53 protein-coding genes and 1 riboswitch (2 of these 54 cut by a window edge) are annotated in these 57671 nt (G+C 66.3%); of the genes, 36 read left to right on the top strand and 17 right to left on the bottom strand.

Annotated features, from left to right (window positions below; genetic code table 11):
- Together cynS and AC4ELS_RS03840 are read left to right on the top strand one after the other, a co-directional pair.
- A protein-coding gene (gene cynS / locus AC4ELS_RS03845) for a cyanase (protein WP_064881710.1) crosses the window boundary here: on the top strand, positions 1-379 show its 3' portion. Its footprint begins 89 nt before the window's first position; the window shows 379 of its 468 coding nt (coding positions 90-468); the start codon falls outside the window, past its left edge; the stop codon is at positions 377-379.
- A 25-nt stretch (positions 380-404) separates the two neighbouring features.
- Positions 405-932 carry a nucleoside deaminase gene (locus AC4ELS_RS03840; protein ID WP_064960996.1) on the top strand — a complete coding sequence of 176 codons (528 nt, stop codon included), beginning with the start codon at positions 405-407 and terminating at the stop codon, positions 930-932.
- Here the strand turns inward: AC4ELS_RS03840 and AC4ELS_RS03835 are convergent.
- From AC4ELS_RS03835 to AC4ELS_RS03815, 5 genes are read right to left on the bottom strand one after another with little or no spacing between them, the layout of a single operon-like run.
- Positions 898-1551: a TrmH family RNA methyltransferase gene (locus tag AC4ELS_RS03835; RefSeq protein ID WP_064881713.1), complete on the bottom strand. Its 654-nt coding sequence runs from the start codon at positions 1549-1551 to the stop codon at positions 898-900. The two genes, AC4ELS_RS03840 and AC4ELS_RS03835, sit on opposite strands and share 35 nt — an antisense overlap.
- Positions 1544-2434 (bottom strand): hypothetical protein, encoded by an 891-nt coding sequence (locus tag AC4ELS_RS03830; protein ID WP_463790812.1) that lies wholly within the window; start codon positions 2432-2434, stop codon positions 1544-1546. Before AC4ELS_RS03830 ends, AC4ELS_RS03835 begins: the two co-directional genes overlap by 8 nt.
- An 18-nt stretch (positions 2435-2452) precedes the next feature.
- On the bottom strand, positions 2453-3229 hold the full coding sequence (locus AC4ELS_RS03825) for an SDR family NAD(P)-dependent oxidoreductase (protein WP_499045952.1): 777 nt from the start codon (positions 3227-3229) through the stop codon (positions 2453-2455).
- A gap of 35 nt (positions 3230-3264) precedes the next feature.
- The gene (gene ttfA, locus AC4ELS_RS03820; protein ID WP_055110682.1) at positions 3265-4131 is read right to left on the bottom strand and encodes a trehalose monomycolate transport factor TtfA; all 867 of its coding nucleotides are present in this window, start codon (positions 4129-4131) and stop codon (positions 3265-3267) included.
- Between the two features lie 59 nt (positions 4132-4190).
- Positions 4191-4835 carry a TetR/AcrR family transcriptional regulator gene (locus tag AC4ELS_RS03815; protein WP_499045949.1) on the bottom strand — a complete coding sequence of 215 codons (645 nt, stop codon included), beginning with the start codon at positions 4833-4835 and terminating at the stop codon, positions 4191-4193.
- Between the two features lie 90 nt (positions 4836-4925).
- On the opposite strand from AC4ELS_RS03815, the gene AC4ELS_RS03810 reads away from it, so the two are divergent.
- On the top strand, positions 4926-5957 hold the full coding sequence (locus AC4ELS_RS03810) for a Rieske 2Fe-2S domain-containing protein (protein WP_499045947.1): 1032 nt from the start codon (positions 4926-4928) through the stop codon (positions 5955-5957).
- On the top strand, positions 5954-7033 hold the full coding sequence (locus tag AC4ELS_RS03805) for an NAD(P)H-dependent amine dehydrogenase family protein (protein ID WP_448448448.1): 1080 nt from the start codon (positions 5954-5956) through the stop codon (positions 7031-7033). Before AC4ELS_RS03810 ends, AC4ELS_RS03805 begins: the two co-directional genes overlap by 4 nt.
- A 103-nt stretch (positions 7034-7136) precedes the next feature.
- Here AC4ELS_RS03805 and clpB read toward each other — a convergent pair whose 3' ends face one another.
- Positions 7137-9683, bottom strand: coding sequence for an ATP-dependent chaperone ClpB (gene clpB, locus AC4ELS_RS03800; protein WP_064960991.1), 2547 nt, complete (start codon positions 9681-9683; stop codon positions 7137-7139).
- A gap of 353 nt (positions 9684-10036) precedes the next feature.
- Here clpB and AC4ELS_RS03795 point away from each other — a divergent pair, with 353 nt between their 5' ends.
- The 6 genes from AC4ELS_RS03795 (at position 10037) to AC4ELS_RS03770 (ending at position 13176) form a co-directional block, all read left to right on the top strand.
- Positions 10037-10261 (top strand): hypothetical protein, encoded by a 225-nt coding sequence (locus AC4ELS_RS03795; RefSeq protein ID WP_498883159.1) that lies wholly within the window; start codon positions 10037-10039, stop codon positions 10259-10261.
- Positions 10262-10330: 69 nt separating this feature from the next.
- Positions 10331-10492, top strand: coding sequence for a hypothetical protein (locus AC4ELS_RS03790; protein WP_498883158.1), 162 nt, complete (start codon positions 10331-10333; stop codon positions 10490-10492).
- A 106-nt stretch (positions 10493-10598) separates the two neighbouring features.
- Entirely contained in the window at positions 10599-11252 is a 654-nt protein-coding gene (locus AC4ELS_RS03785; protein ID WP_499045944.1) for a glycosyltransferase, read from the top strand.
- A gap of 69 nt (positions 11253-11321) precedes the next feature.
- Positions 11322-11780: a nucleotide disphospho-sugar-binding domain-containing protein gene (locus AC4ELS_RS03780; RefSeq protein ID WP_499045942.1), complete on the top strand. Its 459-nt coding sequence runs from the start codon at positions 11322-11324 to the stop codon at positions 11778-11780.
- Positions 11781-11846: 66 nt separating this feature from the next.
- On the top strand, positions 11847-12515 hold the full coding sequence (locus tag AC4ELS_RS03775) for a GAP family protein (RefSeq protein WP_064960990.1): 669 nt from the start codon (positions 11847-11849) through the stop codon (positions 12513-12515).
- A 37-nt stretch (positions 12516-12552) separates the two neighbouring features.
- The gene (locus tag AC4ELS_RS03770; protein ID WP_499045940.1) at positions 12553-13176 is read left to right on the top strand and encodes a CYTH domain-containing protein; all 624 of its coding nucleotides are present in this window, start codon (positions 12553-12555) and stop codon (positions 13174-13176) included.
- 41 nt (positions 13177-13217) lie between these two features.
- Here AC4ELS_RS03770 and AC4ELS_RS03765 read toward each other — a convergent pair whose 3' ends face one another.
- Positions 13218-13868, bottom strand: coding sequence for a TetR/AcrR family transcriptional regulator (locus AC4ELS_RS03765; protein ID WP_499045938.1), 651 nt, complete (start codon positions 13866-13868; stop codon positions 13218-13220).
- 99 nt (positions 13869-13967) lie between these two features.
- Between AC4ELS_RS03765 and AC4ELS_RS03760 the strand changes: the two genes are divergently transcribed.
- From AC4ELS_RS03760 to AC4ELS_RS03750, 3 genes are read left to right on the top strand one after another with little or no spacing between them, the layout of a single operon-like run.
- A complete protein-coding gene (locus AC4ELS_RS03760) occupies positions 13968-14999 on the top strand; it encodes an ABC transporter permease (protein ID WP_499045935.1) in 1032 nt (343 codons plus the stop codon).
- On the top strand, positions 14986-16152 hold the full coding sequence (locus AC4ELS_RS03755; protein WP_499045933.1) for an FAD-binding oxidoreductase: 1167 nt from the start codon (positions 14986-14988) through the stop codon (positions 16150-16152). Before AC4ELS_RS03760 ends, AC4ELS_RS03755 begins: the two co-directional genes overlap by 14 nt.
- Before the next feature lie 19 nt (positions 16153-16171).
- The gene (locus AC4ELS_RS03750; protein WP_498883154.1) at positions 16172-17074 is read left to right on the top strand and encodes an aldose 1-epimerase; all 903 of its coding nucleotides are present in this window, start codon (positions 16172-16174) and stop codon (positions 17072-17074) included.
- Here AC4ELS_RS03750 and AC4ELS_RS03745 read toward each other — a convergent pair.
- The 5 genes from AC4ELS_RS03745 to AC4ELS_RS03725 form a co-directional block, all read right to left on the bottom strand.
- Positions 17071-17445 (bottom strand): heat shock protein transcriptional repressor HspR, encoded by a 375-nt coding sequence (locus tag AC4ELS_RS03745; RefSeq protein WP_064881745.1) that lies wholly within the window; start codon positions 17443-17445, stop codon positions 17071-17073. The two genes, AC4ELS_RS03750 and AC4ELS_RS03745, sit on opposite strands and share 4 nt — an antisense overlap.
- Entirely contained in the window at positions 17442-18608 is a 1167-nt protein-coding gene (gene dnaJ, locus AC4ELS_RS03740; RefSeq protein WP_055110693.1) for a molecular chaperone DnaJ, read from the bottom strand. The genes AC4ELS_RS03745 and dnaJ overlap by 4 nt, the downstream gene beginning before the upstream one ends.
- A gap of 37 nt (positions 18609-18645) precedes the next feature.
- The gene (gene grpE / locus AC4ELS_RS03735) at positions 18646-19287 is read right to left on the bottom strand and encodes a nucleotide exchange factor GrpE (RefSeq protein WP_064881747.1); all 642 of its coding nucleotides are present in this window, start codon (positions 19285-19287) and stop codon (positions 18646-18648) included.
- A complete protein-coding gene (dnaK, locus tag AC4ELS_RS03730) occupies positions 19284-21140 on the bottom strand; it encodes a molecular chaperone DnaK (RefSeq protein ID WP_064881749.1) in 1857 nt (618 codons plus the stop codon). The genes grpE and dnaK overlap by 4 nt, the downstream gene beginning before the upstream one ends.
- Before the next feature lie 178 nt (positions 21141-21318).
- On the bottom strand, positions 21319-22704 hold the full coding sequence (locus AC4ELS_RS03725; RefSeq protein WP_499045931.1) for an L-serine ammonia-lyase: 1386 nt from the start codon (positions 22702-22704) through the stop codon (positions 21319-21321).
- Positions 22705-22855: 151 nt separating this feature from the next.
- A riboswitch (glycine riboswitch) is annotated at positions 22856-22947 on the bottom strand.
- A 155-nt stretch (positions 22948-23102) separates the two neighbouring features.
- On the opposite strand from AC4ELS_RS03725, the gene AC4ELS_RS03720 reads away from it, so the two are divergent.
- The 4 genes from AC4ELS_RS03720 to AC4ELS_RS03705 all read left to right on the top strand — a co-directional run bounded on the left by AC4ELS_RS03720 (position 23103) and on the right by AC4ELS_RS03705 (position 26955).
- Positions 23103-23948 (top strand): oxidoreductase, encoded by an 846-nt coding sequence (locus AC4ELS_RS03720; RefSeq protein ID WP_499045928.1) that lies wholly within the window; start codon positions 23103-23105, stop codon positions 23946-23948.
- Positions 23932-24558 carry a TetR/AcrR family transcriptional regulator gene (locus AC4ELS_RS03715; protein ID WP_499045927.1) on the top strand — a complete coding sequence of 209 codons (627 nt, stop codon included), beginning with the start codon at positions 23932-23934 and terminating at the stop codon, positions 24556-24558. The genes AC4ELS_RS03720 and AC4ELS_RS03715 overlap by 17 nt, the downstream gene beginning before the upstream one ends.
- 106 nt (positions 24559-24664) lie before the next feature.
- Entirely contained in the window at positions 24665-25495 is an 831-nt protein-coding gene (locus AC4ELS_RS03710; RefSeq protein ID WP_174554328.1) for an Abi-alpha family protein, read from the top strand.
- A 137-nt stretch (positions 25496-25632) separates the two neighbouring features.
- The gene (locus AC4ELS_RS03705; RefSeq protein WP_064960980.1) at positions 25633-26955 is read left to right on the top strand and encodes a DUF445 domain-containing protein; all 1323 of its coding nucleotides are present in this window, start codon (positions 25633-25635) and stop codon (positions 26953-26955) included.
- Here AC4ELS_RS03705 and AC4ELS_RS03700 read toward each other — a convergent pair.
- Complete coding sequence (locus AC4ELS_RS03700; RefSeq protein WP_499045922.1) at positions 26952-27959, bottom strand: LacI family DNA-binding transcriptional regulator; 1008 nt, start codon at positions 27957-27959, stop codon at positions 26952-26954. The genes AC4ELS_RS03705 and AC4ELS_RS03700 overlap by 4 nt on opposite strands.
- Before the next feature lie 157 nt (positions 27960-28116).
- On the opposite strand from AC4ELS_RS03700, the gene AC4ELS_RS03695 reads away from it, so the two are divergent.
- From AC4ELS_RS03695 to AC4ELS_RS03680, 4 genes are read left to right on the top strand one after another with little or no spacing between them, the layout of a single operon-like run.
- Positions 28117-29442: an aryl-sulfate sulfotransferase gene (locus tag AC4ELS_RS03695; protein ID WP_499045919.1), complete on the top strand. Its 1326-nt coding sequence runs from the start codon at positions 28117-28119 to the stop codon at positions 29440-29442.
- The gene (locus AC4ELS_RS03690; protein ID WP_499045916.1) at positions 29439-30278 is read left to right on the top strand and encodes an ABC transporter permease; all 840 of its coding nucleotides are present in this window, start codon (positions 29439-29441) and stop codon (positions 30276-30278) included. The genes AC4ELS_RS03695 and AC4ELS_RS03690 overlap by 4 nt, the downstream gene beginning before the upstream one ends.
- A 1-nt stretch (position 30279) precedes the next feature.
- Positions 30280-31038: an ABC transporter ATP-binding protein gene (locus tag AC4ELS_RS03685; RefSeq protein ID WP_499045914.1), complete on the top strand. Its 759-nt coding sequence runs from the start codon at positions 30280-30282 to the stop codon at positions 31036-31038.
- 26 nt (positions 31039-31064) lie between these two features.
- Positions 31065-32036, top strand: coding sequence for an ABC transporter substrate-binding protein (locus AC4ELS_RS03680; RefSeq protein ID WP_498883146.1), 972 nt, complete (start codon positions 31065-31067; stop codon positions 32034-32036).
- Between the two features lie 3 nt (positions 32037-32039).
- Here AC4ELS_RS03680 and AC4ELS_RS03675 read toward each other — a convergent pair whose 3' ends face one another.
- Positions 32040-32819 carry a DUF3159 domain-containing protein gene (locus tag AC4ELS_RS03675; RefSeq protein WP_499045911.1) on the bottom strand — a complete coding sequence of 260 codons (780 nt, stop codon included), beginning with the start codon at positions 32817-32819 and terminating at the stop codon, positions 32040-32042.
- 136 nt (positions 32820-32955) lie between these two features.
- Here AC4ELS_RS03675 and AC4ELS_RS03670 point away from each other — a divergent pair, with 136 nt between their 5' ends.
- The 3 genes from AC4ELS_RS03670 to AC4ELS_RS03660 all read left to right on the top strand — a co-directional run bounded on the left by AC4ELS_RS03670 (position 32956) and on the right by AC4ELS_RS03660 (position 35611).
- A complete protein-coding gene (locus AC4ELS_RS03670; protein WP_499045907.1) occupies positions 32956-33858 on the top strand; it encodes an alpha/beta hydrolase fold domain-containing protein in 903 nt (300 codons plus the stop codon).
- A 93-nt stretch (positions 33859-33951) separates the two neighbouring features.
- Entirely contained in the window at positions 33952-34800 is an 849-nt protein-coding gene (locus AC4ELS_RS03665) for an SDR family NAD(P)-dependent oxidoreductase (protein ID WP_499045905.1), read from the top strand.
- A gap of 22 nt (positions 34801-34822) precedes the next feature.
- Entirely contained in the window at positions 34823-35611 is a 789-nt protein-coding gene (locus tag AC4ELS_RS03660) for an SDR family NAD(P)-dependent oxidoreductase (RefSeq protein ID WP_498883144.1), read from the top strand.
- Between the two features lie 17 nt (positions 35612-35628).
- Here AC4ELS_RS03660 and AC4ELS_RS03655 read toward each other — a convergent pair whose 3' ends face one another.
- Positions 35629-36942 carry a PucR family transcriptional regulator gene (locus AC4ELS_RS03655; protein ID WP_448448427.1) on the bottom strand — a complete coding sequence of 438 codons (1314 nt, stop codon included), beginning with the start codon at positions 36940-36942 and terminating at the stop codon, positions 35629-35631.
- A 115-nt stretch (positions 36943-37057) separates the two neighbouring features.
- On the opposite strand from AC4ELS_RS03655, the gene AC4ELS_RS03650 reads away from it, so the two are divergent.
- From AC4ELS_RS03650 to AC4ELS_RS03600, 11 genes are all read left to right on the top strand, one after another.
- Positions 37058-38542, top strand: coding sequence for a WS/DGAT/MGAT family O-acyltransferase (locus AC4ELS_RS03650; protein WP_499045902.1), 1485 nt, complete (start codon positions 37058-37060; stop codon positions 38540-38542).
- Positions 38539-40155 (top strand): long-chain fatty acid--CoA ligase, encoded by a 1617-nt coding sequence (locus AC4ELS_RS03645; protein WP_499045899.1) that lies wholly within the window; start codon positions 38539-38541, stop codon positions 40153-40155. The genes AC4ELS_RS03650 and AC4ELS_RS03645 overlap by 4 nt, the downstream gene beginning before the upstream one ends.
- Before the next feature lie 14 nt (positions 40156-40169).
- Positions 40170-40766, top strand: a complete 597-nt coding sequence (locus AC4ELS_RS03640; RefSeq protein ID WP_448448425.1) for a hypothetical protein — start codon at positions 40170-40172, stop codon at positions 40764-40766.
- Between the two features lie 67 nt (positions 40767-40833).
- Positions 40834-41553 (top strand): oxygen-binding di-iron domain-containing protein, encoded by a 720-nt coding sequence (locus tag AC4ELS_RS03635; protein ID WP_499045979.1) that lies wholly within the window; start codon positions 40834-40836, stop codon positions 41551-41553.
- 37 nt (positions 41554-41590) lie between these two features.
- Positions 41591-42142: a hypothetical protein gene (locus AC4ELS_RS03630; protein ID WP_436971768.1), complete on the top strand. Its 552-nt coding sequence runs from the start codon at positions 41591-41593 to the stop codon at positions 42140-42142.
- A 9-nt stretch (positions 42143-42151) separates the two neighbouring features.
- Positions 42152-42775: a TIGR03085 family metal-binding protein gene (locus AC4ELS_RS03625; protein ID WP_064960968.1), complete on the top strand. Its 624-nt coding sequence runs from the start codon at positions 42152-42154 to the stop codon at positions 42773-42775.
- 87 nt (positions 42776-42862) lie between these two features.
- On the top strand, positions 42863-50845 hold the full coding sequence (locus AC4ELS_RS03620; RefSeq protein WP_499045977.1) for an ATP-binding protein: 7983 nt from the start codon (positions 42863-42865) through the stop codon (positions 50843-50845).
- Positions 50846-50855: 10 nt separating this feature from the next.
- Positions 50856-51785 carry an LLM class F420-dependent oxidoreductase gene (locus AC4ELS_RS03615; protein WP_499045896.1) on the top strand — a complete coding sequence of 310 codons (930 nt, stop codon included), beginning with the start codon at positions 50856-50858 and terminating at the stop codon, positions 51783-51785.
- A 39-nt stretch (positions 51786-51824) separates the two neighbouring features.
- Positions 51825-52304: a hypothetical protein gene (locus tag AC4ELS_RS03610; RefSeq protein WP_448448422.1), complete on the top strand. Its 480-nt coding sequence runs from the start codon at positions 51825-51827 to the stop codon at positions 52302-52304.
- 19 nt (positions 52305-52323) lie between these two features.
- Positions 52324-52791: a hypothetical protein gene (locus tag AC4ELS_RS03605; RefSeq protein WP_499045894.1), complete on the top strand. Its 468-nt coding sequence runs from the start codon at positions 52324-52326 to the stop codon at positions 52789-52791.
- A gap of 77 nt (positions 52792-52868) precedes the next feature.
- On the top strand, positions 52869-53804 hold the full coding sequence (locus AC4ELS_RS03600; RefSeq protein WP_448448420.1) for a type IV toxin-antitoxin system AbiEi family antitoxin domain-containing protein: 936 nt from the start codon (positions 52869-52871) through the stop codon (positions 53802-53804).
- A gap of 57 nt (positions 53805-53861) precedes the next feature.
- Here AC4ELS_RS03600 and AC4ELS_RS03595 read toward each other — a convergent pair whose 3' ends face one another.
- Both AC4ELS_RS03595 and AC4ELS_RS03590 read right to left on the bottom strand, forming a co-directional pair.
- Positions 53862-55727, bottom strand: a complete 1866-nt coding sequence (locus AC4ELS_RS03595; protein ID WP_499045892.1) for an Hsp70 family protein — start codon at positions 55725-55727, stop codon at positions 53862-53864.
- Positions 55728-55757: 30 nt separating this feature from the next.
- Positions 55758-57248, bottom strand: coding sequence for a dynamin family protein (locus AC4ELS_RS03590; protein ID WP_448448418.1), 1491 nt, complete (start codon positions 57246-57248; stop codon positions 55758-55760).
- A gap of 126 nt (positions 57249-57374) precedes the next feature.
- Here AC4ELS_RS03590 and AC4ELS_RS03585 point away from each other — a divergent pair, with 126 nt between their 5' ends.
- A protein-coding gene (locus tag AC4ELS_RS03585) for a hypothetical protein (protein ID WP_448448417.1) crosses the window boundary here: on the top strand, positions 57375-57671 show its 5' portion. Its footprint extends 18 nt past the window's final position; only the first 297 of its 315 coding nucleotides appear in the window; its start codon is at positions 57375-57377; its stop codon lies off the right edge, out of view.

Genomic DNA, 57671 nt, shown 5'->3' with positions numbered 1-57671 from the left:
GATCGCCGACGTTGCCGAGCTCTCAACGGCATTCGTGACCGCTGCCGTCCTCGGCCAGCACGCGCTGCCTGCCCAGTCGGCCGTCGCGGTTGCCGCATTACTGGGTCTCGACGACGACGCGGCAATGCTGCTGCAGACCATCCCGACCCGCGGTTCGATCCCCGGCGGTGTCCCCACCGACCCGACGATCTACCGCTTCTACGAGATGCTCCAGGTCTACGGCACGACGCTCAAGGCATTGGTTCACGAACAGTTCGGCGACGGCATCATCAGTGCCATCAACTTCAAGCTCGATGTGCGCAAGGTCGCCGATCCGGAGGGCGGGGAACGCGCCGTGATCACTTTGGACGGCAAATACCTTCCCACCAAACCTTTTTGATCGAGTCCGAAATCGAGGAGGTCTCATGGACTTCGCACAACACACCATCGACATCGCACGCCGGAACGTCACCGAGGGCGGCCGTCCGTTCGCCACCGTGATCGTCAAAGACGGTGCGATCCTGGCCGAGAGCCCGAACCTGGTTGCCCAGACCCATGATCCCACCGCGCACGCGGAGATCCTCGCGATCCGCAAGGCGTGCACCAAGCTCGGCACCGAGCACCTGACCGGTGCCACGATCTATGTCCTGGCCCAACCCTGCCCGATGTGTCTGGGCTCGCTCTACTACTGCTCGCCGGACGAAGTCGTGTTCCTGACCACCCGGGACGCCTACGAACCACATTACGTCGACGATCGAAAGTACTTCGAGCTCAATACGTTCTACGACGAGTTCGCCAAGCCGTGGAATGAACGGCGCCTGCCGATGCGCTACGAACCGCGCGACTCCGCGGTCGATGTCTACAAGCTCTGGCAGGAGCGAAACGGTGGCGAACGCCGGGTGGCCGGAGCGCCCACCCCTACCAGGCCTGCGAAAAATCCGCGTGGCGAGTGATCCACGCGTGCATGGCAATTCCCGCGGCGACACCGGCGTTGATGCTGCGGGTCGAGCCGAACTGAGCGATCGAGACCGTGACGGCAGCCCCGCCCTGCGCCTCCGGCGTGATGCCCGGACCCTCCTGACCGAAGATCAGCAGGCAGTCGCGGGGTAACTCGGTCTGCTCAAGACGTACGGCGCCGGGCACGTTGTCGACTGCGACGACGGTCAATCCGGCGTCGGCGGCGAACGCCAGCAGTTCGGCGGTGCTGTCGTGGTGGCACAACCGCTGATAGCGGTCGGTGACCATGGCGCCCCGTCGGTTCCAGCGGCGCTTCCCCACGATGTGCACGGTGTCGACCGCAAAGGCGTTGGCGGTGCGCACCACCGCACCGATGTTGGCGTCGTTGCCGAAGTTCTCGATCGCGATGTGCAGCCGGTGCCGCCGCCGGTCGATGTCGGCGATGATCGCCTCACGGGTCCAATACCGGTAGGCGTCAACGACATTGCGGGTATCGCCGTCGCGCAGTAGGTCGGGATCGTAGCGCGCGGCTTCATCCCCGGAGGGTGGAGCGCCTACCCAGGGGCCCACGCCCGGGCTCTCGCCCCACTCGGTCGGGCCGACGGCGTCAGCCACCGGTGGTCCACAGTGCCGCGTGCGTGCCGATGACCGAAACCGACGCGTACAGCAGCGCCGCGGTCATCTCTCCCTGGGTGCACAACGAGGCCCGGACGTTGACCGCCTCACGGCTGGCTTCCGGCAGCAGCAGCACCGACGAGCCGTACACCGAGCAGAGATGACTGAGCCCCGGCGGGGGCAGGGTAGGGCCGGCCACCACCATCAACGGTCCACCACGCCCCGCCGAATCCTCGGCGTAACGCTTTGCTGCACCGGCGATTTCGAGGCCGAGCAGCATGTAGCCCTTGCCGCTGAAAGCCGTGGGGTCACCGATCGCCGTCGGCGCCAGTTGCCCGCCGTCGGCACTGAACCCGTCCACGCTGGAGGTCCTGACGGTGATGCCCGTGTCGTTGACATCAGTGGGCAGCATGCCCACCGGGAAGGCCGCCGGGTAGGCCACGGTGGTCTTGGGGATTCGCTCGCGCGGCGAGTACACGTAGACCCCGCGTACCTGGCTCTGGTCGCGTTGCGGCCCCAGACAGACTGTGCCGCTGAGCTTGTCAGGGGCCGGCGCGGACAGCGGCCGGATCCCCAGGTTGGTCATCGCGTCGCAGCCGTGGAGTGCGTCGGCCTCGATCGGATGCGCCAGGGCACCGTACAGACCGAACCGGATGTCCTCGGGTTTGGCGTGGGCGTCACCGCCGGCCGAACCCTCGACGTCGACCAGTACGTGGTCAGAGTCGAATCGAAGATTCGACACCTTCAGGTTCCAGCCCAGGATGTCGAGCGACTTGCCGAGCGCAGCAGTCGAAGCCTCGTACGTGCGTCCCGGTTCATCGGATGTGCAGCCCGCGGTGACGACGAGAAGTACCGCCATCACCGCCGCGATCAGCGCCCGCACTGCCACGGCAGTTCTGTCCTAAGTTCTCCCACGACCTTTTCCCACTGCTTTTGTCATGGCGCGCACCAGGTTTCGCGGAGCCATCCGCCCCCCAGTGGTGAGCACCTTGTACTGCAGGCCGGGCACGATGACCACTTTGCCTGCGGCCACGTCGGCCAGGCATTCGCGCACCACGTCCTCGACCTGCAGCCACAGGAACGACGGTGTGCCCGCCATGTCGATGCCCGCACGGGCATGAAACTCGGTGTGGACGAACCCTGGGCACAGGGCATGCACCCCGACGCCGGTACCGCCGAGCCCGTTGGCCAGCCCCTCGGTGAACGAGACCACCCAGGCCTTCGACGCCGAGTAGGTCGATCCGCGCCCCGGCACCAGACCGGCGACGCTGGCCACATTGATGACGGTGCCGCGGCCGGCCTCGATCATCGACGGCAGCGCGGCGTGCGTCAGTTCCATCACCGCGGTGACGTTGACATCCAATTGGGCCTGCAGCTGGACGAGGTCGGCAGTCCAGAATTCACCCGATGTGCCGAAGCCGGCGTTGTTGACCAGGACCTGCACCCCGGCGCGCAGCCGGTCGGCGACCTTGGCCCGGTCGGCGGCGCACGCCAGGTCCGCCGGGAGTACTTCGACGTCTACACCGACCTCGGCGTGCAGCTCGGCGGCGAGGTGTTCCAGCCGTGCCGCGTCACGGGCCACGAGGACAAGGTCATAACCGTCGCGCGCGTAGCGGCGGGCGAATCCGGCGCCGAGCCCCGATGTCGGTCCGGTGATCAGCGCGAGAGGACGAGGCACGACCTAGAGGGTACTTATCTGCTCTGCCGCGCCGGCTAGCGCTGGTAGTGCGGTGCGTGACGCCCGTTGCGGGCCGGCGGCGGGGTGCGACGGATCGCGTCCGGGCGGCCCGGCTCCTGCCGCGGCTGGGTGTAGCGGCTCACGTCGCCACGTCCGGGTGCCGCATCGGCCCGGCCCGGAGGCAGTTCGCGACGCCCGGCCGGGGTCGGCGCCAACGGGCGGCTCGGCGAGCTGGCGCGACGAGCCAGTGCAGCTTGGCTGCCCTGACCGGACTGTGGTGCCACGCCGTTCTGCGGAACCGGGGGTAGCACCCGCAGCAGGTCGTTGAACTGACGCACCGTGCGCAGTCCCTCGTCCCACTGGGCACGGGTGCTCGTGACCGGCATGCTGACGAGCGTCCAGTTCTGCTCGTTCCACATGATCTCGGCGCAGTCCGGAGCCGTGTGGGCGAAAGTGACCATCCGGCGGTCGCACGCGCGACGGGCGGCATCGAGGTTGGTGGAGTACACCATCCGCGGACCGATCGCACCGAGCAGCCAGATGTCGCTCTCCCGGGGCTCCTTGATGCCCTTGAGCCGCAGATCGACGACGACGTTCGTGCCGACCTTGCGGTGCAGCGCGATCACTGTCGCGACTTCTTCGATGTCAAAGATGAACACCGCCTCGCCACGAATCTGGCCGAGGACGACGTTCTTGGCCGTGACGTCACCGACGGTCGACATCACCCCGCGCTTCCAGCGCTTGAGGATCTCGTGCGACTCGTGCTCGTAGTCGAAGCCATGCGACTTCGCCCACGACTTGCGGCGCCGTCCCAACCCACGCCGACGGTCGATGTCGACGTACAGCAATACGGCCGCACCCACGAAACAGAGTGCGGACAGCGTGAACCAGAGCGGGACCATCGGGCCTAGCCTACTTGTTGACGGCGGAAATGCCCCCACCTTGTGAGGTCACAACCCGGTTACTGGTGATCAGAGCGCTGTGACCGGGACGCTTCGAGGTAGGTGACGATCGCATTCGTGAGCCCCCGCCGGGCCACATCGAGGTCGGTATAGGTGCCGAGTTGACGCTCGGAGGTGATGCCGCGCATTGCGCCGGGGATGAAGGATGCCACCTCACGAACCCGCTCGGGATCCACGTCGAGGTCGGCGAAGGCCTGCTGGCAGGTCTGCAACCAGCTCTGCCCCCACGACGAGAGTTCGGCCGCGGTCTTCGGGTAGAGCCGCTCGAGTTCGGCGTGGTCGCGCGGTAGGGCTGCGCGCAGGTTCTCGATCGCCCGCGAATCGCTGGCCGTCAGACCGTCGTAGAGCAGGTCGATGATGCCGGCGACGCGGTGCCGCAGCGGCGCACCATCGTCGCGGTGGCTCAGCATGCCCGCGCGGCGTTCCGCGGTGCGCTGCAGGACGGCCGCCCAGAATCCGTCGATGTCGCCGAACTGGTACTTCACCGCGCCCCAGGTGGCACCGATCTCTTTGGCGATCCGGTTGGCCGACACCGCTCCCGGGTCGCCGGTGGCCAGCGCCTTGCGCGCGGCTTCCAGCATGTTCTCCCGCGTGGCCAGGCCGCGTCGGTTGGTCCGCCGCGCTCCCGCCTCGGTCTCGGTCATCTCCGAGAGATTAGCCGGTCGGAGACGAGTTTCGTAGAACCCTCTACTAAACCCTTCACAAGTTTCACAGATCCTCCTACGATTCCCGTCATGGCCAAACCACCGTTGTCGATGAAACCGACGGGATGGTTCCAGGTCGCCTGGTCCGACCAGGTCGAGGTCGGTGCAGTGCATGCCATGAAGTACTTCGGCGAGGAGATGGTCGCCTGGCGCTCGGAAGCCGGGCAGGTGACCGTGATGAACGCCTACTGCGAACACCTCGGGGCCCATCTCGGATTCGGCGGCCAGGTCGTCGGCGAGGTCATCCAATGCCCGTTCCACGGTTGGCAGTGGAATGCCGAGGGCCGCAACGTTTGCATTCCCTACCAGGACCGGCCCAACCGCGGCCGCCGGATGCGCACCTACCCCGTCGCCGAGCGCAACGAGGCCATCTACATCTGGCACGACATCGACGGACGAGAGCCGTTCTTCGAGGCGCCCGACGTCTTCGCGTCGTTCGCCGACGGCAGCAGCGCCGCCGACTACTACCCGCAACAGCGACTATTTCGCGCCGGGCTCGAGCTGCATCCGCAGTACGTACTGGAGAACGGCGTCGACTTCGCCCACTTCAAGTACGTCCACCAGACCCCGATCGTGCCGGTGTTCACCCGCCACGACTTCACCGCGCCGATCTCCTACGTCGACTTCACCATCACGTTCGAGGGTGACGATCAACAGTCGATCGACGATGTCCGCAGCGGTGTCGAGGCCATCAACGGCGGTCTGGGCATCGCGGTGACCAAGAGCTGGGGCATGATCGACAACCGCACCATTTCCGCGGTCACCCCTGTCGACGAATCCACCTCCGACGTGCGGTTCATGGTCTACATCGGCCGAACCCCCGGCAAGGACACTCCCCGGGCCGGCGAGCGCGCCGCCGAATTCGGCGACGAGGTGATCCGCCAGTTCACCCAGGACATCCACATCTGGTCACACCAGCGCTATTCCGATCCCCCGGCGCTGGCGACCGCCGAGTACGAGGGCTTCACCGCAATCCGCAAGTGGGCCATGCAGTTCTATCCGGACGGTCTGGGCGGATCCGCCGCAGACCTGGCAAGTGTGAGGAAAAAGGACACCCTATGACCGAGAAGATCCGGGTTTTCCAGGTCGCCACCGGCAATGTCGGCACGGAGATGATCAAACGCATCAGACACCGACCCGATCTTGAACTGATCGGATTGCATTGCTACACACCGGAAAAGGTAGGACGCGATGCCGGTGAGATCGCCGGCATCGATCCCATCGGGGTCACCGCCACCGGCTCGATCGACGAGATCATCGCCGCAAAGCCTGACGTGCTCACTTTTCATGGCGTCTTTCCGGACGAGGACCTGTATGTGAAAGTCCTTGAGGCCGGGATCAACATCGTCACCACCGCCGACTGGATCACCGGCTGGCACCGCGACACCAATCACCCGCACCCCTCCGGCAAGCCGGTGTCGCAGCTGCTGGCCGAAGCGTGCGAAAAAGGTGGTTCCACGTTCTACGGCACGGGCATGAACCCTGGCCTCAACCAGATCCTGGGCGTGGTGTGCTCCGCCGATGTCGCCGAGATCGAGAACGTCACCACCATCGAATCCGTCGACGTGTCATGCCATCACAGCAAGGACACCTGGATCGAGGTCGGTTACGGTCTGCCCGTCGACGATCCCTCGATCCCGGGCAAGCTGCGCAAGTACACCGAGGTGTTCGCAGACAGCGTGTTGATGATGGCCGACTGCTTCGGGTTGGAACTCGACGAGGTCAAGTTCACCTACGAGCTCGGCGCCTGCACCAAGGACGTCGACCTCGGCTGGTACACGCTGCCCAAGGGGTCCCTCGGCGGCAACTACATCAAGTACCAGGGCATGGTCGACGGGGTGCCGCGCGTCGAAACCCATCTGGAATGGCAGATGACCCCGCACACCGATCCCAGCTGGGACATCAAGGGCTGCTACATCACTCAGATCAAGGGCGATCCGTGCGTCTACAACAAGCACATGATCTTCCCGAAACCCGGTGTGGACCTGTCCGATCCGACCTCATTCGCGTCGATAGGCATGACCGTGACCGGACTGCCCGCGCTCAACGCGATCGCGTCGGTGGTCAAGGCACCGCCGGGATTGTTGACGAGTGCCGACGTGCCGTTGCGCGGCTTCGCCGGCCGGTTCAACATCTAGCACTCACCTCTAGCACTCACCTCTCGCGCCGAAACGGTATTCCAGCAGGCGTCCACTCGGACTTTCTCTGCTGGAATACCGTTTCGCGGCAATGGCGGCTGGATCAGCCCAGGATCAGGCCTTCACCGTCCGCGCTGACGTTGACTGGCACCACGTCGCCGTCGTGCACCTCGCCGGCCAACAACATCTTGGCCAGCTGGTCGCCGATGGCCTGCTGCACCAGGCGGCGCAGCGGGCGGGCACCGTAGAGCGGGTCGAAACCACGCTCGGCCAGCCACGTCTTGGCAGGCAGCGACACCTCGAGGGTGAGCCGGCGCTGTCCCAGCCGCTTCTGCAGCTGCTGCAACTGGATGTCGACGATCGACACCAGCTGCTCGGGATTCAGTGCGTCGAACAGGATCACGTCGTCGAGCCGGTTGATGAACTCCGGCTTGAACGCCGCCCGCACCGCCGCCATCACCTGCTCCTCGGTGCCACCGGCACCCAGGTTGGAGGTCAGGATCAGGATCGTGTTGCGGAAGTCGACCGTACGGCCCTGGCCGTCGGTCAACCGGCCCTCGTCGAGCACCTGCAGCAGCACGTCGAACACGTCCGGGTGGGCCTTTTCGATCTCGTCGAACAGCACCACCGTGTACGGACGCCGCCGCACCGCTTCGGTCAGCTGACCGCCCTGGTCGTAGCCGATGTATCCCGGAGGCGCACCGACCAGCCGAGCCACCGAGTGCTTCTCGCCGTACTCGCTCATGTCGATGCGGACCATGGCACGCTCGTCGTCGAAGAGGAACTCCGCCAACGCTTTTGCCAGCTCGGTCTTGCCGACACCGGTCGGGCCCAGGAACATGAACGAACCTGTCGGCCGGTTGGGGTCGGCCACCCCGGCCCGGGTGCGGCGCACCGCATCCGACACCGCGGTCACCGCGGCCTTCTGGCCGATGACGCGCTTGCCCAGCTCCTCCTCCATGCGCAGCAGCTTGGCGCTCTCGCCTTCGAGCATCCGGCCGGCTGGAATACCGGTCCACGCCTCGACCACCTCGGCGATGTCGTCGGGACCGACTTCTTCCTTCAGCATCACGTTCTCGCGTGCCTCGGCCACGGGAAGTGCGGCATCGAGCTTCTTCTCGACCTCCGGGATGCGCCCGTAGCGCAGCTCGGCGGCCTTGGCCAGGTCACCGTCACGCTCGGCCCGATCGGCCTCACCGCGCAACGTGTCCAGCTGCTCCTTGAGCTCGCGGACGATGTCGATGGCGCCCTTCTCGTTCTGCCAACGGGTGGTCAGCTCCGCGAGCTTCTCCTTGTAGTCGGCCAGCTCACCGCGCAGCTTCTCCAGACGTTCCTTGGAGGCGTCGTCCTCTTCCTTCTCCAGCGCCATCTCCTCGATCTCGAGGCGACGGACGAGCCGCTCGACCTCGTCGATCTCGACGGGCCGAGAGTCGATCTCCATACGCAGCCTGGATCCGGCCTCGTCGACCAGGTCGATGGCCTTGTCCGGCAGGAATCGCGAGGTGATGTAGCGATCGGAAAGCGTTGCGGCAGCCACCAATGCGGAGTCGGTGATGCGCACACCGTGGTGCACCTCGTAGCGGTCCTTGAGGCCGCGCAGGATGCCGACGGTGTCCTCGACCGACGGTTCGCCGACCAGTACCTGCTGGAACCGGCGCTCCAGGGCGGCGTCCTTCTCGATGTACTTGCGGTACTCGTCGAGCGTGGTCGCACCGACCAGTCGCAGCTCACCACGGGCCAGCATGGGCTTGATCATGTTGCCCGCATCCATCGCGGATTCACCGGTGGCACCGGCGCCGACGATGGTATGCAACTCGTCGATGAACGTGATGACCTGCCCGGCAGACTCTTTGATGTCGTCGAGCACAGCCTTGAGTCGCTCCTCGAACTCACCGCGGTACTTCGCGCCGGCCACCATGGATCCGAGGTCCAGGGAGATGACGGTCTTGTCGCGCAGGCTTTCCGGGACATCGCCGGCGACGATGCGCTGGGCCAGGCCCTCGACGATGGCGGTCTTGCCGACACCGGGCTCACCGATGAGCACGGGGTTGTTCTTCGTGCGACGGCTCAGCACCTGTACGACACGGCGGATCTCGTTGTCGCGCCCGATGACCGGGTCGAGCTTGCCTTCCCGGGCGCGGGCGGTCAGATCGGTGGAGTACTTCTCCAACGCCTGGTAGCTGCCCTCGGGGTCGGGGCTGGTGACCCTGGCACTACCGCGCACCTTGGTGAAGGCCTCGCGAAGCGCCTCGGGTGAGGCACCGTGCCCGGTCAGCAGTTTGGCGACCTCCGAGTCACCGGTGGCCAGGCCGACCATCAGATGTTCGGTGGAGACGTACTCGTCGTCCATCTCGGTGGCCAGGCCCTGGGCCGTGGTGATCGCGGCGAGCGATTCCCGGCTCAGTTGAGGTTGGCTGCTTGCGCCGCTGGCGCTGGGTAACTGGTCGAGCAGTCGTTGCGCCCCCGCACGAATCGTCGCGGGGTCCACGCCGACGGCCTCGAGCAGGGGTGCGGCAATGCCCTCGTTCTGAGTGAGCAGTGCCATCAAAAGATGGGCGGGACGGATCTCCGGATTGCCTGCGGAACTGGCCGCCTGCAACGCCGAGGTCAGCGCCGCCTGAGTCTTGGTCGTCGGGTTGAACGAGTCCACGACACCTCCCTTTTTCGATAGAGAAAATGCTTGTCGTGATCTACAACGTAGTCAAGGTTGAGTCTGTTCCGCTCAACTTTAGAAATTTTGTGACGCAGCTTTCAGACGACTCAGGACTCCCATGACGGGCGAGACAACCCGAACGCAGCCCTGTCGAAGAAGCTCTCTCGATCCTCCATCCGGTCATAGAAATAGTGAGCGAACAGCGCGGCCAACAGCAGGGCGGGCAGAGGCTGAGCTACTGCCCGTGAGCACTCCAGCTGGTACTCGAACCGATTCCGCTGCGGGGCAGGATTCCGTCTCCGCCGAGTCAGGGTTGCAATCACCGCGCCGGCCGAGTCATGGATCTGCTGATGAACCACATCGAGGCGGTCAACCGGGTTCAGGTAGAACTCGGTAGTGGCAAGACACTGCTGACTGTCCTGCAACCGCATGGACATCCGAGCACCGTGGACCCGTCGCCAGAAGGAACTGGTCTGAACAAGCCGGCCGTACTCACGGTGCTCGGGGTCGGTTACGGCGAGCTGCTGGGCCCGCCTCCCGCCCGTTCTGGTGATCAACCACAGCGGCTCACCTGATGGGGCCGTGACTTCAAACTCGACCGTGCGGGTGTCCCTACCGACAAACCCAGGGATCGGCGTCGCCGGATGAACGACGGCAAGTTGACGACCATGTCGGTCACCGATCGAACAATCGATGTCCTCGGCACGACGGCCCGGCAGCTCGCGAAGGAGAAGAACCTCCTGCCCGAGTGGGTAACCGAAACCTCGACGGTGCCCGGGAATCGCCGCGTCGGCAGACCATCCTGAGTGTGGCAACGTCATAGCAGCTCCCCCACACACCATGTCGATTCGCTCGCGCCAAACCCACCGTAGCGCGTGCATTCCGCCGAAATTGGCAGGCAGACTCGATCACGTGCACATCGCCGTCGTCGCCGCCTCCGCACCCAGCCATATGTACCCGCATTTGGCGGTGGTTCACGAGTTGGCGCGCCGCGGCCATCGGGTGAGCTACCTGGTCGGCGGGCATCTGGCCGGCCTGGTCACCCCGACCGGGGCGGACGTCATCTCCTGCACCTCGGTGCTGCCCGGTGCGCCCGGGGCACCGGAGAGCTTCGACGACGCCGATCCGGTGGCCGGCATGCGGATGTTCCTCGACGAGGCCATCCACGTGCTGCCCCAGCTTCACGCCGCTCTGGATGATGATCGGCCCGACCTCGTGCTCTACGACATCGGCGGCATGGCCGGTCCGGTGGCTGCGGAGCAGTGGGGTGTACCGGCCGCTCAGTTGTCACCCAGCGAGGTGGCATGGGAGGGCTATTTCGACGACATGGCCGAGACCCTCGGCCCGATCCTCGGCAGTCCCAGTGGCGTGGCTTACCGCCAGACGTTCGACGACTGGCTGACCGATTCGCGGTCAGGTTTGACGTTCGACGAGGTGACCGGCGTGCCGCGACGTTGCCTGGCGCTGCTCCCCCGCGTGATGCAGCGCAACGCCGACCGGGTGGGTGATCGCTATCGGTTCGTGGGACCGTGCATCGATCCGCGTCGCGAGGATCCGGGCGACTAGAGCCCGCCGGACGGCGACGGTCCGCTGGCCCTGCTGGCCTTCGGCACGGCCTACACAGACCGAGCCGACGTGTACCGCAACGTGATCGGTGCGCTCGACGGACAGGGCTGGCGGCTGGTGCTGGCCGCCGGCCGCGCCGACGTCGATGACTTGGGTGCCGTCCCTCCGTGGGTCCAGCTGCGCACTACCGTCCCCCAACCGGCGGTGTTGCAACGGGCGGACTGTTTCATCACCCACGCGGGCATGGGCTCGTGCACCGAAGCGCTGTGGTTCGGGGTGCCGATGGTGGCCCTACCGCAGGCCGTCGACCAGCCGGCCAACGCCGCCCACCTGGAGGCGATCGGCGCCGGCCGTCACCTTCCGGACGATCTACCCGGTACGGCGGAGATCCGCGACGCGGTACTCGGCGTGGCGACCGATCAGCAGATCCGGGCGAACCTCGACGCAATTCGCGACGAGATCCGTTCCCACGGCGGGCCCGGACATGCCGCTGATGCCGTGGAGGACGTTGCGACCGGACGTTGGTGAGCACTCACCTCCCAGGCGACTCGATGCTTGCTAGGTTTTGCTCGGGACTGCATCGAGAGGGCGGCAATGACTGAAAGCTGGGGTTCGGTGCTTGCCGAACTCATTCCACTGGCAATGGTGGTGGCGCTGTCGCCGCTGTCGATCATTCCCGCGGTGCTGGTGCTGCACACCCCTCACCCCCGGCCCGCCGGCCTGGCGTTCCTCACGGGGTGGCTCGTCGGACTGGCCGCGCTGACCACGATCTTCGTCGGCGTCTCCAGCATGCTCGGCGGGCTCAACGCAGCCCCGACCTGGGCCTCGTGGTTACGCATCGTGGTGGGCGCCGCCCTCATCGTCTTCGGCGTCTACCGCTTTCTCACCCGGGCCAAATCCGAGCACATGCCGGGCTGGATGACCAAGCTCAGCACGCTCACGCCGGTCAAGGCGGGGGCCGCCGGCGCGGTGCTCACCGTGGTGAATCCCAAGGTGCTGTTCATCTGCGCGGCAGCAGGATTGGCCATCGGTAGCGCCGGCCTGGGCCAGCCCGGGGTGTGGGCAGCGGGGCTCTATTACGTGTTGGCGGCCGGATCGACCGTCGCGCTGCCGATCCTCGCCTATGCGGTGTCGGGAGAGCGCTTGGACCCCGCGCTGGTCCGGCTAAAAGACTGGATGGAACGCAACCACGCCGTGTTGGTTGCCGCCATTCTCGTGGTGATCGGCCTGCTCGTGCTCTACAAGGGAATTCACGCGCTATAGGCGACGTATTCGGCGCAGGAGACGCTACGGTGTGCGCATGTCCGAATCCGGTTTCGGTGATTTCGAATTCGAGCGGAAGTTCTTTGTCCGCGAATTGCCCGCAGTGGCAGCATCGGATCCCGCACCAGCACTGATCGTCCAGGCATATCTGTTCGCTTCCGACGGATATGCGGTCCGCGTTCGGGTCCAGGGTCCCGCGCCCGCAGAATTGGGCGGCGCTCCCGCCGAACTCGTCGCGACTTTGGGAGATGAATCGCTGGGGACCATGACCGCGAAAGGTCCGGCCGTCGGCGGCACCCGATACGAGGCCGAACGCGAACTCGACCCATTGATCGCGGCGCAGATCGTCGGTCGATCCGAACATGTGGTTGCCAAGGTTCGCTATTCGATGTGGCTCGGCGAGGACGGCTGGATCATCGACCAGTTCCTGGGCCGGAACGCACCGCTATTGCTCTCGGAAGTCGAACGCGGCGGGCCGGTTGTCGATCTGGCCATTCCGTCATTCTGCGTTTCCGAGGTTTCCGAGGACGACCGGTTCCGCAATGAATACCTGGCACACAATCCATTCGGCACCTGGGCCGACGAATACCGGGGTGAGCTTGCGCGCCGCGGCCCTACCTTCGTGGATACGTTGGGCCAGAATCAGTTCGAGGGCAGCTGACGGCCGCGGCCCTGACTGACGGTTGCCCGAGCGCGTCCAGATCACTGCTGAGGGCTGTCCGCCTCGAACTCCGGCAACCCCAGCTCCGCCGCATCGGCGGTGAGATAGCGAGTCACTGTCGGCGCGAGTAGGCGCACAACCTCCTCGCCGGACAACGTCGCCATCGGCGGCACTGCCATCACATACCGCAGCATCGCGGTACCGACAAGATTCGATGCGGCGAGCATGGCCCGCAATCGAGCCTGCTCGCCGCCACCCAGCACGCCGGACACCGCGGCGAGCACATAGTCCTGCATGAACGTTCGAAATGCCACGTGCGCATCGGAATTCGATGTCGCGGACTGCAGCATGACCCGCATGCTGGCTGCGGTGTCGGGTGATTCCCACATCGTCAGGTAGGTGCGGACCATCCGTTCGCCGATCTCCGCCTCCGGCCCTTCCAGGGCGGCCACCAGCACGTCGGGATCGAGGATCAGCCGCAGCGACTCCCGAAACAGGTCGGCCTTCGATCCGAACAGGTAGAGCACCATCGACGCGTCGACATGCGCGTCGGAAGCAATAGACCGCAGCGTCGTCTTCTCGTACCCCTCGGCTGCGAAGCGCTGCTTGGCCGCCGCGAGCACTGCGTCGCGGGACACCGGGTCACCTTGACGTCGCCCGCGCCGGCTCGCAGTTTTCCCTGGTGAAGCCATACATCGACACTATCATTTCAATGACTGTTGAAAACATCCGAGGCGGACGTTACCCTCACATCAACCGATTAATTCAACGTCGGATGAAAAGAGGGAATGATGCTCTCGACACAGGTCTCCACGCCCCACCACGCGGCACCTGAACATGCGCCACCCGCCGCCCTGCGCGCCATGGGTATCGTCGCCGCCCTCACCGTCGCGATCGCGGTCGTTGCCATCGCCTTCGCCCTGCCCGCCTCACGCTCCAAGCCCCACCAGATCCCGATCGGTGCGGCGGGCCCCCAGGCCGCCACCAGCCAGGTCGCCCAAAGACTCGAACAGCAGGCCCCCGGCGCGTTCAAGGTCACCTACTACCCCGGCGAGGCCACCCTGCGGGAGGCGATCCTCAACCGAAACGTCTACGGCGGCATCGCCTTCGGCCCCGATGGGCCGACCATGCTGACCGCGACCGGAGGCAGCCCGGCCGTCGCACAGCTGCTCACCCAGATCGGTGGCGGTATCGCGGCGCACTCGGGACTGTCCCTGCACACCGAGGACCTGGCCCCACCCACCGCCCAGGATCCGCGCGGGACCGGGTTGGCCGCCTCTGCCCTGCCGATCACCTTGGCCGGGATGTTGCCTGCGGTCGCTCTGACCCTGATGCTGCGCCGTGAGGTGTGGACCCGCCTGACCGCCACCATCGTGTTCTCCGTACTCGCCGGCATCACGGTGGCAGCCCTGCTGCGTTACGTGTTCGGTTCGATCGACTCGAACTTGTGGGGCGTGGCCGCAGGCCTGACCTTGGGAATTGCTGCCGCCGGATTGCTCATGCTCGGCTTGGGAGCGATGTTCGGCAAAGTCGGATTGGGCGTGGGCGCGGCGCTGGCCCTGCTACTCGGCAACCCGCTGTCCGGGCTGACCGCTGCGCCGGAGATGCTGCCGTCCGGCTGGGGCAAGCTCGGCCAGCTGCTGCCTCAGGGGGCCACTGCGACGCTGCTGCGGTCCACCGCCTACTTCGACGGAGCCGGGGCCGACTCGGCGATCATCGTGCTCGGTTGCTGGGTCGTCGTCGGCCTGTCATTGGTGATCATGGCCGCTTTACGGCGCCCGAGCCGCTCCGCGCCTATGATGCAGCTCCGTGGGCCTCGATGACCGTGCAGCGCTGGAGACACTCCAGAACGCCGTCGACCTCACGCAGGGCTCAGAGCCGCTGATCCGCGATTTCTACACGCGCTGGTTCGCCACCGACCTCTCGGCCCGCGATCTGTTTCCCCCCGATATGGACAGCCAGCGCAAGGTCTTCGCCCGCGCCCTGACCTGGCTGTTCGGAGAGTTGATCGCCCAGCGGGCGGAGGAGCCGGTGGCGTTCCTGGCTCAACTCGGCAGAGACCACCGCAAGTACGGTGTGACGCAGAGTCATTACGACTCGATGCAGGAAGCGCTGTTCAACGCGCTGCACGACCACCTCGAGGCCGATTGGGACGACGCCCTGGCCGAGACCACCCGCGACGCGGTGGCCCTGATCATCGGGGTGATGCGCGGGGCCGCCGACGCCGAGGAATCTCCGGCGTACTGCGACGGCACTGTCATCGAACACCACCGGGTCACCCGCGATGTCTCGGTGATCCGGCTGCAGCTCGACCAGGCGCTGTTCTACTACCCCGGTCAATACGTCACGGTCCAGGTGCCCCAGTGGCCGCGGCGCTGGCGCTATCTGAGCCCGGCCATTCCCTCGGACCGCTCGGGAGCCATCGAGTTCCACGTCCGGTCCGTGCCCGGCGGCATGGTGAGCACTGCCGTCGTCGCGGAGACCAAGATCGGCGACCGTTGGCGCCTGTCCAGCCCGCACGGCGGCCTGCAGGTCGACCGCGATGGCGAAGATGTGCTGATGGTGGCGGGCAGCACCGGCCTGGCCCCGCTGCGCACCATCATCATGGACATGACGCTGCACGGCGAGAATCCCCGCGTGCACCTGTTCTTCGGGGGCCGCTATCCGTGCGACCTGTACGACCTGAAGACGCTGTGGCACATCGCCTCGACCAATCCGTGGCTGTCGGTCACCCCGGTGTCGGAGTACAGCACCGATCCCCCGTGGGCCGGCCAGTATCCCGACGTCCGGCCGCCGCGCGGGCTGCACGTGCGCCAGACCGGCACGCTGGCCGAGGTCGTGACGAAATTCGGCAACTGGGGTGATCGGCAGATCCTCATCTGCGGTGGACCGGACATGGTCACTGCGACGAAGGCCGCGCTGGTTGAGCGAGGTGCACCGGCCGAGCGCATCCAGCACGACCCGCTGACGCGCTGACGCGTGCCAGACTGGCGGCATGGCCGAGGTTCACCCAGTCACCTTGTCTGACCCGTCGTCGTCACTGACGGCCACCTACGTTCCGGACGCAGGGATGATCTGCACGTCGTTGACCGACGGCCCCGTCGAGTATCTGGGCCAGCGGCGCGGTCTGCACGCCTATGTCGCCGACGGCAAGACCATGGGGATTCCCATCCTGTATCCGTGGGCAAACCGACTGAGCGCCAACGAGTACCGTGTCGACGACACCACCGTGCAGGTGACCCCAGGGGTCAACGGTGTGCGCGCTGATGCGCACGGGGCGCCGATGCACGGTGTGCTGGCCGCCAGTCCGGACTGGCAGGTGATCGAAAAACTCGGGAACGTACTGATAGCGGAATTGGACTGGAGTGCCCAGCCAAGCCTGCTGGCGACGTTCCCCTTCCCCCACCGCCTCACGATGGCGGTGACGCTGGCCGACCGGACCCTTACGGTGGCCACCACCGTGACACCGACGGCCCAACAACACGTCCCGCTGTGCTACGGCTATCACCCGTACGTGACGATTCCCGATGTGCCGCGCGAGGATTGGCAGTTGCAGTCCCCCGCCATGCGGCACCTGCTCGTGGATGAGCGGGGCCTACCCACCGGCGAATCACGGCAGTGGCCGGGTGGGAGGCAACGTCTCGGTACCACCGAACTGGACGACGGGTTCGACGATCTCGAGCCGGGGGCGGTGTTCGCACTGTCCGGTGCGGACCGCCGCGTGGAGGTCACCTTCGACGCGGGCTACACCGCAGCGCAGCTGTTCGCGCCGGGCAGCGATGCCGTGGTGGGCATCGAGCCGATGACCGCACCGACCGACGCGCTACACCGCGGAAGTTACAAAATGGCCGCCCCCGGAAGTCCGGAGACGGCCACCTTTTCGATCAGAGTCAGCTAGCGTGCACCCCTGCGCGGCTGCCACAGGACCACCGCTTTCGACGCCACCGAAACGTCGCGCCGCTGGTCGGTGAGTTGGTCGACCTGTTGGGTCAACTCGGAAACCCGCGTGCGCAGCGCGTCAACCTGATTGGTCAGTTCGATGATCCGCTTGATCCCGGCGAGGTTGACGCCCTCGTCCTGTGACAGCCGCTGCACCTCACGGAGCAGGTCGACGTCACGTTCGGAGTAGCGACGCCCGCCGCCGGAACTGCGCTGCGGGCTGACCAGGCCGAGCCGGTCGTATGTGCGCAGGGTCTGCGCGTGCATACCGGCCAGCTCGGCGGCCACCGAGATCAAGAACGTACGGGCTTCCTCTTTCCGCTGGCTCATATGTTGCCTGCCCATCCGGCCCGCGGATCGAAACCACTGGCCCGTTCGGCTTTCGCATACGCTTCCAGCGCCTCTGCCGCTTCACCTTCCAGGTTCGGCGGCACTGCGACCTTCACCGTGACCAGCAGGTCACCGTGGCCGCCGGAGCGCTTGGGCACCCCCCGCCCGCGCACCCGCAGGATCCGGCCGTCGGAGGTGCCCTTGGGCACCCGCACACCGACCTTGCCTTCCAGGGTGGGAACGGAAAGCGTTGTCCCAAGAGCTAATTCGTGGAAACTGACCGGAACGCTCACTGTCAGGTCGTCGCCGTCACGCCCGAACACCTTGTCCGGACGCACGTGCACGGTGACGTAGAGGTCGCCCGAGGGTGCACCTCGTAGCCCGGCCTCACCCTGGCCGGCCAGCCGAATACGCTGACCGTCCTCGACACCCGGTGGGATCCGCACGTTGATCGTGCGGGTCCGGGTGGTGACGCCGGTGCCCTGACATTCGGCACACGGGTGCTCGATGATCGAACCGCTGCCCCGGCATTCGGTGCAGGGCTCGGAGAACCCGAATGCCCCCTGGTTGCGGTTGACCACACCGGAGCCGTTGCAGTTCGGGCATACCTTGGGGCTGGTTCCCGGCCGCGCACCGCTGCCGTGGCAGTTGGTGCACGGTGCCGGGCTGGTCAGCCGCAGCGGCATGGCCACGCCCTTGGTGGCTTCCAGGAAGGACAGCTCGGTTTCGGTTTCCAGGTCGTTGCCCCGGCGGGGCCGGCTCGGCCGCGGTTGTGCACCGCGCCCGAACAGCCCGCCGAAGAGGTCACCGATGTTGGCACCGCCGCTCTGGCCGGCCGCATCGAACAGGTCGCCCAGGTTGAATTCGGCTCCGTCGGAACCGAATCCGCCACTGAAGTTCCCGCCCTGGTTGAACCGACGCCCACCCCCGGCGAACAACCGGCGGGTCTCGTCATACTCCTTGCGCTTCGCGGGGTCCGACAGAACACTGTTCGCCTCGGAAACCGCCTTGAACCGCTCTGCCGCTCCCGCATCGGGATTGCGGTCAGGATGCAGTTCCGAGGCCAGTTTCCGGTAGGCCTTCTTGATCTCGTCGGCGCTGGCGTCAGAGGAGACGCCGAGTTCTTTATAGAAGTCCTTCTCGACCCACTCGCGTTGGGCCATGCGCCACCTCCTTACCTCTTCTCTCTAGTTGGATGGACTAATTGTCTGATTCTGCGGCCTGAGCGCCTGCGGCGTCAGCGTTATCCGCTGTCCCCGACGGGGAATCACCGCCGGACTCGGCCTCGGGCACCGTGTCGACCACGCCGACGAGGGCGTGCCTGACCACCTGGTCACCGATCTTGTAGCCGCGGCGCATCACGGTTCCGACAACGGGGTGGGTGCCCTCGCCCTCGTGCTGCACGGCTTCGTGCAGTGACGGGTCGAACTCGTCACCCTCCGCGCCGAACGCGGAAAGACCCTGCCCCTCAAGGGCACCGACGAGCTTGTCGGCAACCGACTTGAGCGGCCCGGATTCCAGGTCACCGTGGCTACGGGCCCGGTCCAGGTCGTCGAGCACACCCAGCAATTGGGTGATGACGGTGGCCTTGGCCCGGTCGGCGGTGACCTGCTGATCACGCAGTGACCGCTTGCGGTAGTTGTCGTATTCGGCCTTCACGCGTTGCAGCGTGGACTTGAGCTCGGCAACCTCGTCGCTGTCGCTCGCCGGCGCACCGGCATCGGAGGCGGCGGACGCCGGCCCACCAGGGGCCGGCGCCTGCTCACGAACCTCACCGGTGTCGGGATCGATGCGCCGTTTGTCGGTGATGGTCACCGGCTCGTGCGAATCGTTCTCGCTCACTTGGTCTCCTGATCATCGTCGACAACCTCGGCGTCCACCACGTTGTCATCCGCAGCACTCGAGCCTCCGGCTTCAGCCCCCGAGGCCTGCTCGGCCTGGGTGGCTTCGTAGATCGCCTGGCCCAGCCCCTGCGACTCGACGCCGAGCTTCTCCATCGCCGTCTTGATCGCGGAGATGTCGGTGCCTTCCAGCGCCGACTTGGCCTCGGCGATCGCGCCGTCGACCTTGGTCAAGGTGTCCTCGGGAACCTTGGACCCGCCTTCGGCCTCACGCTGCTCCTTGACGAACTTCTCCGTCTGGTAGACCAGCGACTCGGCCTGGTTGCGGACATCGGCCTCTTCGCGACGCTTCTTGTCCTCGTCCGCGTGCGCTTCGGCGTCCTTGATCATCCGGTCGATCTCTTCCTTGGACAGGCCGGAGCCTTCCTGGATCTTGATCGTGTTTTCCTTGCCGGTGCCCTTGTCCTTGGCGGTGACGTGCACGATGCCGTTGGCGTCGATGTCGAAGGTGACCTCGATCTGCGGCACGCCGCGGGGGGCCGGCGGGATGCCGGTCAGCTCGAAGGAGCCGAGCAGCTTGTTGTGCGAAGCGATTTCGCGCTCACCCTGGAAGACCTGGATCTGCACCGACGGCTGGTTGTCGTCAGCGGTGGTGAAGGTCTCCGACCGCTTGGTCGGGATGGTGGTGTTGCGCTCGATCAGCTTGGTCATCACGCCACCCTTGGTTTCGATACCGAGGGACAGCGGGGTGACGTCAAGCAGCAGAACGTCTTTCACCTCGCCCTTGAGCACGCCGGCCTGCAGCGCAGCGCCCACCGCGACAACCTCGTCGGGGTTGACGCCCTTGTTGGGCTCCTTGCCGCCGGTCAGTTCCTTGACCAGGTCGGTGACCGCGGGCATACGCGTCGAGCCACCCACCAGGACCACGTGATCGATCTCGCCGACCGAGATGCCGGCGTCCTTGATCACCGACTGGAACGGCTGACGGGTGCGGTCCAACAGATCCTGAGTGATCTTCTGGAACTCGGCGCGAGTCAGCTGCTCGTCGAGGAACAGCGGGTTCTTGTCGGCGTCGACGGTGATGTAGGGCAGGTTGATCGAGGTGCTCTGCGAGGAGCTGAGTTCGATCTTGGCCTTCTCGGCGGCTTCACGCAGCCGCTGCATCGCCATCTTGTCCTTGGTCAGGTCGATGCCGCTGGTGGCCTTGAACTTGTCGACCAGCCACTCGACGATCCGGTCGTCCCAGTCGTCGCCACCGAGGTGGTTGTCGCCAGAGGTGGCACGCACCTCGACGACACCGTCGCCGATCTCCAGCAGCGAGACGTCGAACGTGCCGCCACCGAGGTCGAAGACCAGGATGGTCTGTTCCTTGCTGCCCTTGTCCAGACCGTAGGCCAGGGCGGCCGCGGTCGGCTCGTTGACGATGCGCAGCACGTTCATACCGGCGATCTGGCCGGCTTCCTTGGTGGCCTGACGCTGGGCGTCGTTGAAGTACGCGGGCACGGTGATGACGGCGTCGGTGATGTCCTCACCGAGGTAGGCCTCGGCGTCGCGCTTCAGCTTCTGCAGCGTGCGCGCGCTGATCTCCTGCGCCGTGTAGTTCTTGCCGTCGATCTCGACGGTCCAATCGGTGCCCATGTGACGCTTGACCGAACGGATGGTCCGGTCGACGTTGGTCACCGCCTGGTTCTTGGCGGGCTGGCCGACCAGCACCTCACCGTTGCGCGCGAACGCGACGACGGACGGGGTGGTCCGGGAGCCTTCAGAGTTTGCGACGACGACGGGGTCGCCGCCTTCCAGGACCGCCACGCATGAGTTGGTGGTCCCGAGGTCGATACCGACCGCACGAGCCATGGTGTTGCCTCCTGATACAGATAGGGGTCTGAGCGGACTGCGCTCAAGCTTGCTCCGGGTGAGCATAGATTGTCAACCCAGACTTGAGTCATCCCCACTCAACTTGCTGTCGATGTGGTCAACGGGGGTTTCGGGGGTTTTGTTCCCGGGATTCCAGGAAATTTTTGCCGATCCGAACTCAGCATTCGACGACGTTGACGGCAACGTTGACCGCCAGGCCACCCGTGGATGTCTCCTTGTACTTGGCGCTCATGTCCATTCCGGTGGCACGCATCGTCTCGATCACCTGATCCAGGCTCACTCGATGGGTTCCGTCGCCCCGCAGTGCCATGCGGGCCGCGTTGATCGCCTTACCCGCCGAGATGGCGTTGCGTTCGATGCACGGGATCTGCACCAGGCCACCGATCGGATCGCAGGTCAGGCCGAGGCTGTGTTCCATCGCGATCTCGGCCGCGTTCTCGACCTGTCGCGGGGTCCCGCCCAGGATCTCGGCGAGCCCTCCGGCAGCCATGGACGCCGCGGATCCGACCTCCCCCTGGCACCCGACCTCGGCACCCGAAATCGAGGCCCGTTCCTTGTACAGCGACCCGATGGCGCCGGCGGTGAGAAGGAATCGGACGGTCGTGTCGTCCGGCTCCGCAATTCCGGCCGGGGTGTAGCACAACGCATAGTGCAGCACCGCCGGGATGATCCCGGCTGCACCGTTGGTGGGCGCGGTCACGATCCGGCCGCCCGAGGCGTTCTCCTCGTTGACCGCGAGTGCGACCAGGTTCACCCAGTCCTCGGCGAAGACCGGATCACGCTGTGGGTCTTCGGCATCGAGCCGGACATACCAGTCCTTGGCCCGACGCCGGACCATGAGGTTGCCGGGCAGGTAGCCGTCCCGGGACATGCCGTTGGCCTGACACGAGACCATGACGTCACGGATCCGCAGGAGACGGTCGCGTACCTCGGCTTCACTTCGGGCCACACATTCATGGCGCATCATCACCTGGCTCACCGACAGTCCGTCGCGTTCGGTCAGGCCGAGCAATTCGGCAGCCGTGCGGAAGGAGCGGTCGGCGTGTGGTTCCGGATCCTCGCGTTGGTCCCGCTCGGATTCGGTGACGACGAAGCCGCCGCCCACCGAGAAGTAGGTCTCCCGGAAGACCGGGTCACCAGCGGACGAGAATGCCGTCAATGTCATGGCATTCGGGTGCTGGGCGAGCCGGCGGCCGGGCTGCAGCTGCATGTCGGATTCGGTCAGCCCGATGATGATTCGGCCGGCCAACAGGATCTTGCCCTCGGCGCGAATGGCCGCAAGACGCCGTTCCATCTCGTCGGTCTCGATCGTCTCGGACCGGTAGCCCTCCAGACCCAGCAGGATTGCCGGCATCGTGCCGTGGCCGGCACCGGTTGCCGCCAGCGAGCCGAACAGGTCCACCCCGACCTCGGCGACCCGCTCAACTACCTCGCGACCGACGAGTTCGTCGGCGAACATGCCCGCCGCCCGCATCGGGCCGACAGTGTGCGAGCTCGACGGGCCGATCCCGATCGAGAACAGGTCGAAGACACTGACCGCCATGAGATGACTCCAATTCCGGGCATCACAGCTGTGTGATGCATCGTGTGGTGACACCTCCCCGCTCTGTCCTGAAACCTGAGAGTTGCAGCGCGCCGCGCCTTTCCCCTTCGGTAAGCGCGACGCATGCGGCCGCACTGTTCTCCAGAGTTGTCTCGACACTGCGGTATTGGGCCTGAGAGATTCCCGGGGAGGATTTGCTCCTACGGCGCCTCCGGAAATCGGAGGTTCTCCCACAGTGCGTCGTCGACGTTTTGAGTTGTGTAACGGATGCTACTCGGCTGCGACTCCGCGGCGGCCAGACCGGAATAACCACGCCGGCGCCCCGGTTGCACCCACCGTCCCGCAAAACTAAACTGATCGTACAGTTCAGTTAAACGTCAGAACAGGTGGTCAAAGACATGAGCGTTTGGTTCATCACCGGAGCTTCCCGCGGATTCGGCTTGCAGATCGCCCGCGACGCACTGGATCGCGGCCATCAGGTGGTCGCGACCGCGCGTGACGCGTCCGCCGTCACCGCCGCCCTCGGCGAGAACGACAATGTGCTGGCAGTGGCCCTGGACGTCACCAACGAAGAGCAGGCACACCAGGCCGCGCAGGCGGCCGTGGATCGCTTCGGCCGCATCGACGTCCTGATCAACAACGCCGGACGTGGGCTGCTGGGAGCCGTCGAGGAGGCCACCGACGCCGAGGTGCGGGCCGTGTATGACACAAACGTGTTCGGGCTGCTGACGGTCACCCGCGCGGTCACCCCGGTGCTGCGGGCACAACGGTCGGGCACCATCGTCAACATCTCCTCGGTCGGCGGATTCGTCGGCTCAGCCGGCTGGGGCGTCTACGCATCGACCAAGTTCGCCGTCGAGGCGATCTCCGAGGCACTCAACGCCGAACTGAAACCGCTCGGCGTGCACGTCATGGTGGTCGAGCCCGGCTACTTCCGCACCGACTTTCTCGATTCATCGAGCCTGCAGACTCAGCGCAACATCATCGACGACTACGCCGACGGGCCCGCCGGACAGATGCGCGTCGCCGCCGGTGAGCGCAACCACGACCAGCCCGGCGATCCGGTGAAGGCTTCCGGCGCCATCATCGATGTCGTCGAATCCCCGCAGCCGCCGCTGCGCCTACTGCTGGGCAACGACACCATCGCGGCCGTCGAGGCCAAGATCGCCCATGTTCAGGCCGAGCTGGCACAGTGGCGAAGCGTCTCGGAATCAACGGATTTCGACGATGTCAGCCAGCACTGACGGAGCGGCCCGTGGGGCGGGCGCGTTCGTCCGCCCCACCGGCGCACGCAGCGACCGGATCCATCAGGCCATCTTGGTCGCCACCGCCGAGCTGCTCGACGAGGGTGGTTTCCCGGCGGCCACCATGGACGCGATCGCGGCGCGGTCCGGCGCCAGCAAGGCCACCCTCTACAAACACTGGCCATCGCGGACCGCCGTCTCGGCCGAGGCGTTCGGCACCACGATGGCCGAAGCGTTGCCCTTGCCCGATACGGGCAGTACGGCAGGTGATCTGACCGAACAGGTGGTCCGAGTCTCGGCGTTCTATGCCAGCCCCCGAGGCGAGGTGTTCGCCCAACTGCTCGCCGCCTGCGTCGAAGACGCAATGGGCGCAGCGTATTTCCGGGAGTACTTCCTGAGCGGTCGGCGCGCGGCCATCACCGAACTCTGGCAACGCGGACTGGACCGCGGCGACGCCGACGCCGACACCGCCATAGACGATGTGATCGACATACTGTTCGGTCCGCTCATCTTCCGTCGGATGACCGGCCACTACGCGCTGACCGAGGAGCATGCCCGGCAACTGGCCGTGACGGCGTTGCGCGGATTGCTCCCCAACACCACCTCCTAGCTCACAAACCCCACCAACCACCTGGGACTTCGGCACCTCACAAGGCGACCAGGTACGGTGCCCACAGCTCGGGGACAGCGGTAGGTGGGGAGGCGATCGATCGGTCATGTCAGAAGAACTGTCGAAGAGGGGTCCGGACGACACGGCGTCTGATGACGCCCCGGCACGCCGCAAGAACATGCAGCGGCGGGCGTTCAGGTTCGCCACACCCGTCGGCGAGATCGCCATCGCGATCCGCACCCCGCGCAACGAGCGCCCGCTTCTGCCGAAGCGGTACGACCCGTTCGGCATCGCCGATCGCGCGCTCGACGCCGCCAAGACGAGCATGAAGCTGGCGGCCTGGGGTGAGGAGCAGCTGGCCACACTGGTGAAGAACCGCCTGGAGGCCATCGATTCGGCGGCGCCCCGACCCGTGACCATCGCCACCCCCGAAGAGCCGACGCCCGAATCGCTCAACACCAAGATGGACCGCCTGCTGGACCGGGCCCTGGATCAGAGCACGTCGGGCAGTCAGGTGGAGCTGTACCACCGGCTGCTCGACCAGCTGGTGGCCGACGAAGCGCGAATCCTCGGCGCGCTCTCCGAAGGTGATGCCTCGCCGCTGGTCAACATCCATACCTGGACCCGGTCGCGCACCCCCGGTCAGGCGGTCTTGGAGAACGCCTGCCTGATCGGACGCACCGCCAATGTGGCGTTGCCCGCAATGGTCCCGCAGTACGTCGGCCATCTGCTGTCGCTGGGTCTGGTCGAGACCGGTCCCGAAGACCCTTCCCAGAAGGCCGAGTACGAGGTGCTCCTGGCGGAGCCGATGGTGTTGCAGGCGATCAAGAACGGATCCCGCGGTCCGCTGGCCGCGCGGGTGGAGAAGCTGACGCTGACGCTGTCGGGGCTTGGGCGCGGCTTGTGGGAGTCTGCGGTGCAACGGAACGGTTTGTGACGCTCCAGCGAGAAGCCGAAGGCGGATCGCGCATGAACGTCAGCGAGAAGCCGAAGGCGGATCGCGCATGAACGCCAGCGAGAAGCCGAAGGCGGATCGCGCATGAACGCCAGCGAGAAGCCGAAGGCAGATCGCGCATGAGCACAACGGAGACGATCCTCGCCGTCCAGACGTGGCAGGAGATCAAGGCCGATTTCAGTGTCAACTGGCTGATCTATCTGTCCATGCCGTTCGTCGCTGCGTTTGTCGGCTGGAGCACCAAGATCGTCGCGCTGGAGATGATTTACCGGCCGATGGAGTTCAAGGGCATCGGCCCGTTCGGCTGGCAGGGCATCGTGCCGCGCCGGGCAGGCAAGGTGGGCTCGAAGACCATCGAGCTACTCACCCAGAACCTCCTCAAACCGGAGGAACTGCTCGAAAGGGTCGACGCGAAGGAAGCCGTCAACGCGCTGCGCGAGCCGCTGACCCAGGTGGTCGACGAGATCTCCCGCGACCTCGCCGAGCAGATCCGCCCCGGGCTGTGGGACTCGCTGCCCGATGCGGCGCGCAACGCGATCCAGGCCCGCATCCACGACCAGACCCCCAAGGTCGTGGAGAAGATGCTCAACGAGATGCGGGCGGACCTCAACCGGTTCGTCGACATCCAGTTCCTGGCCGTCACGACGCTCGTCCGCAACAAGGACAAGCTGAACAAGCTGATGCGCGGGCTCGGCGACAACGCCATGGCGTTTGTCCGGCGCAGCGGCATCTACTTCGGCCTGGTGATCGGCGTGGTCCAGATGGTGGCCTGGGCGCTGTTCCAGAACCCGTGGATCATGCCGGCATTCGGTTTCGGCGTCGGCTTCATCAGCGATTACATCGCACTCAACATGTTGTTCCGGCCCGTCCACCCGACGAAGTATCTCGGCTTCATCCCCTTCCAGGGGTTACTGCACGCTCAGCGCGACATCATCACCAAGGACTACGCGCGGATCCTGGCCGAGGACCTGTTCTCACCTGAGATCCTGTTCGACGGCGTGCTGCGTGGTCCGGGTGCCGACAAACTGTTCTCACTCGTCGGCAAGGAGGTCGAGGCGGCCATCGACGCGCAGACCGGCATCGCCACACCGCTGGTCAAGTTCGCGGTCGGCACGCAGCGCTACAACGCGTTCAAGGACAACCTGGTGCAGATGGTGCTGGAACGCCTCCCCACGACATTGGTCGACGCGCAGGACTACGCCATGGGCGCCCTCGATCTTGAACAGACCATCATCGACAAGATGGGTCAGCTCACCAATGAGGAGTACGAGTCGATTCTGCGGCCCGTGTTCAAGGACGACGAGCCGACCATGATCGCCGTCGGCGCCGTCCTGGGCGGTGTGGTCGGCGAGATCCAGGTGCAGGTCATCGAGCACTTCGGGCACGACCCCGAGTCGGTCGGTGCGCTGCCGGATCTCGTGCGGACCGTCCTGCACCACTAGACACAGCCGCAGGTCTCCCCGACCTTCAGCATCGGTACGAAACCATCGTCGGCGAGCGGGGAATCGCCCAGTAACCGGCCGAGAGCCTGATGGGCCAGCGCGTCGACCGGTTGCTGCACGGTGGTGAGCCGCGGTCGTCCGTAATCGGCAGCGCTGCCGTCGAACCCGACCACCCGGATGTCGTCGGGGATCCGCAGGCCCGCATCCGCGACCGCACGGATCGTGGCGGAGGTCTGGCCGTAGGTCCCGACGACGAACGCCTGCGGCGCCCGTGCGTCACCGCGCAGAAACGCGCTCACCGCACCGTAGGCGCCGGACGGGGTGAGATCCGTGCGGATGATCGGTAGGTCCTGGCCGACGACGGAGGCGACGCCTTCGAATCGCTGCTGCACGGTCTCCCGGTCGCCGTGGCACACATCGGCTTCGGTGAAACCGCCGACGAAAGCGACGTCGCGACAATCGTGAACGTCGAACAGGTGCCGGGCGATGAGTTCGCCGGCATGGACGTGATCGATTCCCACGATGTCCGCCTCGACCGCGCCCCTGATGTTGTGCATCCACACCACGGGAATGTGTTCTCGCCGACAAAGATTCGCTGTGCGTGGGGCGTTTGCCGCTCCGACCACCAGCAGCCCGTCGACGCCGACCTCGGCGAACGCGGTGGCGAACTCGAGCTCACGCTCGGGGTCGTATCCGGTGTTGCCGATCAGGGTCAGGTGATCGCGCGTCCGGGCTTCCACTTCGATGCGCCCCACGAATTCACCGAACAGAGGCAACGTGAGGTCGGGAACCAGCAGTCCGATCTGCCGCCAGCGTCGCGGCCGACGCAACGCGCGGGCACGCCCGTCCGGCCGATAGTTCAGGTCGTCGATCGCACGAAGCACCTTGGCCCGCAGAAACTCTGACACCGGACGCGGCCCGTCGTTGAGGACGTAGCTCACCACCGCCGTCGAGGTGCCTGCGCGGTTGGCCACGTCGGCCAGGGTCGGACGTTTACCACTCACAACGGCTGGAGCCTCCGCTCGTCGGTGACCGCTCGAAAGAGTTTGAATCACCTCGATTGTGATGGTTACGCCCACAATTCGCCTGCCTACGCTAATCGATTAGAACCGTAACGAGGAGGACCCGTGGTTGTAACCGGTCGTTGGTGGAGTAACTGACATGGCATTCGTACGACTCACCGGAGTCACCTATCTCGACCCCGAACTCGCCTACGACAGCTACGTCCTGTTCACCGGCGCCGACGGGGCCACCCGACTGATCGACCTCAACGGCACCGTGGTGCACGAATGGCCGTATGCCGGTGTGCCACCGCGCATCGTGGATCCGGCCCTCAACGGTGGGCGTTTGGGCGACGTCGGGGTGCAACTGTCCGACAGCGACGACGCCCGCGGTGGCATCTACGCGAACGGCACCGTCGGCCAACTGGACTGGGAAGGCGAGACCGTCTGGGAGTGGGGCAACCAGGCCCCTGGCGGAGCGGCCCACCAGAACCACGACTGGGAGTTGCTCCCCAACGGCAATCGCCTGATCCTCACGACCGTTCCTCGAGTGGTGCCCGGTCTCGGTGACCACACCGTCGGAGATCAGGGGCTCTACGAAGTGACGCCCGGGGGTGAGATCGTCTGGCAGTGGCTTGCCGGCGACCACCTCGATGAGTTCGGATTCTCCGAGGCAGGTTGGGATGCGTTGCGCCAGACAGTGGCTCGCGATCCCGACGATCCATGGGGCTATCTGGAGATGAACAGCGCCAAGACCCTCGGACCCAACCGGTGGCATGTCGAAGATTCCGATTCCGTGTTCCACCCCGACAACATCCTGATCAGCTTCCGCAAGGCCAACATCATCGCGCTGATCGACAAGGCCTCCGGCGCGATCGCCTGGAAGCTCGGACCCTATTACGACACCGAGTTCGGCGCCCAGCATCAGCGCATCAACGTGCACAAGGTGCCGCGTCCGGTCGATCAGACGTCCGGCCAGCACAACCCGCACATGATCGCCGCGGGCCTGCCCGGGGCGGGCAACGTCCTGGTGTTCGACAACCAGGGCGGCGCCGGTTACCCGGCCGCTCCCCTGGGCATCTACGCGGGGTCCCGGGTACTCGAAATCGACCCTGCCACCAGGGAAATCGTGTGGCAGTACACCGCCGAGGACTCGGGGCTGCCGTCGTGGACCTTCTTCAGTTCATTCGTGAGCAATGCGCAGCGCCTGCCCAACGGCAACACCCTGATCACCGAAGGGATGCAGGGACGGTTGTTCCAGGTCACCCCGGACGGTGACGTGGCATGGGAGTACCACAGCCCTTATCAGGGCTACGGGGTGGCCGGTGAGCCCGAGGTCAAGCAGACCAGGGTGCCCGGGGTCGACCGCCTGACCCGCACGGCGCTGGTGTACAGGTCGCAGGCCGTACCGTTCGACTGGGTGCCCGCGGACACCGCGCGAGAACCACTGAGGGCCGTCCAGCCAGACCCGGAAGTCCTTCCATGACAGCCGGTTTGGCCGTTCTGGGCAAGGCATCGAACCCGCCACTGCACCCGGCTCCGGTCCGGCTGCGGTCGGCGTTCGCCCGGCTCGGTGTCCTCGGCTGGACGCTCACCGGACTGGGGATCGCCGCGGCCCTGTGGTCGTTGATCGTGGCGACCGGGCGGTTCCCGCGACAGCTGTTCCCGAGCGTGCCCGAGATCCTCGCCGCCGGTCACACCCTGTGGACCGAGGGGCTGCTGGCCGACGACATCCTCGCCAGCCTGCAAAGGGCAGCAGTCGGTTTCGCCCTCGGTGCCGGTATCGGCATCATCGTCGCCATACTCACCGCGACGACAACGGCCGGCCGCAATCTGCTGCAACCGGTGCTGCGGGTGTTCTCGCCGATCCCCACGATCGGTCTCGTCCCGCTGGCGATCCTGTGGTTCGGGCTGGGCGAGAACAGCAAGCTCCTGGTCATCGCGCTCGGAGTGTTCGTCCCGGTGTGGATCAACAGCCACTCCGGTTTGGCGAGCACTCCGGTCGACTATCTGAAGGCCGCCCGCTGCCTGGGTGCCGGCCGTTGGCAGACCCTGTCGCGAGTGGTGCTGCCCGAGGCGGCCCCCGACATCGCGTCGGGACTACGGGTAGGTGCCGCGATGGCATTCGTGCTCATCGTGGTGGCCGAGATGACCGGCACCACATCAGGTATCGGATATCGGATCTCTCAGGCGCAGTTGTTCTCCCAGGCCGATCGGCTGATCTTCTGCCTGATCGTCCTGGGCATCATCGGCGCCCTGTGTGACCTGTTGGTCGCCTCGGTCACGTCCCCGTTCACCCGTTGGGCCCAAGAGGAGCGCTGAGATGTCCATCCAGACTCACGACCTCGTGGTGAGGTTCCCCGGCAAGCAGGAGCCGACCCTGAAGGGCATTTCGCTGACCATTCCGGACGGCTCCTTCTCGGTTCTCGTCGGCGCCTCCGGCAGCGGCAAATCGACTCTGCTGCACTGTCTTGCCGGCCTCATCACCGCAACCTCGGGCGCGGTGACCGACAATGGCGAGACGGTCACCGCGCCGCATCCTCGCCGGGGCGTCGCCTTCCAGAGCGACGTGCTGTTCCCGTGGATGACGGTCGCGGACAACATCGCCTTCGCCCTGACGGCCCGACGTTTGCCGAAATCGCAGCGCCGGGACACCATTCACGAGTTGCTCGAGTTGGTAGGTCTGCGTGACGAAGTGGCCGCGCAGCGCCCCGGTGAGCTGTCCGGTGGAATGCGACAACGGGTCAGCATCGCCCGCGTGCTGGCCGGGGAGCCGTCCGTCATGCTGATGGACGAACCGTTCGCGGCGCTCGACGCACTGACCCGGCTGCGCATGCAGGATCTGCTGATCGATCTATGGACGCGGCTGAACCGCACGGTCGTGTTCGTCACGCACGACATCGACGAGGCGATCCGGCTGGGGGACACCGTCAGCGTCCTGCGCGACGGGCAGATCGCCGATCAGATCACCAATCCGCTCAGCCGCCCCCGTCCGGCCGATGCGCTGGCAGACCAGCCCGGCTACAGCGAGATCCGCAAGACCCTGCACCACCAGCTCGGCATCGACCACGCCGTGCACTGACATCCACCCACAAAGGAACCCATAACGTGAAGACCCCTTTCCGGCGCATCGTCGCCGCAGCAGTCGCCGCTGCCGCCCTCGCTGCGACAGGCACCGCCTGCACCGACTCGGGCACCGCGAACGCCGATCAACTCACCGTCGGGTTCGTCGTCGACCCGTCCTGGGCGCAGGTCCCCGTCGCCGCCGGCACCGACCTGTTCGGCAAGCACAACGTCGACGTCAAGGTGGTGAACTTCCAATCCGGTGTCGAAGCACTGCAGGCCGCGGCCGCCGGTCAGGTCGACATCACCACCGCGGCGGACGTGCCCACCTCGGCGGCGCTGACCCGCACACCCACGCTGCGGGTGATCGCCGACGGATCCCGTTGGCAGGGCTCGCGGATCGTCGCCCGGCGCAGCGCGGGCATCAACACCGTCGCGGATCTGGCCGGCAAGTCGATCGGCACTCCGCTGGGTACCAGCGCCGCCTACTACGTGTCGAATGCCCTGGCGCAGAACAACCTCAAGGCTGAGCTGGTACAGGTCGCGCCGTCGGCGATCGTCACCGCCGCCACCCAGCGCAATGTCGACGCGGTGTCGATCTTCCAGCCCTACCAGGCGCAGACCATCAAGGCACTCGGCGACGACGCGGTGGCACTGAGCGGCGGAACCTACAACCAGCACAGCCTGTTCATCGCGACCGAATCCGCCGTCGCAACCAAGGGCAACGCGATCGCCGCCTTCCTCACTGCCCTCGATGACGCAGGTGCCGCCCTGTCCCGGCACGACAAGGCCGCCACCGACGCCGTCGCCAAAGCCACCCAGCTGGATCCGGAGCTGCTCGGCACCGTACTCGGCGAATTCGACTTCACGCTGCAGCTGAATCCAGACCTGGCCGACAAGCTGGCCGAACTCGGGGCGTGGGCCAAAACCCAGAAGTCCATCGACCCCGGCACGCAACTGCCCGACTACGCCAAGTTTCTCGACAACCAGTTCCTGCCGCAGCCGAGCAAGTCCTGACAGCTAGGTGGCTCGAGCCCGCAGCTCGCGCCGTCGCAACAGCGCCGTACCGAACGCGCCGATCACGACCAGATCAGCAGCCACCCCACTGCTGACCGTGGCCAGCAGCCAGCCTGCGACACCGGTGGCAAGTACGAACGGCGGCAGCCACTCGAACACCCGCGACCATGACGGCACCGGGTGTAGCGCATGCGCAGCCTCCGTGGCGCGGGCGTAGTCGGGATAGAACTCGGTGACCGCCACCGCGAAGAACAGTGCCGCCAGCTGGAGAATCCAGCCGGTCCAGAAATTGTCGGTGCTGCCAAAGAACACATCCCCGAGGAAACCGACCGACGCCGAGAAGCCGAATGCCGCCGCCCACACCGCGGTCACCACCATGTTCGTGCGCTTGAACAGCGGCGTGTCCCAACGGTCCGACGGGGTGATGTCGCGTGCGTACGCCGTCGTATACGGCCGTCCGATGATCAGGCTGACCAGGGCGAAGATCGCTAACGACGCGTTCGTGATCTCCCCCGACCACATCTCCAGCCATGCCTTCTGCCCTCGGGAGGCAACCAGCCCGACAGCCGCCAGCACCACGAAGAAGGACACTCCTAGCATCTCCAGCACGTGGACCGGAATGTTGCGGCGACGGTCCAGTGCCAGCACCAGCAGCGAAAAACCGAGCGCACCCCACACTGCGATCTCATACCTGCCGGGCCCGGCCAGGATCGCCATCAACGCCCACGGCACGATCCCGGACAGCGGAGAGTCCAGGAACGCATCGAGGGTTTTGCCGAGCACGCGACGACCGTAGGTGACGTAGCTGGGAGATTCCCGGGCAAGTCCTGAGCTCTGTCGCCCTCCCACAACGACACCCGCGCTTTTCAGCCTTTCGCGACAAGCCCGCGCCGGCCCAACTTGGCTAGCGTTCCGCCGCGTGAACACAGCTACCGCGCGGGTCGCAGCCCATCTCACGCAACGGCTGCTGCCGTTGGTACCCACCCCGCTCAGTTTCAGCTCCGCGACACGGCGCGTCGCCCCACCTGAGACCGTCGAGGTACCGACGCGCCACGGTACTGTCCGGTGCCTCATCTATTCGCCGCACCCCGACGCGCCGCTTGCCAGGTCCGGCGCTGACGGTCCGCCGGTCAACCTGCACCTGCACGGCGGCGCCTTCATCGTGCGCAACCCGCGGCAGGAGGAATACATCACGCACCACATCGCGGCGGAGGCCGGCGCGGTGGTCATCTTGGCCGACTACGCCACGGCGCCGCAGGTGCGATATCCGGTGGCCGAACAACAATGCTTCGACGTCGCGCTGTGGGTACGCGGCGAAGCCGCTCGCCGCGGTTGGGACTCGGCCCGAATGTCGGTGACGGGTGCGAGCGCCGGCGCGAAGCTCGCTGTCAACGTGTGCCAGCAGGCTTATCGCACAGGAGAAGTCGGGTTGCGTGCAGCGGCGCTGGCCTTCCCCGTCGTCGACCTCAGCCGGGCCGACCGCACCTCCGTCAAGGTGCGTCCACGCATATCGCGAAGGATCCAACGACTCGTGATCGACTCGTATCTCGTGGACACGAGCCGCTCACGGGAGCCGCTGGCCTCTCCCCGCTTCGATGACGAGCTGACGGCCGCGATGCCGCCGACACTGATTCTGACCGGCGCCCTCGACACTCTCGGCCCCGAGGGCGACGAGCTGGCGGCACGATTGTCCGGCGCGGGTGTCCCGATCACGCACCATTGCTTTGAGGGCATCGACCACGGCTTCACGAGGTCAGAAGCGGCCACTGCGCATGACGCGACGAAACGCATTGCCGCCCATCTCGTCCAGCATCTGCGGTGAACACTCCCGATTAGCGCATCGCGACAACCGACCGGGCACACGTTGGCTCATCCGCACGAGCGAGCGGCCACGCTGTGTCCATAGCGTCGGTGCATGCCCATAACTGGACCTCGATTCATGACCGCCGACCTCACCGATCGGGTTGTGGTCGTCACCGGCGCCGGCAGCGGTATCGGCCGAGAGCTGGCGCTGTTGTGTGCCCGACGGCATGCCCGGCTGGCGCTGTGCGACGTCGACGAGGCCGGCCTGTCCGACACCGCTGAGGCGGCCCGCGCCCTCAGTGCGCAGGTGCTGACCTCGTGGGCAGATGTGTCCGAGACCGAGTCGATGACACTTTTCGCCGACGCTACCTCCGACTATTTCGGCCGGGTGGACCTGTTGGTCAACAACGCCGGAGTCGGCCTGGTGGGCGGCTTCTTGGATACCAACGTCAAAGATTGGCAGTGGCTGATCGACGTCAACCTGATGGGTGTGGTGCACGGCTGCGAGGCCTTCCTGCCCACCATGATCGGCTCGGGTCGCGGCGGCCACATCGTCAACCTGTCCTCGGCGGCCGGCCTCCTGGCCAATCCCCAACTGACCGCCTACAGCGCAACGAAGTTCGCGGTACTCGGGTTGTCGGAAGCACTGCGCATGGAACTGAGACCCCATGGCATCGGTGTCACCGCGGTGTGTCCCGGCATCATCAACACCGCCATCACGCAGAACAGCCCAATCCGCGGTGGCGGGGACGTCGACGAACGGCGCAGGCAGCTCGAGTCGACCTATCGGAAGCGCGGCTACACCCCTGAGCGTGTGGCCAGGAACATCCTGCGCGCAGTGGACCGAAACCGCGCGGTGGCGCCGGTCGCCGCCGAAGCGCACCTGATGTATGCGCTCTCGCGGACTGCCCCGCCGCTGGCTCGGTGGATCGCGACACGCATGGCCGAATTATCCAAGTAGACAACATATTCGAGGACATGACATGCAACTTGAAGGCCGCAGCGCGCTGGTAACCGGAGCGACGGGAGGGATCGGCCGGGCCATCGCACGCGAGCTCGCCCGGCGCGGGTGCGCACTCACGGTGACAGGCCGGCGCGAACTGGAGCTCAAGAAACTGGTCGGTGAGCTGGGACCGCCCACGCGCGCGTTGACGGCAGATCTGACCGACCTCGGCGAGGTGCGGGATCTGATGGACCGTGCAGGCGATGTGGACATCCTCATCGCCAACGCCGGCGTCGGCATCCCGCAGGATCTCGCGATGCTGAGCGACAGTGAGATCGAAGAAGCCGTGCGTATCAATCTGCTGGCCCCGGCCGCGCTCGCCCGGGCGGCGGTGACGTCGATGCGACACCGCGGCCAGGGGCACATCGTCTTCATCTCCTCGGGAGCCGGACTCATCGCGACACCCGGCAACGGCGCGGTGTACACGGCCACAAAATGGGGCCTGCGTGGCCTCGGGCTTGCCCTACGTCAGGAGTTGCACGGCACCGGAATCGGCGTGTCCACGATCTTTCCCGGTCCCATCCGTGATGCGGGGATGTTGGCGGACACCGGTGTCACTCTTCCGCGAGGGTTCGGTACGAGTTCACCGGAGGATGTCGCCCGGGAAGTGGCCAGGGCCATCGAGCGCGGCACACCCGAGACCACGGTCGCTTCGTTAGGCGTGCGTATTCTGACCGGAATCGGGGCTGTCGCACCGGTTCTGATCGGTGACCTCGCGCGCGTGGCCGGGGTCGGGCGGGTTCGCGACGCGATGCTCGGCCGGGTCTGACCCGGGGCGCGAGCCAATCAGTTGGCCGTACGCAGGGAGGCGGGCGTCGTTTCGGAATCAGAGGTTTCGGTGACGACATCGGCCAGGGCCAGCGCGACACGCAACTCGAGGGTGCGCCGCTCCAACGACCTGCCCAACAGTTCCTCCGCCTGACGAATCCGGTAGGCGACGGTGTTGTCGTGGACGTGCAGCCGCTTGGCTGTCCGTCCACGGCTGCAGTTCTCGTCGAGATAGGCACGCACTGTGGCAGCCAGGCGACGGGTGGTTTCGTCCATCTCGCCGAGCGGTCCGAGTTCGCGTCGCACGAAATCGCGCGCCTGGTCGAGGTTGGCAGTCGCGATGGCCCGCAGCGACACATTGTCGTAGCGGGTGACGCTACCGGCCGCACGGCCGGCAAGGCGTGCGACTCGTTGCGCCTCAACCGCTTCCACATAGCTCGACCGGATACCCCCGATCCCGGGCGCAGGCTCGCCAATCGCGACCCGCACACCGGGCGCATTCGCAGTCCGGAACCGTAACTCGTCCAACACCTTCGACGGGATATGACTGTGTGAGCTGATCCAGGCGGCCGTCGACAGGATTCCGAGCGGATGCACAAGCGGCTTCTGATTGCCGATGGCCGAGGCGATGTCGCGGATCGCCGCTTCGAGGACGGCCTGCGTGTTGCGCCCTTCTTCGTGGGTTTCGAGCCATGCGATCGCGGCAACGTGGACCCGGCGGACATCGTGGCGAAGCCGCCGGGTCGCCACGTCGGTGTCGATGGGTTCACCGGCCAGGATGGTGGCGATGGTCTCGGCTTGGCTGGCGGCGGCGCTGCGCAGCCATCGGTCGCGTTCGGCGGTGTACACCTCCTCCACCAGGCACAGCGCGGCGTCGACATAGGCGAACATCCACGCCGACCCCAGCTCCGAGGCAAGGTGCAGTTCCTCGGCATTGCGCGAATGGTTCTGCAGAATCGCGTTGAACTGAGTCGCGGTTGCGGCGTGCGCGAGGCGATAACTGCGCATGAGCGTGGTGAGCGGGATGCCGTGTTGTGCACCGTCCCGTGCATAGTCGAGCGTCGGCGACTGCAGCTGCACCGCCGCCAGCGGATCTTCGCCGGACGACAACACCTGCGCGAAGTCGAGAATGCTTGCCTCGGTACTCGCCCGATTGACCTCGAGAGCCTGTTCGTCGGCCAGCAGGTCGCTCAGCCGAGCTCGGGTGTAATCGTTCACCGCTGCTGAGATTTCGCGGGCCCGCTCGGTGAGTTCGGCAGCGGCCGGCCGCAGCACCGCCGACCACACTCGTCGCTGCTCAGCATCCTGTGCGTCTGCCCAGGCCGGCTCCATGCAGTGCACGGTAGCGCCGCCCCCGGCCCACGGTAGGCAAATTGAACAACCACCGGGCGCGGCGTTGGCGCACGCGGACAAGAGAATGCCGGCCCCGCTGACAGACGATCTTCACATGCGACAACTGACCAGCCTCGACGCGCAGTTCCTGGCCATGGAGAACGATCGTGTCCAGGGGCACGTCAGTGTTCTCGGCATCTACGACTCCCACACCGCATCGGGCGAACCCCTCGATGCCGCCCTCGTTCGCGGGGTCATCAGCGAACGCCTGCACCTGCTGCCCACCTTCCGCTGGCGGCTGGCCCAGGTGCCCTTCTCCCTCGACTACCCGTACTGGGTCGACGACGGCTCCTTCGACATCGAGTACCACGTCCGCGAGCTGGCCCTACCCGCACCGGGCGACCAGCGCCAGCTGGCCGAGCAGGTGGCCCGGATCATCGGCCGCCAGCTCGACCGGGCGCGCCCGCTCTGGGAGGTGTACGTCATCCACGGACTCGAAGACGGCGGCGTCGCGGTGTTGACGAAGATGCACCACGCCGCGGTCGACGGAGTGTCCGGCGCCGAGGTCATGAGCATCCTCCTCGATGACGCCACCGGCCGTGAGCGCGAAGCTGCACCCACGATCGTCGCGGAGAAGTACCCGTCGGAGGTGGAGATGCTGGGTCGCGGTCTGGTCGGGCTGGCAAGCCAGCCGCTGCGGGTTCTGCGCGCCGGCCCCACGGCACTGCCGCACCTCGACGACGTTCCGACCATCCGGCATCTCCCCGGTGTGAAAGCGATCGCGCGCAGCAGCCGGCTGGTCAAGCGAGCCATGAAGGCCGGCAGTCCGGTGGCCGCGCTCCGGGGCAGCGACGTCACCGCTCCCCGGACCCGGTTCCAGGCGCGGGTATCGCCACACCGCCGCGTCGCTTTCGGCTCCATGCCGCTGTCCGAGGTCAAAGCGATCAAGAACGCCCTCGGCTGCACCGTCAACGACGTCGTGCTGGCGATCTGCACGGCGGGTCTGCGGACCTGGCTCGACAAGCAGGGTGAACTGCCCGCCGAACCTCTCGCGAGTTTCATCCCCATGTCTGTGCGCACCCCCGAGCAGCAGGGCACCTTCGGCAACCGGGTGTCGGTGATGCTCACCCAGCTGCCCACCGATGAGGCCGATCCCGTCGAGCGCGTGCGCCGGATCAACGAGGCGATGAACACCGCCAAGGAACGGCAGCGCGCGTTGCCGGCCTCACTTCTGCAGGACGCCAATCACTTCATCCCGCCGGCCTTGTTCGCCCAGGCCGCCCGGTCGCTGTCCCGCCTGGCCGGGGTGCGCGGGCTCAATCAGCCTGCGAACGCCATGATCTCGAACGTCCCCGGGCCGGCTACTCCCCTGTACCTCGGCGGGGTCAGACAGCGCGCCCAGTTCCCGGTCTCCGGGGTGCTCGACGGGATCGGCATCAACATCACGGTGATGAGCTATCAGGATTCCCTCGAGTTCGGAATCGTCGTCGACCGCGAGTTGGTCGACGACCCGTGGCCGATCCTGGCCGCCCTCGGCGAAGGCCTGGAAGAACTGCGGAACGCCACCCGGGTCGTGCGCCGGAAGAAGACGACGTCGTGACCGCAAACATGTTGGGCAGCAACAGCATGGACGATTATCCGCTCACACTGACGAGCATCGTCGGTCGCGCCGAGCGCTTCCATTCCGACGTTGACGTGGTTTCGCGCAGGCCCTCCGGCACGGTCACGCGCACCACCTTCGGCGAATGCGCGGTCCGCGCCCGCCGCCTGGCGAGTGCGCTGAGCACCCTTGGCGTCCGCGAGGGCGATCCGGTGGCCACGCTGTTGTGGAACCAAAGCGAGCACCTGGAGGCATACTTCGCGGTGCCCGCCATGGGAGCCGTCATTCACACCCTCAACCCCCGGCTGTTTCCCGACGAGCTGCTGTTCATCGTCGACGATGCCGACGACAGGGTGATCATCGTCGACGAGTCCCTGCTGGACGTATTCGAAACTTTCAGTGCCCGACACGATTTCGGCCACGTCATCGTCGTCACCCCCGATGGGGACGCGCCCGCGGGAACGCTCGGCTACGAAGCTCTGATAGCGGGGGCCGAGCCAATGGTCTGGCCCGCGCTCGACGAACAGCGCGCCGCCGCCATGTGTTACACCTCGGGCACCACCGGACGCCCCAAAGGCGTCGTATACTCCCACCGAGCTCTGGCCCTGCACTCACTGGTTGCGGCCCTACCCGACCAGCTGTCGGTATCGTCCAGGGACACAGTCCTTCCCGTCGTTCCGATGTTTCACGCCAACGCGTGGGGCCTTCCCTACGCCGCCGCTCTTGCCGGCGCGCGTCTGGTCCTGCCGGGCCCGCGCCTGGACCCGGAAAGTGTCCTCGACTTGTGTGCCCGCGAGCACGTCACGATGACGGCCGGCGTCCCGACGGTGTGGATGGGCATGCTCGCCGCACTCGATGCCGACCCGAACAAGTGGGACTTGTCGGAACTCGACCGGCTGGTCGTCGGAGGCGCGGCAGTGCCGCGGTCGATGTTCGAAGGATTCGACCGCCACGGGCTGACCGTGGTGCAGGCCTGGGGAATGACCGAAACCGCTCCCCTGGGCGCGGTCTGCCGCGCTCCGGCGCACCTCGACGCGGGTGAGCGGGACGAGCAGTACGACTACCGCATGCGGCAGGGTGTCGCGAGCCCGTTCTTCGACATCCGGGGGCGTGACGAGAACGGTGATCTCATCGCCTGGGACGACGCCGCCATGGGCGAACTCGAAGTGCGCGGACCCTGGGTCGCGGGCAGCTACCACGGTGGCCGCGGGGCGGACAGTTTCACCGCCGACGGCTGGTTCAAGACCGGCGATGTGGTGCGCATCGATCCCCACGGTTGTGTCCGGATCTGCGACCGGTCAAAGGATTTGGTGAAGTCCGGCGGCGAGTGGATCTCGTCGGTGGACCTGGAGAACCAGCTGATGTCGCATCCCGCCGTCGCACAGGCCGCGGTGATCGCCGTGCCCGACGAGCGCTGGGGCGAGCGCCCGCTGGCCGTGGTGGTACTTGCGGACGGTGGCCGGGCCTCCGCCCAAGCACTGCGCGACCACCTCGCACAGGACTTCGCCAGGTGGCAGTTGCCAGACCGCATCGAATTCGTCGAAGCGCTTCCCTGCACTGCCACCGGCAAATTCAAGAAATCCGAACTCCGAACCATGTTTCTCACAGCCTGAAAGGAAACGAAAAAATGAGTCGATACGACATCACCCAGACCAACCGAGCCGTGGAGCGCTTGATCGAGACGACGGACAATCCCCGTCACCTCTACATGCTGCACGCCTACAACCGGCACCGCTACCTGGAAATGGCCGGGCGTTACGAGGAGATCTTCGCCCCGGACATGACCGTCGAGAAGCCGGTGTACCACTTCAACATGCTCGGCAAGAGCGTCACGGTGGAAGGCACCGAGGCGGTCAAGGGGCTCTACCATGCGTGGAAGGACACCGCCCAGTGCATCTTCTATGCCGACGACGAGAAGCTGGCGATCAGCGATGACATGATCGTGTCGACGTCGTACATCTACCAGCAGACGCCGGGCGTCCTCCTCGCCGCCGAAGGAATGGCCGCGGATCCCGAGGCCACCTATCTGGTGAAGACCGCCGAGCACATGATCTGGCCCTACGACAACGGCCGGCTGGTCGGTGAAGACGTCTGGGAGTACGACGAGAGCGCGCGGGAGTTCATCCAGCTCGACCCAGCCGACGTCCTGAGTGTCGAACAGTCGGCGAAGCTGCTCGATCCGCTGATCAAGCCGCTGCCGGAGCACAACCCGTTCCTCACCTGACCCGACATCCCGGGAAACCCGCTCTGTGGGGTTTCCCGGGGCGGACCATGAACTCATGGCCTCCGACCTGGAAACCCGCGTCGACGAGATCGCCCCGGACACCTACCGGCTGTCCACCTGGATACCTGGGATCACCGAGCATGGCTTCACCTTCAACCAGTTCCTGCTGACCGGCGGCGAACCGTTCCTGTTCCACACGGGCCAACGGTTCCTGTTTCCGCAGGTGTCGGCGGCCATCGAGCGAGTTCTGCCGCTGACCCGATTGCGCTGGATCGCATTCGGGCACGTGGAAGCCGACGAGTGCGGTGGGGTCAACCAGTTCCTGGCGGCCGCACCGCGCGCCGAGGTGATCCACGGCCCGCTGGCCATCGGGCTGTCGCTGACCGACATGTGCGATCGACCGCCCGTCGAAGCACCTCTGGACGGCGTGCACGACACCGGTGGGCATCGCTTGCGTTTTCTCGCCACACCGCACGTACCGCACAACTGGGAGGCCGGGCTTTGGTTCGACGAGGCCACGTCGACGCTGCTGGCCGGCGACCTGTTCACCCACACCGGCCAGTGCCCGGCTCTGACTGAGTCCGATTGCGTGGCACCGGCATTAGCGGCCGAGGAGCTGTTCCACGCCACCGGCCTGACCACGAATCTGATACCCACGTTGACCCGGCTGGCCGAGCTGAGCCCCACCACTTTGGCCATCATGCACGGCGCTTCGTTCCGCGGCGACGGGGCCGCGCAGCTGCGGGCGCTCTCCGACGGATACGCGGGGTTGTTCGGCGCGTCATGACCCGCCGTGACCACCCGCGATGCGTAGCCTTGGCGCCGTGAAGGCGTGGCAATCTTTGGGCGCCCTGCTGGCTGCGGGTGCGCTGTTGTCCGGCTGCCAATCGAGCATCGAAGGCACTCCGGCCACCAGCCCGCAATCACCCACCGAGCCCAGTTTCCCGACCGCACGGCCCACCCGGTCCACCCCGGCGCCCCCGTCGAGTACCACCCCAGCTACCCCCAGTCCCTCTGCTGCAGCTCCGCCGGCCGGGGCCGCCCCATTACAACCGGAGAACGGGTACGTCTTCATCGAGACCAAATCCGGTCTGACCCGCTGCCAGCTGTCCAAGCAGTACGTCGGATGCGAATCCGACTTCACCGACGCACCGGTGATCGACGGCGAGCACGCGACCGGGGTCAGGCTGACGCCGGATGGCCAGATCAAGTGGGTCGTGGGCAACCTCGGTGACATTCCGGTGGTGACCCTCGACTATCGCAAGTACAGCGCTGTGGGCTGGACCATCGACGCGACCGAAGACGGCACCCGGATCAGCAATGACAGCACCGGCCACGGAATGACCATCGCTGTCCAGGGCGTGAAAACCTTCTAGAGTTGGTCCATGACTGTCGCTCGGCGGGAACGTGCCGCCCTCGTCGAATCCATGCGTGCCGCCGGTCCCGACGCGCCCACCCTGTGTGAGGGCTGGACCGCCCGCGACTTGGCTGCCCATCTGGTGGTGCGCGAGCGTCGCCTCGATGCCGCCCCCGGCATCCTCGTGCCTCAGCTCGCGGGCTACACCGAGCGCGTGCAGCAGAAGGTCACCGAGAGCACCGAATGGGCCGACCTGGTGGATCAGATCGCTGCGGGCCCCCCGCTGTACTCTCCGTTCAAACTGCTGGACCCGCTGGTCAACGTGGCCGAGATGTTCATCCACAACGAGGATGTCCGACGGGCCCAACCCGATTGGGAACCAAGGGATCTCGATGACGCGACGGCCTCCGCGCTGTCCCGCGGGATCGGCGCTATGGCCCGGATGACAATGGGCAAATCCCCGGCCCGGGTGGCCTTGACCACCCCGGCGGGCAAAACACTGGCCACGGTCGGCGCCGGCCCGGAGGTGACGGTGACCGGAGATCCGGGCGAGTTGCTGCTATTCGCCGCAGGCCGCGAACCGGCCCGGGTGACGTTCGCTGGCGACGACGCCGCCGTCGCCGCCCTGCGCGCTGCCCGCCGCGGGCTATAGAAGCCCAGGTCATCCCGTCCTTTACCCGTTCTTGACTGGGCGCTGAATCGCCCCACCGACGATCAATGCGTGAGTACGCTTTCATCGGTGGAACTGGGGGTTTTGGGACCTCTTCAGGTCCGAATGGACGGTGCGCCCGTCGTAATACCGGGCGCGAAGCCGCGTGCCATCCTCACGATGCTCGGACTCCACGGTGGTGCGGTGGTACCGGCCGACGTGCTCACGGAATTGCTCTGGGGCGACGATCCACCCCGCACGGCAGCCAAGGCCCTGCAGACCCACATCTCCTCACTGCGTCACACTCTCGGCGACGGCTTCGTGTTGACCCAGGGCACCGGCTGGCGGCTGAACACGGCCGAGACCGACGCTTCGCGGTATCAGTCGCTCACCAGGGCAGGCCGGGATGCCCTGGGCGCCGGCGACACCAGCACTGCGGTGACCCGGTTCGACGAGGCGGCCACCCTGTGGCGCGGTATCCCGGAACTGCCCGACGGCCGGCGGGGCGTCTCCGAGAAGACTCGGTGGATCGAGGCCCACGCGGCCCTGGTGGAGGATCGGGCGGACGCGCTTCTCGCGACTGGTCGTGCCGCGGAGATCATCGGCGACCTCGAGGCCGCTGTGGCGGACGCTCCGCTACGCGAACGACGTTGGGGTCAGCTGATGCTCGCGCTCTACCGGGCCGGTAGGCAGGGCGAGGCGCTCGGCGCCTACCGACGGGCCCGGTCGCTGTTGGCCGATGAGCTCGGCGTCGACCCCGGACCTGAGCTCCGGCGGCTGGAGGCAGCCATCGTCGCCCAAGACGCCGAGCTCGATGTCCCAGCGACACAACATGCTCCGTCGGTCACGCGCGCAGTAACCTTCCTGCTGACCGACATCGAAGGATCGACCGCCGCCTGGGAGGCAGACGCCGAGGCCATGGCGGTCGCCCTCGCACGCCACGACGAGCTCGTCGAACAGGTCGTCACATCTCGCGGTGGGCGCCTGGTCAAGACGCGTGGCGAAGGCGACGCCACCTTCTCGGTCTTCGATCGTCCGTCAGCCGCCGCCGCAGCAGCGATCGAGTTGCAGGACGCCATCTTTCACGAGCCGTGGGCGCTGGCTGAACCCATGCGTATCCGCATCGCGTTGCACAGCGGGGAAGCCGAGCTTCGCGATGGCGACTACTTCGGCCGTGCCGTCAACCGCGCCGCCCGGCTGCGCTCGCAGGCCTCCGGTGGTCAGATCCTATGTTCGGGTGCGACAGCGGAGCTGGTCATCGACTCTTTATCCGACGACGTTGCGCTCGTCGACCTGGGCATGCGCCAATTGAAGAACCTGGCACGGCCCGAGCACATCTTCGAGCTCCGCCTCCAGACCGCCGAAAGCCCTCCACCGGCAGGCGATTCCCCCATTGAGCGGCCTGCCATACCGGCGGTTCTCGCGGGACCGGGTCCGTTTGTCGGGCGTGGCCGTGAACTGGCGGAGCTGCTCGCCGCCTGGCACCAGACGGTCATCGCCGGCACCCGCGCCGTACTGATCGCGGGAGAACCGGGCGTGGGCAAGACCCGCCTGGCCGGTGAATGGTGCCGGCAGGCATACGAACAGGGAGCGCTCGTGCTGTACGGCCGTTCCGACGAGGATCTCGGTGCGCCGTACCAACCGTTCGCCGAAGCCCTGCGCACACTCGTGCCCGGCGTCGGTTCCGATCGGTTGCGCGGAATGCGCGGCATAGAGGCGCTACTGCCGCTGGTTCCCGGGTTGACCGACGTGCTGCCCGATGTCGCCGCACCCCCACACGGCGATCCGGATACCGAACGCTACGCACTGTTCGATGCCGTGGTAGCCCTGCTGGGCGTCGCCTCGGCGGACGTGCCCATCGTCCTGGTACTCGACGACCTGCACTGGGCGGCCAAGCCGACACTGCTGCTGCTGCGTCATCTCCTGCGCTTCGGCGAGCACACCCGCGTCCAGATCATCGGCACCTACCGCAGCACCGACCTCGACCGCTCCCATCCGCTGGCGGCGATGCTCGCGGACCTTCATCGCGACGGCAGCGCCGACCGCGTTGCCCTCACCGGCCTCGATGAGGAAGACGTCAGCACGTATGTGGCCGAGGCCGGATACGACGACGAAGAGTTGGCCCGCGCGTTGGCCTCGGTCACCGCGGGCAACCCGTTCTTCCTCATCGAGGCATTGCGTCACGTAGACGAGAGCGGCGGGCACTGGGACCCGAGCACCCTTCCGCAGGGCGTTCGGGAGGCCGTTAGTCGCAGGCTTTCCCGACTTCCGGCGGAGACCAACAAGGCACTGGCGGCCGCCGCGGTGGTCGGCAGCCGGTTCGCCCTCGAGCTGGTCGAGAAGGTGGTCGATCAAGACCTGGTCGACGCGTTCGACGAGGCATGCAGGGCCGGCATCGTGATCGAAGAGCCCGGTGGCCGGTACCGGTTCAACCATGCCATCGTCCGCCAGTCGCTGCTGGCCGAGCTGGCGTCGGTGCGGCGTATGCGCCTGCACCAGCGCATCGCGACGATGCTGGAGAACGAACCTGGCGCCGATGAAGAACTGCTGGGAGACTTGGCACACCACTACTTCGAATGTGCCTGGGCGGGAAACGCTCTCAAAGCCGTCGAGCATTGCCGGCGCGCCGCCGACCAGGCGATGACCCGGCTGGCCTACGAAGGTGCCGCCGATTTGTACGACCATGCCCTGCATGCGTTGGAGGAGCTTGACGACGAACTGCCCGACCTTGACGATCAGCGAGTTGAACTCCTGGTCGCCCGGTGTGAGGCGTTACTGGCCGCCGGCGATGTGACGTCGGCGGCGGGCGCTGTCTCGCAATTGAAAGCGGGGACGCGTGATTCGGCCCGCCTGGCGGCATGGGCGACATGCTTCGACGGGCAACTCTCGATGCTCGTCGATCCCGAACTCCTCGACGAGATCGAATCCGCGGTGGCAGCCGCCGCAGCGACCCTGGCCGAATTGGACGACGCCGCAGGGGAAGCGAAGGCCCACACGGTTCGGGCCGGCTGTCTGGCCCGCCTCGGGCGGATCGGCGACTGTGAAGTCGCGTTGGACAACGCCCTCACCGCAGCGCGACGTGCAGGTGAACACCGGAGGGTGAACGCGGTGCTGGCGGGAGCACCACTGGCCGCGTTGTGGGGACCCAACCCGGTGCCGCGTGCGGGCGGCCGGTGCCTAGACGTGGTCCGGCTACTGCGGATCACGACTGATTCACCCGCGGTCGAGGCGACCTCGACACGGTGCCAGGCTGTCCTGGAGGCATTTCGCGGACGCGCCGCCGCGGCCCGGCGGATGATCGACTCCGCGCGACGCACCGTCACCGAACTGGGGTTGCGCCATGCGGTTCTCGAAGTTGAGCACTTCGCCGGGCTCGTCGAGTTGGTGCTCGATGATCCCACTGCATCCGAGCAGCATCTTCGTCTTGCCTACAACGGCTTGCGCCGGATGGGTCTCGACGCAGATGCTGCTGAGACGGCGGCGCTGTTGGGCCGCACCTGTCTACTGCTCGACCGGGGCGACGAGGCCGACGAATTGTGTTCCGAGAGTGAGCGGCTCGCCGGCCATGCGCTGAAGGCATCGATCACCTGGCGGACAGTTCGGGCCCAGCTGCTTTCGCGCCGCGGAGATCACGATGGGGCAAGGCGGATGGCCGAGGAGGCCGTCGCCATTGCGGCGCGCACCGATGCACTGATCGACCACGGCGATGCATGCTTGGCACTGGCGGTGGTGTTGGACGCCGCTGGCGACACGGTGGGCGCACAGGCTGCGGCCGAACGCGCCGCCGAGCTCTACGACCGCAAAGGCGCTGTGGCACTTGCGGAAAAGACGCACAGACTTCTCGGGAAGCGGCCCTTTCCGAACCCGCCGGCCGCACCCGCTCAGCCCGAGACCTCGGTCGAAATGCACACCCCGGCCGTCGCAGCGAGCGAGCGTGTGGCCGAACTCGAAGCCCTGCATGTTCAGTTCGAGGAAGAACGCCCACAAGTCTCGAGGCTGGAGAACGTCGCCAGCCACGTATATCACGACATCATCACGAGCTACGCCATCCGCGACTGGGATGCAATTCGAAATGTCCTGGCCGAGAACATTTCAACCGAGGATCGCCGTCGGGTAGTCAATGCCGGCCGCAGAACGGGGCGCGATGCGGTGATCGCCGAGATCGTCGCCATCTGTGAAGTCGGAGTAACGGAACTCCGGTCAGACGTCATCGCGATCCGCGGTAGAAATCTCGTCTTGTGTCGCAGCCGAGCGGCCGCGAGCCGGCAACCCCAGCCCTTCCACAGCGACCTTCTCGAGATCATCGAAGTGAATTCCGACAACCAAATATCGAAACGCTTCGTATTCGACGTCGACGACGTCGATGCCGCCTTCGAAGAACTCGACGCCCGCTATCTCGCCGGTGAAGCAGCGCCATACTCGCAGGTCTGGACGGCAGTCACGGACGCGTACGCAGCATTCAACCGGCGCGAGATCCCTCCGACGACACCTGACTGGGTGAACTTGGATCATCGGCACACCACCGCGATGGCTTCTGGTGAAGGCGTTGCCTACTTCCACGCTTCGTGGGAGCTAGCAGCGGAGCTGAACGTCCGCATCGAGGTTGTGCACCGGCTGAACAAGTTCGGAGCGGTGTTCACCCATGTAGGAAAGGGAAGATCGAGGGAAGGATTCGAGGCCCAGTGGCGAGCGATCGTCATCATGACGGCCGAAGGCCACCTGATCAATCGTGCCGAGCTGTTCGACGAGGCGGACCTGGACGCCGCACTCGAAAAGTTTGACGAACTCATCCGGCCATCCCGGCGGCTGCAGAATGCCGCGAGCCGAGCGACCGATCGCTTTCTGGAGCGATTCGCCGCCCACGACTGGCACGCCATGGCGCAGATGGTGATCGATGACATCAGCCTCGACGACCGTCGTCGGGTGATCAGCGCCGACCTACAAATCGGCCGGGATACATTCATCGAAAACTTCCGGATAGCAGCGGATCTCGGCGCCACACAATCGCCGAACACCGTAGCGACGCGCGGGGAACGCCTCCTTCTCACCCGCGCTCGATTCTCGCTCAACGGTGGGGAGCCCGACGAGTTTGGCCTCGATCTCCTGCACGTGATCGAGATCGCCGCTGACAATCGGATCGCCGCGACGGTCACATTCGACCCCGACGACCTCGACGCTGCCTTTGAAGAACTCGACGCCCGGTACCTCGGCGGTGAAGCGGCCGGCCGTGCGCACACCTGGTCGGCAGTCATCGGCGTATACGCCGCACTCAACCGGCGCAAGCTCCCCGCAACGACGCCCGACCACGTGAGTCTCGACCACCGGCGGGTCACATCGTTCGCGCCCGGCGACATCAAGGAATACACCCGCCTCGCCTGGAATCAGATGCCGGACATCAGCTTCCGCATCGCGGATGTCCATCGGCTGACCGATTTCGGAGTCGTCGTCACGCACGCGTTGCACGGCACCTCACGAGACGGCTTCGAGGCAGAGTGGCGCGAGATCCACCTCATGACGCTCGACGGTGACCTGTTCAATCGAAGCGAGATGTTCGACGAGGCAGACCTCGACTCTGCGCTCGCGCGGCTCGAGGAGCTCAGTCGCCCGGTGCCGCTGCTGGAGAACGCGGCGAGCCGCGCGTACGAGCGCTTGCAGAAGTGTTTTAAAAGAGCGGATCTGGACGCGTTGGCGACCATGCTGGCCGACAACTTCTGCAGTGAGGACCGCCGCCACATCGTAAGCACTGGCATTCGTCGCGGTCGGGATGCCGCCCTCGAAGACGCCCGCGCAGTCGTAGGGCTCGGCGTCAGCAACACAGCGGCGACCGTCATTGCGACACGCGGTGAGCGCCTGGCGCTCAGGCGCTCCCGATACGCAAACCGCGATGAACAGGTCGACGGGTTCCACGTGGAAATTCTCGAAATCATCGCGCTGGGTGCCGACGGACTCATCATCGATGTGGTCACCTTCGACTCCGACGACTTCGGCTCCGCCGTCGCCGAGCTCGACGCCCGATACGTGGCCGACGAGGCCGCGTCGCATGCCCATACGTGGTCGACGGTCATCAATGCGTATGCCGCGCTCAATCGGCATGAGCTTCCCGCGGCGACGCCGGACTCGACCAACGTCGACCACCGACGACTGATCGCCATCGAGACAGGCGCCCTGAGCGCGTCGCTGCAAGCGATATGGGACACCACGTCACAAGCCAGAATCTACGTCGAAGCGGTTCATCAGCTCAGTGACGTCGGGGTGGTCGTCGCTCATACAGCGTCGGCAACCTCGCAGGACGGGTTGGATGTCGAATGGCGAAACATTGCCATACTGACCATCGAAGGCGATCTCGTCAGCCGCGCCGAGGCGTTCGACGAGGACGACCTCGACGCCGCACTCGTCAGATTCGATGAACTCAATCGGCCGCGGGGACCGCGGCCGGAGAACACTGCGAGCCTGGTGGAAGCGCGCTGCCAGGAATACTTGTCGGCCGGGGATCTGACTGCGTTGTCGCAGCTGATGGCTGAGGATATCTCGATTGACGATCGTCGTCGGGTGATAAACGCCGGTCGTCGGCGCGGCCGAGACGTGGTGATCGAAGATCTCCGAGTCGGCGCCGAGGTCGGTCTCACGCAAATAGCGCCGGCCGCCATTGCGACCCGCGGCGAGCACCTCACGCTCCGCCGTATCCGGTATTCGGGTGAAGACCAGCGCCCCGAAGCATTTCTGATCGATCTTGTTCAAATCGTCGAGATCGACGCGAACCAACGTATCTGCGCGCTCGTACTTTTCGACCCCGACGACATCGACTCCGCGTTCGCCGAACTCGAAGCGCGGTATGTCGCGGGTGAGGCAGCCGACCACGCGCAGACGTGGTCGGCTGTGGCCAATGGTTACGCCGCACTGAACCGACACGAGATACCCCGTGCGGCGCCTGACCTCGTGAACGTCGACCACCGGCCAGGCGTCGCCTTCATGCCGGGTGACTTGTTCCCGTACATCCATGCCGCCTGGGATGTGTCGCCCGATCTGAAAGTCCACATCGAGACAGCGCATCGCCTGAACAGACTTGGCACAGTCATCACCCAAGCGGCGAACGGGAGTTCGCATCACGGTTTCGATGCCGAGTGGCGACAGATCGTGGTGTTCACGGTCGACGGCGACGCGGTGAACCGCTGTGAGATGTACGACGAGTCCGACCTCGATGTCGCGCTCGCAAGGTTCGATGAGCTCACTGAGCAGCCGCCGCGACTCGACAATGCGGCGAGTCGCGTGGAGGAACGCTGTCTAGATTGCTTTGCCGCCCGTGACTGGGAGTCGATGAACCAGTATCTGGCGGACGATTTTTCCTTCGACGACCGTCGGACCGTCGTCAATGCCGGGACTAGGTACGGTCCAGATGCAGCAATCGCCGACGCGAGGGCAGTCGCAGAACTTGGCGCCACGCGCATCACTTCAGATGTCGTCGCCACGCGCGGTGAGCGCCTCTTCCTCGCTCGTACTCAGATGGCGAGTGGGAACCAGGGACCAGATGTGTTTCACACCGAATCACTGTGCGTCGCGGAGATCGATACCCATGACCGGATCTCTGCGCGCGTGGTGTTCGACCCCGGCAATCTCGACGCCGCCTTCGAAGAACTCGATGCGCGCTACCTCGCCGGTGAAGCGGCACCGCACACGCAAACATGGTCGACGATCGTGAGCGCATACGCTGCGCTGAATCGGCATGAGCTTCCCGCGGTCGCACCAACTTGGACGGACATCGACCACCGGCCAACAGTCGCTATCGCGACCGGTGGTCTGGGTGTGTCACTGCGTGCGATCTGGGACATCACGACACACGCCACCATCTACGTCGAGGCGGTTCATCAGCTCAGTGACGTCGGAGTGGTCGTCACTCATGTGGCGACAGCAACGTCCCAGGAGGGTTTCGATGCCGAGTGGCGAGACATTTGCCTCGTGACGGTCGAAGGCGATCAGCTCAGCCGGGCCGAAGTCTTTGACCCAGCCGACCTCGACGCCGCGCTCGCCCGCTTCGATGAACTCACTCAACAGCCGCCCACTTCAGATCGCCGATAGGCTGGCGGTCGTGGATTTCCGTGTATTCGTCGAACCCCAGCAAGGCGCTACCTACTCTGACCAGCTCGCGGTGGCCCGCGCCGCTGAATCGCTCGGATATTCGGCGTTCTTCAGGTCTGACCACTACCTGGCGATGAGTGGTGACGGCCTGCCCGGGCCGACGGATTCCTGGGTGACGCTGGCCGGTCTCGCACGCGAGACCTCGACGATCCGACTGGGCACCATGGTCACCTCGGCCACGTTCCGCCATCCAGGGCCGCTGGCCATCTCGGCGGCACAGGTCGACGAGATGAGCGGTGGCCGTGTGGAATTGGGCCTCGGCGCGGGCTGGTTCGAGGCCGAGCACCAGGCCTACGCCATCCCGTTCCCGCCGCTGAGTGAGCGTTTCGACCGGCTCGAAGAGCAGCTGCGCATCCTCACCGGTATGTGGAAGACGCCGGTTGGGCAGACTTTCGACTTCACCGGCAGGCACTACTCCGTCGTCGACTCACCGGCGCTGCCCAAGCCTGCACAGTCAACTCTGCCGATCGTCATCGGCGGGCTGGGCGCCAAGCGCACGCCCGCGCTGGCCGCGGAGTTCGCGTCGGAGTTCAACGTGCCGTTCGTGCCGCTGGACACCCTGAAAACACAGTTCGCGCGAGTGGCCGACGCGGTGTCCGCAGCGGGACGAGCCGCGGACGCCGTGACCTACTCGGCGGCCTTCGTGCTGTGTGCAGGCCGCGACGAAGCGCAGATCGCCCAGCGCGCCGCGGCGATCAACCGCGAGGTGGACGAGCTGCGCAGCAATTCGCCCCTGGTCGGCACACCCGCCGAGATCGTCGACAAGCTGGGACCGTTCCTGGAGGCCGGTGTGCAGCGGGTCTACCTGCAAATGCTCGACCAGTCCGATCTGGATCATCTCGAGCTCTTCGCCGGTGAAGTCATCCGTCAGTTGAGCTGACCGAAGCCCGCTTCAGGGCCGGGCATAGTATCGGTGCCCGTGGCCGGTGACGAGGACGATCAGGGGCAGCCTCCCGAGGCGCCCTGGCATCACTCGACGCCGGCAGTCGCGGGGGCCAGCGCTGCTGCGCTCGCCGTGATCGGCTTGCTGCTGTGGGCGGTGATCTCGCTGACCAGCTCCGGAGGGCCTGAGAACGCTCCCATCGATTTCGTCCCGCCCACCTATACGTCGACCTCGAAGACCACGAAGTCCACCACGACCCGGACCACCACCTCCCGCCTGCCGGTGACCACCGAGTTCGGCGTGCCGTCCGACACCACGACCACCTCGTCCTCGGAGACGACCGAGACCTCGCCCACCACGACGTCCGAGACCACCACTACGACGACAACGACGACCACGACAACGACCACGCCGTCGTACACGTCGCCGGGCGCCGACTACGGCGAGTACCCCACGACGCACTACCGGCCGCGTACCAACGTGACACGCACGCTGTATCCCCCGCCGGGCGGCTGAGCGCGCCTACCATCGGCGCGTGTCGAACTATTACGACGACGACGAGCCCACCCAGTACGCGCCCAGCTACGGCGAGTACTCCGAAGCGCCCGCGCCGCCCACTCCCGAGGCCGTCCCGTGGTACCGCAAGCCCGCTGCGCTGGTCGGCATGGGCGCTGCTGGTGCAGTGATCGCGGCGCTGGTCATCTATGCCCTGGTGCAGTTGTTCTCGTCTGATTCCTCGTCGACGACCACGACTACCACCACGTCGACCACGGCAACCACCACCACATCGGTCGCCAGCTCGGCCCCGGTGGTTCCGGCGCCCACTCACACGGTCACCGAGACGGTCGTACCGACCACCACGGTCGAGGAAACCACCGCCACGACCACAACCACTGAGCCCGTCACGACGACCGAGACCACGACCACGACGACGCCCCCGCCGACGACAACCACCACTGCGCCGGTGACGACGACAACGCCGCCGCCCGCGGGTAACCCCTAACCGGCTCGGCGCAGGTTATCCACAGGTCCTCGAAATGCTTCTTTTCGCCGTCGCGCCTGTCCACAAGTATCGAGTTGGTGGAAGTTGACGACGTGCTCCGCCAACAGAATGGGGTGATCTCGCGTCGACAGGCGTTGGATGCGGGTCTGCTGGAGCATGAGATACGGCGGCTGCTCAGACGCAACGAGTGGGCGCGAGTCCACGCCGGGGTGTATGTCGACCACACCGGCCCGCTGACGTGGGCGCAACGCGCCTGGGCCGCAGTCCTTTACGCGTCGCCGGCGGCGCTGTGTTTCGAATCGGCCATGGGAGCCGACGCGTTGCCCATCCATGTTGCGGTCGCGCAATACCGGGCGATATTGGCGGAACCGACCGGAGTCCGCATCCACCACCTTGTGAATCTTGACGAGCGAGTGCTGTGGAACGTCGGCCCACCGCGGATGCGTTACGACGAAGCCGCGCTCGACGTTGCATGCCGCGCCGCGTCCGAACTCGATGCCATTGCGGTCCTGGCCAATGCCTGTCAATCGCGGCGAACCACCGCCCATCGGTTACTGCAAGTGCTCGATTCTCGGGCACGGGTCCGCCGTCGCCGGTGGTTACGCTCGGTGTTGGTTGATATCGCCGAGGGCACCTGCTCGGTGCTCGAGCACGGCTATCTCGTTCGCGTCGAGCGCCCGCACGGTCTCCCCCGAGCCGAGCGGCAGAAACGGGCCACGTCATCCGTCGGTGTCTGCTATCGCGATACCGAGTACGGCGAACAGCTCATCGTCGAACTCGACGGCCGGGTGTATCACGATTCGGCGACCAGGCGCGATGCGGATTTCGAGCGGGATCTCGACGCCGCCGTCGACGGTCGTTCGACAGTCAGGCTGTCCTACGGGCAGGTCTTCGACCGGCCTTGTCAGACAGCAGGCAAGATCGCCCAGGTGCTCGAGCGACACGGAATCGCGGTCGCCGGCCATCCATGTGGGCCGGAGTGTGAGTTCACTCGACTCGACCGCGCCGCATAGTCGTCAACACCGAGGATTGCAGTCACTATCGAGCAGTAATCCTCGGTGTTGATCCATTCAGGGTGCCGGGGCAGCTGAAGTGGGCGTGGCTGCGGGCGTGGGCTCGGGTGCCTTGGTGGGCTCCGGCGTGTGCGTCGGCTCTGGCGCATGTGTCGGCTCCGGCGTGAGTGTGGGCTCTGGCGCATGTGTCGGCTCCGGCGTCGGCGAAGGAGTCGGCGACGGGCCAGGTGAAGATGATGGGCTCGACGGCGGCGTGAACGTCGGGATCGGCAACTGTGGAAGCGCGACGGGCGGAAAAACCAACGGCGGCACCGCAATCGGCGGCAGTGCTACCGGAGGTGCAGGCAGCGGCGCGGGTGCCGGGGCGGCCGGCGGTGGCAGGGGCGCCTGCGGCGCGGGAGCCACTCGCTGCGGTGCGGCTGGGCTCTGCGCACTCTGCACCAGCCGTGGTGCGGCCGCCGGACGCGGCGCAGCTTGTGCGGGCGCACCGGGACCAGGACCTGGCCAGGACGGATCACGCACCACCACGGTCCGGGTGGGCGGTGCGGGCGCGGCCTGGGCCAAGGGGGATTCGGCCGGAACGGTTTGTGGCCCCAGCAGTCCGGACACTGCGGCGTCGAGGCGATCGGCCCGTGCCGACAACACCATGCCGACGGTGCCGACCACGGCCAGGAACACCGCTGCATAGGTCACCACACCGCCACGCCGGTACCAGGCAACACGCGCTGGAGCGGGCGCCATAGGCGGTTCGGAGAACACGAATTCGGGCCGGGCCGAATCCTCGGTCACCGATTCGGGAATGAACTCGGCGACCTCAGCCGCCGAGTCTTCCACCGACCAGGCCAGCGCGGATGCGGCCACCGTGCCGGTCGCCGAAGCAGCCGAAGCCGAGACAGCAGACGCAGGCGCAGGAGCGGCCACAGGACCAACCGCCACCTGCGTTGCCGTCTCGTCGACCCCGCGTCGGGCCAGCAGGCCGGCACCGACCGCGGCGATAACCTGGGCCTGCGGCACGGTGGTGACCGGAAGCCGGAAAGCCGATGAAAGCCCTTGGGTGACAAGTGGTATCCGCGCTCCACCACCGACGGTTACCAATGCCGCCAGCTGCGCAGGGTGAATACCGTTGCGACGCAGCAGGTCCAGCATGGCCTCGATGACGCCACCGAGCGGCTGGTCGACTACCGCGTCGAGTTCGGCACGGGTGAGCCTCATTGCACCGCCAACCCCGGCCAGGCTGGTGGCACTCTGATCGCTCAACCGTTCCTTGGCATCGCGGCACTCATCCCGCAGCCGCGCCAGTGTGCTCACCGCTGCAGTGCCGGCGGGTTCGGCCTCCAGATTGCGCAGGACGAGTCGCAGCACTTCCTGGTCGATCAGATCGCCGGAAAACTCGTCGAACCGCACGGTCTGGCCGATGGTCGCAAATCCCGCGGCAGCGTCGGCCAAGGTCAGGCTGGTACCGGTCCCGCCGAAGTCGCACAGGGCGACCACGCCGCGGGCCGGCAGGCCCGGATACGACTGGATGGCCGTGAGCGCGGCGACCGAATCGGGAATCACCCGGACGCCGGGCATCGCCCGCCGCACAGAATCGACAGCCGCCGGGCTCCAATGCGAGGGCACCGCCACCACCGAGGCATCCGGACGCTGCGCGGGGCTCACCTCACGCGTCAGCGCCTCGATCGCCCCGGCCAACAACTGCTCCGCGCGATGCATCGAACCGTCGGCGGCGACCAACGGCACCGGATCGCCGACCCGTCCCACGAAATCGGTGAACACCAGCCCGCCATCGGCCAAGGACGGCGCACCGACCACAGGCCCACGATGCCCGGACACGGTGAGCACCGCCCGCCGCACCAACGGCGTGTGGTCGGCGATCGCCACCAGATTGGTCGCCCCCACGGACAACCCCAGGCAATCACGCATACCTGTATGTCGGCGGCGGAGCCCGATTCGTTAGTGCCGCGCCGAGTACTCGGCCACCAGCGCCTCGGCGCTGCGGACCGCGGCCCGACAGGCCCGCGTGGTGAAGGGGTCGTTGAGGGGATGCTCGGCGCGCCGCCGCCAACGCTGCGCCGCCGCGAAGGCCGCGCGGGGCCCGTCGAACGGCGCATCGGGCTGCAGCCCGAGCCGGCTGGCCGCATCGGTGCCCGAGCCACCGATGATGCGGCGAAGTGAGGCCATCTCGTCCTCGTTCAGCGTCGTGGGACGCGAGCGCAACAGGCTGAGCAACCGCAGCTCCTCGAAGGCATGCGTGTCGGCGAGCAGCGGGTCGATGTCGGCAAGGATGTAGGGCGTCGCATAAATCGGGTTGCGCTGCACGAACTGCCGCAACGACAGCAGCGCCGTGTGCGCCTTGAGCAGCTCCGACCGTTGTGCGAACTGCTGGTCGATCACGTCGCGCAGGGCGATCAGGCCGCTGCGTTCCAGCAGTTCGTCGGCCAGTGCCACGGAATCGGACACCCCGGCGTGCATCACCGCGATCGAGATCCGGATGCCGAACATGCCGAACCGGTCCAGCAGCGCCGCGCGGGTGGCCGCGTCGACCGGCAGCGAGCTGTCCTCGCGGACGAACCGGTCCACCGAGAGCATCGCCTTGGTCAGCTGGGCGGGTTCGATGCCCGCGAGCTTCTGCAGCGCGACGAACTCGCTCTGCCGCAGGGTGCGGGCGGTCAGGGCGAGGAGACCCGACACCGGGACCACGGCCTGGCAGATCCCGGTCTTGTCCATCTCCTCGGTGAACCGCTTGGCGACGTCTTTGGCCGACATCATCGCGTCGATGCGCCCGGCACCGATCTCATCGGCCCGCGAGGCCACGCCGATGACACCGAGTGCACCCGAGGACCCGCCGACGAGCTCACCGATCTGTTTGAGCAGGGCGATGTCGGCGGCGTTGAGGGTGCGCAGCAGGAACACCACGGCGTCGACACGAGGAACGCCGTCCTCGGGCACCAGGAGCCGGTGAGTCCGCATCGATACGTCTCGCGACAGCGACGAGGTTCCCGGGGTGTCGATGATCGTGGTGTCGATGAGCTCGGCGGCCGGCCACTCGACGTCGAGATCGACGACGTCCTCGGAGTTCAGCCCGGCGAAGCTGAACGTCAGGCCGCGGTCATGCGGGTCCCGCGCGATCGGCACATTGGCACGCCGCCCGCCGCGGTGGTTGGCGGTCACCTTGGGCGTGGGCCCATGCCGAAACCAGGTGACGATGCGGGTCGCCTCGGTGGCATCGGTGGGCGCGATGTCCTCCCCGACCAGCGCGTTGACGAGGGTCGACTTGCCTGCCTTGAGCGTGCCGGCCAGTGCGATGCGGATCGGCTGGTTGAGCCGGCGTCCGATGCGGTCGAGCTCGTTGTGGACGTCGGGCCGATTGCGGTAGGCCGGGTCACCCCGGTACGCCTTGATGGTGCCGCCCAGAATCGAGCGCACCTGATCGGCCGTGCTCACGCTGCGGGGTCCAACCTTTCGACGCCAGGTAACCCTTCGAGCTTAAAACGTGCCGAACACGCTTGAATATTCACCGGGGCGATCGCGCGGTCGGCCTCTCGGTCCGCCGGCACGGAGGTGCAGCACATGGAAACTGCGAGCAGAGTCAGTTCCGCCACCTGGCGGGCCGCCACCTGGTCGGTACCGCTGGTGTTCCAGTTGGTGCTGATGCTCTTCCTGTCGACCACCTGGGCGGCACGAAAGTGGGTGTTGGTCGGCGACCCGTTCCCGATAGTGATGTCGGCCGGGGCTGCGATGTCCGCCGTGATCGCCCTCGTGATCAGCATTGCGCTCCTGAAAGCCCGGTCATCGCGCTGGCGCGGCGTCGGTCTGGCTGTCGCCGGCTCGGCTGCAGCCGTGTTGATCGGTTGGCTGCTCGCTGCG

The sequence above is a fragment of the Mycobacterium shunyiense genome (genome assembly GCF_058270035.1).
Note: the sequence above shows the minus strand (reverse complement) of the source record. Positions and strands in the feature narration are given on the sequence as shown.

Bases quoted from the DNA above. Each gene is read 5' to 3' on its own strand.
- AC4ELS_RS03840 (WP_064960996.1), top strand. From the start codon at position 405: ATGGACTTCGCACAACACACCATCGACATCGCACGCCGGAACGTCACC.
- AC4ELS_RS03595 (WP_499045892.1), bottom strand. From the start codon at position 55,727: ATGCGTGATTGCCTGGGGTTGTCCGTGGGGGCGACCAATCTGGTGGCG.
- ttfA (WP_055110682.1), bottom strand. From the start codon at position 4,131: ATGGTCCCGCTCTGGTTCACGCTGTCCGCACTCTGTTTCGTGGGTGCG.
- AC4ELS_RS03705 (WP_064960980.1), top strand. From the start codon at position 25,633: ATGAGCACAACGGAGACGATCCTCGCCGTCCAGACGTGGCAGGAGATC.
- AC4ELS_RS03750 (WP_498883154.1), top strand. From the start codon at position 16,172: ATGGCCGAGGTTCACCCAGTCACCTTGTCTGACCCGTCGTCGTCACTG.
- AC4ELS_RS03770 (WP_499045940.1), top strand. From the start codon at position 12,553: ATGTCCGAATCCGGTTTCGGTGATTTCGAATTCGAGCGGAAGTTCTTT.
- AC4ELS_RS03720 (WP_499045928.1), top strand. From the start codon at position 23,103: ATGAGCGTTTGGTTCATCACCGGAGCTTCCCGCGGATTCGGCTTGCAG.
- AC4ELS_RS03655 (WP_448448427.1), bottom strand. From the start codon at position 36,942: ATGGAGCCGGCCTGGGCAGACGCACAGGATGCTGAGCAGCGACGAGTG.
- AC4ELS_RS03665 (WP_499045905.1), top strand. From the start codon at position 33,952: ATGCCCATAACTGGACCTCGATTCATGACCGCCGACCTCACCGATCGG.
- AC4ELS_RS03725 (WP_499045931.1), bottom strand. From the start codon at position 22,704: ATGGCGGTCAGTGTCTTCGACCTGTTCTCGATCGGGATCGGCCCGTCG.
- dnaJ (WP_055110693.1), bottom strand. From the start codon at position 18,608: ATGGCCCAACGCGAGTGGGTCGAGAAGGACTTCTATAAAGAACTCGGC.
- AC4ELS_RS03805 (WP_448448448.1), top strand. From the start codon at position 5,954: ATGACCGAGAAGATCCGGGTTTTCCAGGTCGCCACCGGCAATGTCGGC.
- AC4ELS_RS03775 (WP_064960990.1), top strand. From the start codon at position 11,847: ATGACTGAAAGCTGGGGTTCGGTGCTTGCCGAACTCATTCCACTGGCA.
- AC4ELS_RS03690 (WP_499045916.1), top strand. From the start codon at position 29,439: ATGACAGCCGGTTTGGCCGTTCTGGGCAAGGCATCGAACCCGCCACTG.
- AC4ELS_RS03745 (WP_064881745.1), bottom strand. From the start codon at position 17,445: ATGAGCCAGCGGAAAGAGGAAGCCCGTACGTTCTTGATCTCGGTGGCC.
- AC4ELS_RS03640 (WP_448448425.1), top strand. From the start codon at position 40,170: ATGAGTCGATACGACATCACCCAGACCAACCGAGCCGTGGAGCGCTTG.
- AC4ELS_RS03710 (WP_174554328.1), top strand. From the start codon at position 24,665: ATGTCAGAAGAACTGTCGAAGAGGGGTCCGGACGACACGGCGTCTGAT.
- AC4ELS_RS03650 (WP_499045902.1), top strand. From the start codon at position 37,058: ATGCGACAACTGACCAGCCTCGACGCGCAGTTCCTGGCCATGGAGAAC.
- AC4ELS_RS03695 (WP_499045919.1), top strand. From the start codon at position 28,117: ATGGCATTCGTACGACTCACCGGAGTCACCTATCTCGACCCCGAACTC.
- AC4ELS_RS03760 (WP_499045935.1), top strand. From the start codon at position 13,968: ATGCTCTCGACACAGGTCTCCACGCCCCACCACGCGGCACCTGAACAT.
- AC4ELS_RS03685 (WP_499045914.1), top strand. From the start codon at position 30,280: ATGTCCATCCAGACTCACGACCTCGTGGTGAGGTTCCCCGGCAAGCAG.
- AC4ELS_RS03660 (WP_498883144.1), top strand. From the start codon at position 34,823: ATGCAACTTGAAGGCCGCAGCGCGCTGGTAACCGGAGCGACGGGAGGG.
- AC4ELS_RS03810 (WP_499045947.1), top strand. From the start codon at position 4,926: ATGGCCAAACCACCGTTGTCGATGAAACCGACGGGATGGTTCCAGGTC.
- AC4ELS_RS03790 (WP_498883158.1), top strand. From the start codon at position 10,331: ATGAACGACGGCAAGTTGACGACCATGTCGGTCACCGATCGAACAATC.
- AC4ELS_RS03815 (WP_499045949.1), bottom strand. From the start codon at position 4,835: ATGACCGAGACCGAGGCGGGAGCGCGGCGGACCAACCGACGCGGCCTG.
- AC4ELS_RS03765 (WP_499045938.1), bottom strand. From the start codon at position 13,868: ATGGCTTCACCAGGGAAAACTGCGAGCCGGCGCGGGCGACGTCAAGGT.
- AC4ELS_RS03715 (WP_499045927.1), top strand. From the start codon at position 23,932: ATGTCAGCCAGCACTGACGGAGCGGCCCGTGGGGCGGGCGCGTTCGTC.
- dnaK (WP_064881749.1), bottom strand. From the start codon at position 21,140: ATGGCTCGTGCGGTCGGTATCGACCTCGGGACCACCAACTCATGCGTG.
- AC4ELS_RS03795 (WP_498883159.1), top strand. From the start codon at position 10,037: ATGAACCACATCGAGGCGGTCAACCGGGTTCAGGTAGAACTCGGTAGT.
- AC4ELS_RS03625 (WP_064960968.1), top strand. From the start codon at position 42,152: ATGACTGTCGCTCGGCGGGAACGTGCCGCCCTCGTCGAATCCATGCGT.